This is a genomic window from Spirosoma terrae, assembly GCF_010435915.1.
GTDB classification, from domain to species: Bacteria; Bacteroidota; Bacteroidia; order Cytophagales; family Spirosomataceae; genus Spirosoma; species Spirosoma terrae.
In genome coordinates this window covers 1-57,671 of sequence record NZ_JAAFZH010000015.1, presented here as the reverse complement: position 1 = coordinate 57,671, position 57,671 = coordinate 1, and the positions used below count along the sequence as shown (strand labels likewise).

The following is a 57,671-nucleotide window of genomic DNA, read 5'->3' as shown; positions in this document are numbered from 1 at the left end:
GGAGGATTTTCTGTTCCAGACGCCAGAACAGCGTTATCTGGATTTGATCGAGCAGCATCCTGATCTTTACAATGCCATTCCGCTCTATCATATTTCCTCGTATCTCGGTATTCAGGGGCCTTCATTAAGCCGAATTCGGAAACGATTATCGGGCCGATGAGAATAACAGGCTGTGAATGTGCTTTTGTAGTGCAAACACCTATCTGAGGTAAACTATCAACTCATTAGCTATGAAAACGATTCATTTTTCGCTTGATCTGCGATCCTTTTTCCTGGGCTGCCTAACCATCGTGGGTATTTTGTTACTAACCAATTTCACCTCGTCGAATGGTGGGCAACCTGAGCCGGGTATCCTGGATACGCGCCGGTTCCAGGCCGTCGCAAGCGAGCGGGAGTCTATTATTTTGGATACGAAGACAGGCCGGTTTGTTGTAATTCCTGGCTACCTCGGCCAGCCCCGCTACGTCAAGGGCGATTTTGAGGAAATACAAACTCGGGAAAAAAAATAGGCATATAGAAAACGATTCGATAGAAGCACGCCAGGCTAAAGGATAATTGGACGAAATAGGGTAGGGAAAGGAGAAAGTAAGATTGTTTTACACGTTGGTCTTTTTTGTTAAAAGCTGTTAATGAATCCATTAATTGATAGCTTTTAGCTTTCTTTGGTTAGTACTTCCTATTCATCCCTATACCTATAACCAACCGGCATGAAGGCTACTTTACTGTTTATTTGTTGTTGTTGTTGTTGTTCATTGGGCGTGCTCGCTCAAGTATCTAAGGCGGATAGCCCCTTTAAAGCGCGAAATACGATCTACGTGGAAGGATTAGGGTCGGGCGGCTTTTACTCCGTGAACTATGAGCGACTGGTACTCCTGAAAACAACACACGCCTTTGGGTACCGGGCAGGAGCCTCCTATTATGGAATGTCTCCAAACAGGGCAAATTTGATTGGAGAAGTGTTTACCCTGCTGGGTACGGGCAAGCACCATGCTGATTTTGGGCTTGGATTAACTGCTTCTAAAGCAAGCTGGGGAGAGTTAATGCCTGGTGTACAGCCCTGGGATCTCTACGCGGTGCCACGAGCCAGTTATCGTTACCAAAAGCCAACGGGAGGGCTTATGCTGCGGGCAGGCTTTACGCCAACTTTTAAACTAACCAGGGCAAATGCCACCAATCATGGCCCCTGGGGAGGAGTGGCAGTCGGATATAGCTTTTAACGATCGATCATATTTATACGCTCAAGGAGTCGATAGGGCGTTCTTCCATTTGCTCAATTCAGAAGTATCAGTCGGTGTCCAATGCCGACAAAGCAGATCCCAGATGCTTGTAAAAAGCAGAAACGGGCTCTATGGCTTCCAACTAGTGTCCAATAATGTCAAGGTATCGATAAATCACCATAAACCTGTTAGACAGAAATAAAGTAAGTCAAATCGGATTAAAGTAAATGGACTTGTTGCTATGGTACTGTTTTTAAATGAAAAACAGTACCATAGATGACAAACCGTTGGAGAGCTTAAAAGTTGGTGCCATCATTCATACCTCAACCGACAAGATCGTTATTAAAGGCTCTATCAAAGCGATGCATGATATTTTTCCGGATAATCACTTCATTCGTGTGCACAAATCGTTCATAATGGCTATGCCCCAAATCAGCCGTATCGAACAAAATCGAATCGTACTAAGCAATACTCATATACCGATAGGGCGAAACTATAAAGAAGAACTTGAAAAAAACTGAACTGATCGGCTAAAGGCAATAGTCTCTATCCTCTCTAAATCAGTAATGTTTGCACATACGTTACTTTGCTGATAGTTGAATCTAGTTTACCGGCTTGTCTGATTTGAACGAAGAGAAGCCATAACGCTGTAAATTCCGGCCTCATTCTACTAATTTCTTATGAAGATTAACTTTCTTTCTTTACTACTTATTCTCTTTTTTAGCAGTCAACACCTGTACGCACAACCCGAAAATCCAGCCGTGTTAAAGCAGGAATGGATTTACGAAAAGGCACCCTTCCCCGAGTGTCATGCCTCCACAATTGCAGAAACACCGGAAGGCTTAGTCGCTTCCTGGTTTGGTGGAACCCACGAACGTCATCCTGATGTGGGGATCTGGGTGAGCAGCCTGACAAAAAAAGGCTGGACAACGCCCGTGGAAGTAGCAACGGGTGTGCAGCCCGACGGAAAGCGATTACCCTGCTGGAATCCGGTATTATTTCAGCGCCCCGGCGGAGAGCTGATTTTGTTTTACAAGGTAGGGCCAAGTCCATCAACCTGGTGGGGCTTGCTAAAACGGTCTAGCGATAATGGGAAAACGTGGGGAGAAGCGGAGCGTCTGCCGGAAGGTATTTTAGGACCCATCAAAAATAAACCAGTTCTATTATCGTCGGGTGTTTTATTATGCCCAACCAGTTCGGAAGATCACAACTGGCGGGTACATTTTGAGCAAACCAGCGATTGGGGCAAAACCTGGCAGAAAACGGCTCCCATTAACGAAGGTGTAACGGATGGAGCCATTCAGCCCAGCGTTTTATTTCATGCGAATGGTCAGCTACAGGCGCTTTGCCGTAGCCAGAAAGTGGGCTACATTCTGGAAACCTGGTCGAACGACAACGGAAAAACCTGGTCTGCTTTAGCCAAAACATCATTGCCTAACCCTAATTCGGGTACAGACGCCGTTACGTTAAAAGATGGTCGGCAGGTTTTAGTCTATAATCCTACAACAACTAGTAATGGTAAAAATGGACCCCGTACTCCGCTGGACGTAGCCATTTCCAACGACGGCAAAACCTGGAAAACGCTGGCAGTACTGGAAACGGAACCAGGTGAGTATTCATATCCGGCCGTTATTCAATCGGCCGATGGCCTTATCCACGTTACGTATACCTGGAAGCGCCAGCGCGTTCGTCACGTAGTACTCGACCCCAAAAAGGCAAACTAGTTTAGGTCAACCAGTACCGTAAGTACAAAAAAGGACATCGCTTTGATGTCCTTTTTTGATATCTATCAGACACCATAAACGTCAGATTGTTGCCGATTAACCATATTTGTCACTAGAACTCTTTTATTTTTTAATAATAGTATTTATTTTGCATTGTAAAATTGATGTAAATGATACAAGTAATTAATCGAGCTCTGGATTTGCTGGAATTGATAGCTGCTGATCCTGAACGTCCGAAATCGTTGGGCGATCTGGCCGATAACCTGCAACTAAATCATGGTACGTGTGCAAACATTCTTAAATCGTTAGTGGCACGCGGCTATGTCGAACAGATAGGAACGAAAAAAGGCTACATATTAGGTTCAAAATCGTACTCGCTAACGGGCAATGAAGCGTATCAGAAAGATTTGCTGGAAGCTGCGAAGGAGGAGATGGATTTACTTACTCAGTCAGTCAATGAGAATTGTTTGTTAGCTATACTTAAAGATAATCAGCGAGTTGCGATTTATAGAACCTTTGCCGAGCAGGACTTGCAAGTGCGAACCGCTGATATAAAGCCTGTCTATGATTCTGCCTCCGGGCGATTGTTACTGGCTATGCTAACGAAGGACAAGCTGGAGCGATTTTTAACGAAATACGGACTTCCTTCTGAAGAGTCATGGCCCGAAGTTCAGACTGAAAGCAAGTTGTATGAAGCACTTTCGCTAATGCGTCGAGAGGAGCTAGCAGTACAAACTATAACCAATCGACATGTAATGGGCCTGGCTGTACCTATTTATAAGAAAGAGTTGGTGGTGGCTAGCCTGAGTATCTACCTACCTGAATATCGGTATATGGCTTTGGATAAACATAAGCTGATAGATTCTTTACGTAAATGCGCTGCTAAAATTAATAAACGATTGATTTAGAGACTATTGATGCTAATCGTGTATAGGGCTTAGGCCCTTTTTTTATGTCTTTGCGAGTAAAAGACTTTTCTTATATAAAACTTATTTATAAAAAAAATGGAAATAATTTGGAGAGAAACAATGTTTAGACGTACAATTGTAATGAAATAAAATTTAATTTTATATTATAAAAATTATCTCCTAAGCCTTTATGAACTATCTTACGTTTAAATGGCTATTAGCTTGCCTGATAGCCGTAATCAGCTCGGTTGGATGGGCTCAATCCATAGTTGTATCGGGTAAAGTAGTAGGAGCAACTGATAAATCGGCTCTTCCCGGTACGACGGTTTCTCTAAAAGGAACTCAGGTTGGCACAACAACCGATGCAGAAGGAAACTACCGTATCTCTATTCCTAATCCAGCTAATGCTACACTCGTATATTCTTCGGTTGGATTTCTAAGTCAGGAAATTGCAGTTGGAAAACAATCTACAATTAATGTGGAACTGGTGGCCGATGATCGCCAGCTCGATGAGGTAGTTGTGGTTGGGTATGGTACGGTGCGTAAATCAGATTTAACGGGTTCGCTGGCGCAGGTAAAAGGCAAAGAAATCGATGCGTTTCCGGCTACGAACGTATTGCAGGCCTTGTCGGGTCGGGCGCCGGGGGTTCAGGTGACACAAAACACCGGTGCGCCGGGTGCTGGCATCAGCGTTCGGATTCGCGGAACAAACTCCATTCAGGGCAGTAACGAGCCGCTCTACGTAGTGGATGGTTTTCCTACCTCGGGAAGCAACCCAACCATTGTGAACAACTCCGATATTGAAACCATCGAAATTCTGAAAGATGCGTCGGCAACGGCTATTTATGGGTCTCGTGGTGCCAACGGCGTAGTTATTATTACGACCAAGCAGGGTAAAGCGGGCAAAATGACGGTCGATTATGAAGGTAGCTATAGCATTCAGTCGCTCCGTAAAAAACTCGATCTGATGAATGCCAAAGAATACGCTACGTTCTACAACGAACAGGCTGCCAACGATAAAGTGACGCCGTATTTTACGCAGGATCAAATCAATAGCTTCGGCGAAGGGTACGACTGGCAAAATCTGGTTTTCCAAAAAGCACCCATGCAAACCCATAATCTGACGGTGAGCGGGGGCAACGACAAAACGCGGTTTTCGGTCGGCGGCAGCATTTTTAAACAGGACGGTATTATCCGGGGCAGCGATTACAACCGATATTCACTACGTGCCAATATTTCGACGGATGTTAGCAAGAAATTCAACCTGAGCTACGGCGCTACGTTAACGAAAATCACCACGGGCCGTCAGAATTCGGGTGGTGGCAACCGGGGCGGTACGTTGATTTCGGCGGCTATTTCGGCTCCGCCAACGCTCACTCCCTACAACGATAACGGTTCCTATCGCGTGTTGGCAACGGCTTATCCGTTCATTTCCAACGTATTGATCAATCCGCTCAATTATCTGGAGCAGTTCTCCGATAACGTTGATGCGAACCGCGTGCTGGCCAATGCTGCCCTGACATTCAAGCCATTCGACGGCTTAGCGATTAAAATTTCGGGTGGCATCGAAAACAACGACGACCAAACCGATACGTATACCACGACCAAATTTATCAACTCACAGGGTAGCGCCAGCGTGGGAACGGTTCGGCAAATGAGCCTGCTGAGCGAAAACACGATTAGCTATATTAAAACGATTGCACAGAAACACAGCATCTCAGCGGTAGCTGGCTTTACGTATCAGGATTTTCTGGACAAACGACTCAATGCGTCGGGCGTAGGCTTTCTGAGCGATATTACCGAAACGGCCAATCTGGGCTCGGCGGCTGTGCCGGGCATTCCCGGATCGAGTTACTCGTTCAGCACCCTGCTGTCGTATCTGGCCCGCGTGAATTATAGTTTCAACAATAAGTACCTGTTCACGGCCAGCATTCGGGCCGATGGTTCGAGTAAATACAGCGAAGGCAATAAATGGGGCTATTTCCCATCGGGAGCCTTTGCATGGCGGGTTTCGGAAGAGCCGTTCATGAAGAACGTAACGTTTATGACTGATTTGAAAGCCCGCGCCAGCTGGGGCTTAACAGGAAGTCAGGCCATTGGTGCCTACGCTACGTTGAATAATCTGTCGGCCGGAAAAACCGTATTCGACGATGCGTTGTACAATACGTTCGCGCCCGGAACCCAACTGCCTGGCAACCTGAAATGGGAAACTACCGAACAGTTTAACGTTGGTGTCGACGCCGGATTCCTGAATAACCGCGTTCAACTGACACTCGACTACTACGTTAAAAATACCCGCGATCTGCTCAATACGGTGCAGTTACCAATTGGTTTTGGCTTCACGAGCACGATACGTAACGTAGGACAGATTCAGAACAAAGGGCTGGAAGTTGCGCTATCGGCCCGCGTGATCGACAAAGCGTTTAAATGGGACCTGAACGGAAATATCGCTTTCAACCGCTCGAAGGTGGTGAAGCTGGAAGGTGGCCGCGATATTCTGGGTGGAAGTGTGGGCGTTACGTTGATCAGCGATGCAGCCAACCTGCTCCGGGAAGGGCAGCCACTTAGCGTTTTCTACGGCTATGTTGAAGATGGTTATACCGATCAGGGACGGGTGAAGTACAAAGACCTGAACGGTGATAACGTGATCAATCAGCTCGACAAAACCATTATTGGTGATCCGAACCCCAACTTTATTTACGGTTTGAATTCAACCATGTCGTTCAAAGGGTTTACGTTGACGGCGTTCTTTCAGGGAACACAGGGCAACAACCTCGTCAATGTCAGTTCGATCAACAACACACTCGACTACGGTTTCGGTCTGAACATGCCCCGTGAAGTGTATCTGAATCACTGGACACCAACGAATACAAACGCCAAATATCCGGTTATTTCCCGCGCCAATAGTTACAACTACTCGAATCGATTTGTGGAAGATGGCTCGTACCTGAGGCTGAGAACCATTCAGTTAGCCTACGATCTGCCGCTGCAGGCCTTGAACATAAACTGGATGCGGACGGCCCAGATCTACGCTAGCGGTCAGAACCTGCTGACGTTAACGAAATACTCCTGGTGGGACCCCGAAGTAAACTCGCAGGGGGGCGCTAACTCCATCGGTCAGGGCATCGACCACTACAGCTATCCTACGTCGAAAGCAGTCACATTTGGTATTCGGGTTGGATTTTAATTGTGAATGATTGAATGCTAGAATGTGAGAATAGCTGACGCGAAAAACCATTCTATCATTCACTCATCGCACCAGCGACTCATTCAAAATTGAAACAACACATGAAAAAGATATTATTCTTCCTCCCGCTTCTTGGTCTGTTTTCCTGTCAGGAAGTACTGGTCGAAAAGCCTAAAGCGGTGGCTGTAGAGACCTTCTACAATACGGCCAGTGAAGTTGAAGCCGCCGTTAATGCGGCCTACGCCCAGCTTCGGGCACTCAATGGCATTTCTGGTCAGTTGGGTGCTCAGCTCGAAGCGTATACAGATTACAGTTATGGCCGGGGGAGTTATCAGGTGCTGAGCGATTTTCAGGGCCTGAATAGCACCAACATTCCGCGTACCGACGAAGGCTGGCGGTTGTTTTACCTGACCATACGTAACGCCAATCTGGTGATTCAGAACGCGCCGAAAGGCACAAGTATTAGTCAGGCCGACGTAGCGAAATACGTAGCAGAAGCCAAATACCTGCGGGCGTTTGCGTATTTCTGGCTCGTTCGTAACTGGGGTGGCGTACCGATACGTACCGAAGCACAACTGAGCGAACCGAATGTAAAGCGTAACACGGCTGAAGAGGTCTACACACTGATTGTGAACGATTTGAAAGAAGCGGAAACTACCCTGCCCGAAAAAGGAGCACAGGTTGGCCGGGCTACGAAATGGGCGGCTAAAGCGGCTCTGGCCGAGGTCTATTTCACCCGAAACCAATACGCCGAAGCCCGCGACAAAGCCGACGAAATCATCAAATCCAACGCGTTTTCGCTGGTGCCCGTGACAACGGCGGCCGAGTTTGATACAAAGATTTTTGGCCCTACCGTTGTTACGTCGACCGAAGAAATCTGGTATCTGAAACAAACCCGGCAAAACGATCAAGGGATGTATCTGGCGATGTTTGCGCATCATCCCGGCTCAAAACTACACGGGGCAGGAGGCTTCTACGCGCACTACAGCGATACCGAAACCAACCCGAACATGAAAAACTGGGATGCTAAAGACCTTCGCAAAAGTGCGTTCTGGTATAGCTGGGACATTGGTCTGGGTAAAAACAGCATTCTGTGCAAGAAATTTTCGGACCCGCTGGCTCCCAACCAAACAGCGGCCGGAAACGATTTTCCGGTCTATCGCTACGCTGATATTCTGTTGCTGTATGCCGAAGCCGCTAGTCGGGCGGGCAACGGACCTACACAGGCCGCCGTCGATGCACTCAATCAGGTACACCGTCGGGCGTATGGACAAAATCCAACAACGGCCTCCAGTGTCGATTTTAAACTGGCTGATTTCACCGCCACTACGTTCAATGATCTGGTGCTGAAAGAGCGTGGTTACGAAACCCAGTACGAGGCCAAACGCTGGCTCGACCTGAAGCGCCTGGGTACGCCCAAACTGAAAGAAATCATTAAAGCTGCTACGGGCAAAGACGTGGCCGACAAACATCTGTTCTGGCCTATTCCGGTCGCTGAACTGAACTACAACACGGCTCTGGCGCCCATCGATCAGAATCCGGGGTATTAGGTCGTAGACTTGCCCGCGATCTAATCGTGGACCAGCGTGAAACGTTTACATAGGTTGGTTGGTCAGGTAGCTGACCCTTGTTAGCTACCTGATTTTATAGTCAATTGGAATGGTAATTCTGAGATTATCAGTCGATTCTCTGTTTAATTTAAGCTCTTGTCCTAATGGTCGTCAGGTTTGTCTATGTGCTGATTAGTTTGCTGTTGGTCCTCGATGCCAGTGGGCAAGCCTTTACTCATTTTATTACGAGAGAGGGTGATAAGCTTAAAGATGGTAACAAGGTTTTCCGGTTTATATCGGTGAATACGCCCAACATAACCGGCCAGTATGACGGCTATAAAAACACGAATCCAGCCAGTGGCTACATTTATGATCCGATGGAGCTTTCCTACGAAATGGAAGCCTATTTCAAGGACATGGCGCAGATGGGCGTTACCACGATTCGAACCTGGGGCATCACCGTTGAAGATGGAACGGGTGAATTTGAAGCGTTGGTTACCGGGCCGCGTGCGTACAATGAAACGGCCTTTCGACGGATCGACAAAATGCTGGAATTGGCTAATAAGTACAAAATTAGGGTCATCCTTTGTCTGGTAAAAGAGAACAAATTCTGGGGGTCTACCGAATCGTTCAGCAAGCTCTACGGCGGTGGCGATTACTACACGACGCCCGCCGTTAAGGACGGTTTCAAGGATTTGCTACGTGTGGTTGCAAACCGGAAAAATCAGTTCACGGGGCAACTTTACAAAAATGATAAGGCAATCATGGCGTGGGAATTCGGCAACGAAGTGCCCAACAACAAAAGCGCCTGGATTGCCGAAATGGCCGATTACCTGAAAACAATTGCCCCCAATCAGCTGATTGCCGACCCGCGCCGGGCAAACGGTGTGCAGCAGATGAAGGATAATGTGAACGACGTAGTAACGAACAACCCGAAAATCGACATCGTAAAAACCCGCCAGTATCCTAATTACCGCAACACCGTAACCGAACTCTGGAACGAATGCAAAGGAAAACGCCCGATGATTATCGACGAGTTTCAGAAGCTGGACGGATTCAAAGACGTACTTGATCAGGTTTACAATACGGGTACAACTGGAGCATTGCTCTGGAGCCTGATGAAACCGCAGTATATCGGTGGCATTGGTGGCCATGCGCTGTTTCATGCCTATTCCTGGGGTGGCAGTCGCTGGCCCGGATTCGACAGTGGGGAGTATTTCAAGGAGCGGGAAAACCTCATGTTGATCCGATCATACGGCTATAAAATCAGAGGAGAGCGGGAACCCGCGTTACCAGCGCCAACGGATGCGCCTTATCTGTATCCAGGTATACGTAGTGATGCGGTCGCGTTGAAATGGCGGTGTTCGCCGGGGGCAAGATACTACGTCGTAGAGCGGGCAACGTCGCCAAAAGGGCCGTGGCAGAACATCAGTGGTGATCTGGATATTAGTTATCACCTCTACTATTACCCCTTATTTACCGACAACAGCGCAGAGCCGGGCAAGGTCTATTATTACCGGGTAAAGGGTAAAAATGAATCAGGGATTTCGCCCACTTCGAACGTACTAGGTCCTCTATCGGCCAACAGTCGGATGGTGATGGATAATCTGAAAGACTTTTCGCTGGCTCAATCGCACTCCGAAAATCTGGAGATCAGCACCGAATCCTGGCCGCGACTCCGGCAAACGGAAGAAGATTTTTTTCAGGCCGAACGAGCCGCCGGAAGTGGTTCGGGCGAGCTAATATACAGCGCCGATGCCCTGAAATGGATTGATGTTTTCGCCTTTAGCGACAAGGTAGATAGTATCGATTTGCTATACTCGACCGATGGATCGGCCTGGAAACCGCTACCCGAAGGAGCTGTCGTGAAAAGCCATAGAGAAGCGTATCCAAGCCAGATTTCTAAGGACAAAGACAATCCCGTTGATAAGTATACGTACTCCGTTCCAGCGCTCCCGCATGGAACCGTAGCGGTAAAAATCGTGACCGGAAATGCGCAGGCTAACAATACGTATCCCTGGATCGGGCGGGTGCATATTGGCTTCAATGGGGCGTTGAAAACAACGAAATAAGCTTAGAGAGCCATATGTGAATCGGATGTTCGACCACCCCCAACCGAACGTCGGCCCGGCCCCTCCTAAAACAGGAGGGGCTTTTGCCCGGAGGTTTTTAGGCCCCTCCTGTTTTAGGAGGGGCCGGGCCAGCGTTCTGGTTGGGGGTGGTAAACTATTAACCTTTATGATCCGCGATGCAATCCCGGACGAGCAAAATTTGCTAAACAACATAAGAATTACGCATACTATATGAAGCAATTTATCACTGCTACGTTACTGACATTATCGACATTACAGGTGTCGGCCCAGCTTTCCGAGGAGTACAAAAATCAATGGAGCGATCCGGCGGTGCAGCAACGTATCGCCGACGGCATCCGCGAGAATCGGATGGGGGCTTTTACGGTCCAGTTTGCCGATAAAGACGGCAATCCGATATCGCCGGGAGAGGTGTCGTTGACCCAAACCCGCCACGATTTTTATTTCGGCGCGAATGGCTTCATGGTGAAAGGCTTCAAGAATCCGAAAGAAGATGCGCTCTTCGAGGAGTATTTTACGAAGCTGTTCAATTTCGTGACCATTCCGTTCTACTGGCCCGAACTGGAGCCTGAACCGGGGAAACTGCGTTTCGGGAAAGATAGCCCGTATATCTACCGTCGTCCGGCTCCCGACGTGGTGCTGGAGTTTGCCAAAAAGAACAACATCACGCCCAAAGGTCATACGCTCGTGTGGGACAACCAGCGCTGGTCAATTCCGACCTGGCTGCCGAAAGACGAGAAAATTATGGAGCAGAAAATCAGCAAGCGGATCGGGGAAATCGGGCAGCGTTACGGTCACGATATTCAAATCTGGGACATAGTGAATGAAGTAACCGACCGCCATCCCGACGTCTTGATGCCCAAAGATTTCGCCTTCAAAGCCTTCAAGGAAAGCGAGCGTCAATTTCCGAACAGCAACGTATTTACGCTCAACTTTACCACCGGAATCTGGGGACGTAGCAACCGGCGCGAATACAACGCCGACTATCTGCTCCTCGAAAATCTGCTGCTACGTAACGCCAAGATCAACGCTATCGGCCTGCAATTTCACAACTTCAGCGAGCCCGAATACGAGCAGATTATGAAAGGTAAAGCCATGACGCCCACTACGTTGTTCAATACGCTCGACTTGTATTCAGACTTCAACCTACCCTTGCACATTACCGAAATTACGGTGTCGGCGTTGACCGATAAAGGCCCCGAAATGCAGGCGGTGATGACCGAGAATTATTACAAACTGTGGTTTAGCCATCCGAAAGTAGAAGGCATTATCTGGTGGAATCTGGTCGATGGAACAGCGGCTCCGGCACGTATCCGGTCAGACGGATCGGTAGTGCCCGGTGAAGACAAATGGAAAGGTGGGCTGCTGAACCGCGACTTCTCTAAAAAGCCTGCTTTCGACGTACTCGATCGCTTGATTAACAAGGAATGGCGCACCAACGTAACGACTTCGCCCAAAAATAATGCGGTGAGTTACAAGGGCTTCTACGGTACATATAAAGTGGTTACTCAACGGAACGGCAAGAAATACGAGAAAGAAGTACAGTTCCCGAAGAGTGGCACCCGCACGCAGGTGGTGGTGCTGGATTGAAGCTGTTACGTACTACGATCTCAATTCTATAAGTCATTACGTTATGCGTTGCCTGATTTTATATTTCCTGCTCATCACAATACCAGGTCTGGCCCAATCGACTCGTTATGATTCGCTGTGGAGCGATCCGGCTATCGAATCGCGTATTCAGCAGGGTATCGAAACGTATCGGAAAGGTGATTTCACACTGACATTGACCGATAAACAGGGAAAACCGATTCAGAAAGCCACCGTCGACATTCGACAGAATAGCCATGATTTTTTATTCGGAGCTAATATTTTCATGCTCGACGGCTACCCGAGCGCTGAGCTAAATCGGAAGTTCGAAAACGCGTTTACGAAGGTGTTCAATTTTGCGTCAGTCCCGTTCTATTGGAAAGATGTGGAGCCAACGCCCGGCCAGTATCGGTTTGCCGCCGATAGTCCGCCCATTTTTCGGCGTCCTCCGCCCGATAAAGTGGTCGCGTTTTGTAAGCAGCATAACATTCGTATGAAAGGGCATACGCTGGTTTGGGATTCGCCAACGGCTTCGATGCCGGATTGGGCACCGAAAAACCCGGACTCGCTGACATCACTCGTTAAAAAGCGAATCGAGGTAATTGGCCAACGCTATAAAGACGACGTTCTGTATTGGGACGTAGCGAATGAATCGTTTCTGCGACACATGCAGGTTACCATGCCCGACGATTACGTATTTCTGGGTTTTAAAGAAGCAGAGAAAAATTTTAATTCAATCAATAGGCTGATTTACAACGAAGTGCCGGAAACGTTTCTGAACAAAAACTTCCACGGCGAATACAGCTATCTATACGTGTTCATCCAAAACCTGCTGTTACGTGGAGCTAAAGTGAATGGCATTGGCCTACAGTTTCATTTATTTCCGCATCTGGTCGATCCTAAAGCGGTTTATGAAGGAACCACCAGCGATTTTAGCCCCAAATCAGTGTTGAAGGTGCTGGATCAGTTAGCCAAGTTCAAGATTCCGCTGAATATCTCCGAAATCACGTTTCCTGTATTGTCTGATTCAGAAGAAGGCCGAAAGAAACAGGCGCTGGTTACCCGTAATTTTTATCGGCTGTTTTTTAGTCACCCGGCTATGGAGGCCATTACGTGGTGGAATATGCCGGATGGAAAAGCCTGGGGAAATGAAGGGAAACTCAACTCGGGGCTCATCGACGAAAATCTGAACCCGAAACCATCATACACCGCACTTGATGATCTGATCAATAAAGAATGGAAAACAGCATTCACTACGTCGGTCAATAACGGTAAACCCATTACGTTTCGGGGCTTTTATGGCGACTACGCAATGAAAGTTACCGTCGGAAAGAAAACGATTGAGAAAACATTTACGCTGGCAAAAAATCAGCCCAATACGCTCACTATTGAACTATAAGCGAAAGCATGTTCTCCTTACGAAGACGTTCGGCCGCTGCTGTGGGTGTTATAAAAAGCCAATATATTATGCGTTATCTGAGTTTGTTTTTCCTGCTCATCACAATACCAGGTCTAGCCCAATCGACTCGTTATGATTCGCTTTGGAGTGATCCGGCTGTTGAAGCGCGTATTCAGCAGGGTATCGAAACCCACCGCAAAGGCGATTTTACAATAACCCTGGTCGATAAACAGGGTAAACCAATTCGGAAAGCAACCGTCGACATTCGGCAGGAACGACACGCTTTTCAGTTTGGGGCTAATATCTTTATGTTGAACGGGTTTCCGACGGCGCAGGAAAATGAAAAGTACGCGTCGTTTTTCAAGTCGATGTTCAATCTGGCAACGATTCCTTTCTATTGGAAAACGCTGGAGCCTGAGCAGGGTAAACCGCGCTACACGGCCGATAGCAAGCCCATTTACCGCCGACCGCCCACCGATGTAGCCCTCGACTTTTGCCTCCGAAATGGCATTACGCCACGTGGACATACGCTGGTTTGGGATGAAGCCATGTTTGCCATTCCAGACTGGATGCCCAAGGATACGTCGAAAATGCAACCGATTATCGACCGGCATATTCAGGAGCTGGCCCAACGCTACGGGGAAACCATCAAAACCTGGGACGTAACGAACGAACTGCTGATTTCGCGCTATAAAGTGCCTATGCCTCCAGACTACGCCAGCAAAGCGTTTCGGACGGCACAAGCTTATTTTCCTAAAAGCACTCGGCTGTTTATCAATGAAAACACACCCAGTTCGTGGCAAGGCTACCGCCGAGAATTTACGCCCTATTACCTGCTGATCGAGAACCTGAAACTGAAAGGGGCTCGCATTGATGGTATCGGAATGCAATTCCACTTATTCGAGCAACCCATGTTCGACAATACCGTGAAGGGGGTAGCTCATACACCTGCCGACCTGTTTCGGGCTATGGATTTGCTTGGTTCATTCGGTGTGCCCCTGCACGTATCAGAAATTACGTTTCCTACGCTGCCCAACAACGAAACGGGTTTACAGCTCCAGGCGAAAATGGCCCGAAACTTCTACCGAATCTGGTTTAGCCACCCGGCCGTTGAAGCGATCATTTACTGGAACACCATTGATGGAACGGCTGTGGCGGGGGAGGATAAATGGAATGGCGGGCTGCTCAATCGCGACTTTTCTACCAAACCGTCGTATACGGCTCTTAATGACCTGATCAATAAAGAATGGAAAACCACGCTCACGACATCCGTGACCGATGGTAAACCCATTACGTTCCGGGGCTTTTATGGCGACTATACCGTGAAAGTTACCGTTGGGAAGAAAACAATGGAAAAGACACTTAAACTGGTAAAAGGTCAGGATAATACCGTACAACTTGACTTATAACGATTCATTGAACGTAGTAAATCCACGTTCGCTCATTACGACTTATGAAAATTATTGACATCCGTACCCGCTGCGTCGCCATTCCGTTAAACGCCCAATTGCGCCATAATACGGGCGTGCATCCGGGCTATTTTCTGCGTACCATTCTCGAAGTCATTACCGACGAAGGTATCGTTGGGTTGGGCGAAGTAGGCGGGGGCGATCAGCGGGGAGCGTTGCAGAAGCTCAAACCACGTATCGTCGGCGAAGATCCGTTTCATCTCGAAAAAATCAAGCTGAAAGTACTACGTAGCATTTACTACATGTCGAACGCGCGATTGTATGCAGCCATCGAAATGGCCTGTCTCGACATTCAGGGTAAAGTTTTGAACCGCCCATTGAGCGATCTGTTGGGCGGGCGTGTACGCGACGAAGTGCCGTTTATCGCTTACCTGTTCTGGCGGTATGATCGTCCCGGTGATGGTAAACATGACGAAACCGCTGAAGATATGGCCGACTTCTGCGTAGAACTGCACGAAACGCTGGGTGTCAATTCGATGAAGCTGAAAGCGGGGGTAAAATCGCCTAAAGAAGAAGCGCGGGTGCTGGAACTTTGCCGCGAGAAACTCGGCGATGATTTCGGACTACGTATTGACCCGAACGGCCTTTGGTCGGTGCAGACCGCTGTGCAAATCGGGCGTCGGCTGGAAGACCTGAATATTGAATATTTCGAGGACCCGTCGTGGGGATTGGAAGGTAACGCGGCTGTTCGCAAACAGATACGTATTCCGATAGCCACCAATATGTATCCGGCCAAATTTGACGATTTGGCTCCGGCCATTCGGATGGGTTCGGTCGATATTGTCCTGACCGACATTCATTATTGGGAAGGTCCGCGCGGGGTGAAAGATCTGGCGGCCGTTTGCAATACGTTCAATCTGGGCGTGGCCATGCACTCCGGCGCTGAATTCGGTATCGAGCTGGCCGCTATGATTCATACGGCATCGACCATTCCACAAATGAATTTCGCGGGCGATGCGCACTACCATTACCTCACCGACGACATCATTGAAGGCGGCCTGATGAAGTACGAAAACGGTTGCATTAAAGTGCCAACTGGCCCCGGTCTGGGCGTATCGCTCGACGAGGACAAGATGAAGCATTACGAAAAATATTACGAAGAAAAAGGCGATTACTACGCCCGTTTCCACCAGGACCCATACCGTCCCGACTGGTATCCGACGGTGGGTGGGATGTGATTTTTCTTTCGACATGATTGACATGATTTATTACTCAAAACAAACCATGTCAATCCTGTCAAAAAAATAACAAGTATGCTGTATTCTCTGATTCGAAACGTATTGGTATTCACGCTACTCGCTCTGATTGAGTGTGTAGCGCAGCCCAATGCGTTCGTACGTATCAGTAAGACTAATCCAAGGTATCTGGAGGTTTCGGGGAAAATCTTTATTCCGGTTGGCCCCAATATCTGCTTTGCCCGGTCGATAACGAATGGAGATAGCGTACTGAACTATTACGATCATTATTTCGGTCAGCTTGCTAAAAATGGCGGCAATTTTACCCGTATCTGGTTGAGCGCACCCATGCTCGAAGTAGAGAAACAGCAACCCGGCCAATTCGATCCAAAAGCCGAAGCGCTGATTGATGGACTGGTGAAGTTGGGCGGCAAACACGGCATACGGATCAAATTCTGTCTGGAACATTTTCGAAAAATCACCGGCTCGCCCGCTCCGTTTCCGTCGTCGGTTCCGTTCGACAAACCGGTGTATGCCAATCAGATTTCGTCGATGGAGGATTTTTATCGTACCGAAACCAGCAAACAGCTTTACCTGAATCGCGTGGCGTTTTTCGCCAGAAAATACCGCGATAATCCTACCGTTTTCGGCTGGGAATTGTGGAATGAACAGAATTCGGTGAGCGTCAAGGACCCTGATTTACTGCTGTCCTGGACAACGGAAATGCTCGACAAGGTGAAAGCGCAATTCCCGAATCAATTCGTGATGCAGACGCTGGGTAGTTACGATTCGCCCAAACAGCACGAACTGTACAAAACCTATTCCGCGCTACGTAGCAACGAAATCGCGCAGGCCCACCGCTACCTCGATAAAGGTGCTACGTTGCCCATCTGCCAGTCGCCGATGGATGAACTAGCCAGCGATGCCGTAACGAATCTGTTGACGTTTGCACCCGGAAAACCCGTTCTATTATCCGAAGTTGGTGCGGTTGAACCCCATCACGCGGGACCGTTCAAGCTATATCCGAAAGACACGCAAGGTGCGTTACTGCACGACCTGCTGTTTGCGCCCTTTTTTGTCGGTGCGGCTGGCCCCGGCCAAAGCTGGCACTGGGATTACTACATCGAAAAAAATAACCTCTGGTGGCACTTCGCCCGATTTAATGAGGCCATCAACGGCTTTGATCCCGTTTCTGAGAACGCCGTTCCGATTCGTGTAGCAGCACAAAACGATCTGAAAATCTATGGCTTGCGAGGTGAAAAAACGACACTAATCTGGGTGAGAGATAATGCCTCGAACTGGAAAACGGAACTGGAAGAAAACCGCCCGGCGGAAGCCATTTCGGGACGTAGCATTAAACCGGGGTTACCCATTTCTAAGAAACTTTCTTTTTATGATCCGTGGACAGGTAAATGGACGAAAGGGCGTCCGGGTGAGACGATTTTGCTCCCGACCTTTTCCCGATCAATCGTTATAAAACTGGAGTATTGATGACACAACCATCAAAAAAAGCATTAGTCACTGGCGCGTCGCGCGGCATCGGCAAAGCCATCGCGCTACGTCTGGCCGAAGCGGGTTTCGACGTAGTGGTTCATTTCCATGAAAAGCGAGAAGAAGCCGAGGTCGTTGCCGAAACCATTCGCCAGACCGGACGTAACGCGTATCTGTTACAGGCCGATTTGTCAGAAACAGCACAGGCCATTCAGCTTGGCGAGCAGGCCTGGGATGTAGCAGACGGTCTCGACGTACTGGTGAACAACGCAGGCGTTTCATACAAAAAACACTTTCTGGACGTAACAGAAGCCGATTTTGACCAATTCAATAACGTTAATTTTCGAAGCACTACGTTCCTGACGCAATCCGTTGCCCGAAATATGGTGAAACACAGCGTAGCGGGTAGCATCTGGACCGTTACGTCGGTCAACGGCGTCCGGCCGGGGTTGGGATTAACTCTTTACGGCGCCACCAAAGGCGCGCTGGAAACGCTGATGAAAGGCGTAGCGATGGAACTGGGACCGCACAACATTCGGGTCAATACGTTGGCCGTCGGAGCCATCCAGACCGACATCAATCGGGATGTTTGGGAAAACCCGGCCCTGCTGCAAACGGTAAACGACGGCATCCCGGCGGGGCGTCTGGGCTTACCCGACGAAATCGCCAGCGTACTGGTCGATCTAATTGCGTCGGGCAGTTACATGACCGGCTCGACCATCACCATCGACGGCGGTTTGCTGTTGATGCGAGGTTACGGAAAACTGAAACCTTATGGAGACGCTTAACCGAACGTACAGAATGAAGAAATTGAATCTCCTCTTTTTGGGTGTTTTTCTGTTGGGGAACGTAACATCCGCCCAAAGCGTCACTACTGCTACGTCGCCCGATAATCCGTTTGCCGACGAGAAAAATAAGCTCTGGCAGCCGTACCGTATTACGCCAAGAATGGGCGCGCAACACGTATCGCTCTCGGGCGATGGCTGGGAATTGTCGCATACCGATCAGCCGATCACCGATCTGAATGCTCCGCGTAAGGATGCGTTTCAGACCAGTATTCCGAATTCGGTGCACTGGTCGTATTTCAAGGCCGGAAAGTTGCCGCATCCGTATTACCACAAAAATTCCGACCAGTATAAGTTTATGGACGAGAAGGCGTGGTATTACCGTAAATCGTTTCCGACGCCCGCCAGTGCGAAATCCGGTAACTACGTATTTCTCTGCTTCGATGGCGTTGATTACTTCTCGAAAGTCTGGCTGAACGGTACGTTAGTGGGCGTTCATGAAGGGATGTTTGGCGGCCCAACGGTTGAAATCAGTAAGTTGCTGAAACCGGGTGGACAGAATGAACTACTGGTTGAAGTGCGGGCCGGAAACTGGGGTAACAAAGCCACCGATTACGAGAGTTTGCCGCGCAACAGCAACGGCGAATACATGATTGAAAAGCGCAAAGGTTACAATCCGCGCGCCAGTGACCGAATCATTAAACCGTGGGTGATTTCGGGTAGTTCAGGCTGCGAAATGTTTTTCAGCGTGGGCATGTGGCAGGACGTTCGGCTCGAAATTGTGCAGCCCTACCATCTCGAACGGCCTTACCTGACCACTACGTCGATTCAGAATGGCAAAGCCACGCTCCACCTGTCGAGCGAAGTGCTGGCCGATACCAATTCGCTTGGCTACCAGTTGCATCCGTGGAAAAATGCGCAGATGCATCATTACGACGGGCGTGTGCCGGGTACTACGCTATCCAATGCGAATTTGTCGGTTTTGGTTGAGCTGGTCGACAAGGCGGGTAACGTAGCGTTTACGCAGGAAAAACCGTTCAAAGCTTTCAAAGGCCGGACGTGGTTTGAGGACGATTTGACGGTAACTAATCCAAAACTCTGGCACCCGAACGGGTTGGGCGAAGCTAATCTGTACACGGTACGCGTGGCTCTCAAAAAAGACAAACAGATCGTTGATGAAATCAAATTTCCCTTCGGCATACGTATCATCGACCGGATCAAATCGGCCGGGCCGCGCTACGCCGACCGTTGGGAGAACTGGCAGTTTGTGGTGAATGGCCGGAAGTTTTTTGTGAAAGGCATGAACTTCACCCCGCAGGATGTCTTGCTCGAAACCTCGAAAGAACGCTACCGCTGGACGCTCGAAGCCGCCAAAAAAATGGGCGTTCAACTGATACGTATCTGGGGCGGTGGCCTGCTCGAATCCGAACATTTCTACGACATCTGCAACGAGCTGGGGCTGATGGTCTGGCAGGATTTCCCGATTGGCAATCAGGACACGCCACTTTACCCGCAGGACATCTGGGAAGCGCAGGTTGTGCAGACCATCGTTCGGTTACGGAATCATCCCTCATTGGCGGTCTGGTGTGGCGGCAACGAATTCAATCCCTATTCCTACGGCAACGCGGCCACGATGGGCATTCTGGAACGCAATCTGGACATCTTCGACAAATCCCGATTGTACGTCCGTACTACGCCCGACGATGGCAGTCTACACACCTATCCCGACATGGACCCGACCTGGTATGGCGTGGGCTATAAATACGAACCGTGGATTTCGGAAACGGGAATGCACTCGATGCCCGAAGCGAATTTATTCTACGAAACGGTTGATAATAAAGAATTTACGGGGTTGGGTAAAATGTGGGATAAAGACTTTTATCAGGGACATGACGAGTTTATCCATCATTTTACCGAATACGGTCCCAGCCGCGTACCGCGTATGCTGAGTCGGGCGTCGCACATCACCGACATGGCCGACCCGACTATCGAAGCCGTCACCGAAGCGTCGCAAATTGGGGCTGGGGAATTTTATCAGGTTTTTTCCGAAAAAATGCAGGGCAACTATCCCGTTACGTCGGGGTTGATGCCGTGGGTTTTCAAACGCCACTGGCCGGTTATTGCCATTCAGATGATGGATTGGTTTGGTAACGCTGGGGCACCGTATTATTTCCTGAAACGGACCTATGAACCGACACACGTAGCGGTTGACATTCCTCGTCTGCTCTGGAAACCGGGCGAACGGATTAGCCTGCCCGTCAAAATCAGCCATTCGCTTACGCAGCCGATACCGGGCGCTAAAGTGTCGGTACGCGTGCTGGACGATACGTTTAAAACACTTTGGCAACAGGAAGGTAGCGTGAACGTAGCGGCTGGCCCGTCGGTCAGCGAAGCGAAACCCGGCGAGTTCACGATTCCGTCCGATTACCGCGACCGTTACGTATTGGTGCTGGCCGAGTTGCGTGATGGTTCGGGCAAGCTGGTATCCCGGTCGTTCTATTATCCGCGCAGTCTGTCCATGCTCGAAGACAATGCGTTTTACCAGAAATATGTCAGCAACCCGATTCCGTGGCCAACCCTCGAAAAAGGGCCGTTCCTGAAACCGACCGTTGCTAAAACCACTACGTCGCTCACAGCTTCGGTGGTGAGTCAAAAACCCACCGGCACCGACCAAAGCCAGCTTCGGGTAAAAGTGACCAACACCGGTAAAGCGCCTGCTTTTATGGCGAAACTGGATATTACAGGGACCAAACGAGCTATTGTCGCTTCCGATAATTTTACCTGGATTGCGCCCGGCGAAACGCAGGAAATCGACATGGACGTACTCTGGCGCGAACCGGCAACCCGTTCGAAAGCTGTCCTGAGTGTCAGTGCCTGGAATGCCACTCCGACAACCGCTAAACTCCCTTAATCATGGTTGAATCACTGCCTTCCCTTACCAAAAAACCGACTGGCTTCCGCTGGGAGTTACTGGCCTTGCTCTGGCTGGCGTTTTTCCTGAATCAGGCCGACCGGCAGATTTTCAGCGTCGTACTGCCGCTCATTCGGAAAGACCTCGGCCTGACCGATGCCGAACTGGGCCTGATTGCGTCGGCGCTTGTCTGGACATACGGGCTACTGGTTCCGATTGCAGGCTTCATCGGCGACCGATTTTCGCGTCGGAATATCCTCGGTTTCTGCCTGCTGTTCTGGTCATGCGCTACGTTGATGACGGGTTTTTGCTCCAGTGTGTTGCAGTTTATTCTGCTACGGGGTGTGGCAACGGGCGGTGGCGAAGCGTTCTATGCGCCGTCGGCCAATGCGTTGCTGGGCGAGAACTATAAAGAAAATCGCTCGTTTGCGCTCTCGCTTCATCAGACAGCAGTGTACTTCGGTATTATTCTGAGTGGCATCATTGCGGGCTACATTGGCGAGCATTACGGCTGGCAGAAAGCCTTCTACCTGTTTGGTAGTCTGGGTATTGTGCTAGCGTTTGTTTTCTTCAGCCGTATTCCGAAAGATGTAGTAACGTCAACCATCGAAGCGCAAACACCCATGCTGGCGGAGATAGGCGAAACGGCACGTATCGTTATCCGAAAACCAACCGTAATCATGCTAACGCTAGGCTTCGGCTGCATGGTGTTCGTTAACGTCGGGTACCTGACCTGGATGCCGTCGTTTCTGGTCGATAAGTTCAACATGACGCTGACCGATGCCGGATTTTCGGCATTGTTCTACCACCATCTCGGCGCGTTTCTGGGCGTACTGTCCGGGGCGAAAATTTCCGACTATTACGCTAAAACGAATCCCCGCAGTCGGCTCATCGTTCAGGCAACAGGGCTGTTATTAGGTGCCCCATTCATTTACGGCATCAGTATGAGCGAAACCCAAGTGCTCACCTACGTAGCGCTGTTTCTGTTCGGCATTTTCCGGGGCTGGTACGACTCCAACATTGTGGCCTCTCTCTACGAAGTGGTATCGCCTAAAATTCGGTCGTCGGCTTACGGACTCATGCTGGCCTGTGCGTTTCTGATCGGTTCAATAGCGCCCTACCTGCTTGGCGTACTGAAACCAACGCTTGGGCTAACCGTCGGGCTGGCGAGTCTGTCGGGTGTGTATGTGCTCGGAAGTCTGTTTCTCTGGGCAGGGGCCTTTCTCTTTTTCGACCTTGACAAAGAATCAAGTTTATGAACCGACGCCATTTTATCACCCAATCAACCTTACTCAGCGGCCTGATGATGACCAACGTAACACACGCACTATCCACAAAATCAGAGTTGTTATCGGTGCCTAATCTGCTCTGTATCTGGGACTTTGCCGGAAAACAGCCGCTACTTTCCAAAGGAAAATTTCAGTACGTATTGCAGGAGCCAACCGGTCCGATTCCCGTTGTGAAAGAGGGCGTTCTGTCGGCTAATTCGCTCGCTATTAAGGAACACGAATACTTAACCATTCCGCGTGCTGACTGCCCCGGTCTGAACATTCGCGGGAAAAATGCGCAGGTAACCGTGCTGGCCTGGGTGAAACGACAGGTCAAAAGTCGCGATAATTCGGAGTGCGAAGCCATTGCCGGGATGTGGAACGAAACGCAGAAGAAACGGCAATACTGCCTGTTTCTGAACATTCGACTGCGCGACAGCAAAAGTCAGGTGTGCGGACATATTTCGGGAGTAGGTGGCCCAACGCCCGGCGAAAAATGGTGCGTCGACGTATCGATTGGGCAAACCCCCGTTCGCTACGATGAATGGACGTTTGTAGCCATGACGTATGACGGCCATCAAATTAAATCGTACCGTAACGGTCTGTTCGACGCTCGCGCCGACCGTAATCCGTATCCGTACGAAGAAGGCATTTTTGATGGGGGCGACGATGGGGCCGACTTCACCGTTGGGGCCGTTCATCGACTGGGAAATATCGGTAACGATTTTGTTGGGCAGCTAGGTGGGTTGGCCGTTTTCGACCGGGCGCTGTCGGATAGCGAAATCGCGCAGATTCACGCACAATATCCATTACCTAACTCGTCGTCAATTGCTACGTTAACCACTGGGCTTAGCTTTCCAGAAGGCCCTGCGTTTGCGGCTGATGGGAGTCTTTGGGCCGTTGAATTGAAGGGCGAAAGTCTGGTTCAGGTCAAAAATGGCAAACTAAAACGGTTTCCCGTTGGTGGTGGCCCGAACGGCATTGCTATCGATAAACAGGGAAAAATCTGGTTTTGCGATTCAGGGCAACGTAGCATCCGGCGGTTCGACCCAGCCACCGAGAAAACCGAAACCATTCTGGATAAAATTGACGGTGAATCGCTCAACAAACCCAACGATCTGGCTTTCGATTCGTCGGGAAATCTACTGTTTACCTGCCCCGGTGAATCGCGTCAGGAACCAACGGGTTATGCCGTAATACGTATGCGCGACGGAACCGTGAAGAAATTTACGACCGGAAAATATTTCCCGAATGGGCTGGCATTCAGCGCCGACGGTAAAACGCTGGTGCTGGCCGAAACTTACAAACATCGGCTCTGGAAAGGCAATTGGAACCCCGAAACCGGCGAATGGACCGACGCTACAGTCTGGGCTGCGGTTGAAGGGCCAAATGGTCCCGGTGGTCCCGACGGCATGGCATTTGGCGACGATGGCAACCTCTACGTAGCGGTCTACGGCACCGGCTATATCCACGTCGTATCGCCCGACGGCAAGGTCATTCAAAAAATCAACGTAACGGGCCAGAATCCAACCAACTGCGCTTTTGATCCATCGGGCAAGCTGGGGCTAGTGGTCACCGAAGCGGAAAAAGGACAACTGATAATCTATAAAACCCCTTTGAAAGGAATCCTTAAAATCCAATAAACCAACTAGAACACACTAAACTGGAATACACATGGAAGTGATCACAAATTCGTATCCTATTCGGAAAATTGAAGTTAACTATGACTGGCAGGAAATTCAGAGCCGGTATCTGAAACTGTACGCGGGGCTGGTTTCCGATGCCCTCGAGCATATGGGCTACCACAGTCAATGTATGTCCAGCGGAATCTATCCGCTAACTCATTCCATGAAAGTGGCCGGACCGGCCTTTACGGCACATGGCATTGCTACGCCCAGTCGCGACGAAAAAGTGCACGATATCCGACTTGGTATGTTTAAAAGCATGACTCCCGGCGTAGTCCAAATCCGGGATACGCAGGGTGATACGTCGTGTGGGCAATTTGGGGAGATTTCGGCTACGGCCGCTGCGGCTCATGGTTGCGTAGGAGCGGTAATCGACGGATCAACGCGCGATTCTAATTACCTCATCGACATGGGCTTCCCAACATTCTGCCGTTTCAGGAACCCCGTGGAGGCTTTTGGGCGATTTATGGTGGTTGATTATCAGATCCCGATTTATGTAAAAGGTATGGACGGATTATTGAAAGTAACACCCGGCGATTACATTTTCGGTGATAATGATGGTGTTGTGGTGGTTCCTCAGGAGCTAACCATTCAGGTTCTTGAGCTGGCAGAAGAGTGGTTTGCCAGCGAAGCCAAAAGTCGGCAGGCAATGGCCGAAGGGCGAAATCCGTTCGACGTTTATGAAGAGTTCGGTCGGTTTTAATCTGTCTGAAAATACCCCCAACCCCTTGAAGGGGGCTTTATTCGTAGAGCAAGCTTCCTTCTGGGAACGGGCTGTTAAGTTTTCTTCGATTGACTCTCCCCCCCGCCCCCTAAAGGGGGAGAAATTCACGGATAAACTCTTCCCCTTTAGGGGGCGGGGGTAGAGTCAATTGTTAGATAAGAATCATGTTCAACGTCATGGTCTGGTAGTTTTGTTTTCAAAAAAGTCCCCGCTATCAAACTAATAGCGGGGAGCTTTAACCTACTAACCCAAAACTACAAGAAATAGTACTATGCGTCGGCCAGCGTTTTCTCACCCGAAAACTGCTGATGCTGATTCTTGAACAACAGGTTGAACGAGGTCAGGCTGCCGTATATTTTCGTGATATATTGCTGAATATTCACTTTTTCTTCGTCGTCCAGATTGCTAGCGTTAACTCGCTGCTCCAGAACCCGAAGTCGATCGCGTACCATAACGATTTTATGAAAGAACGTATCGATCGGAATTTCTTTCTGGGCTAAGTCGGTACGTCCTGGTTTCAGGATCAGTTTGCCTCCTTTCCACTTATCGCCTAAGGGCACTACTTCGGTCTGATCGACCCAGCGCTGGAGAATTCGGGTCAGGGCTTGTTCAACGTCGAACAGGCTAACCAGGTCGCCATCGGGTTCAATCGCTTCAATGACCGTAAGAGGTGTATCGAAGTTGATTACTTTTACGCCATGCTGCAAAAAAAGTTATGGTGTAACCACTGGCTTTCAGGTTAATAATAACCCCATCGCCATAATCTGTATGGGAAACGCGGGAACCTATGCCTAATAAAATTTGCATAAACGTTACATTGTAGTAGCGTTCTTTGATTGATGGAACAAACCTCGTGCCAGACGTACTGACACGGTTTGGTCTATTCACAAACGAATGTTTATGCAAGTCGCTGATACAACCTCTCTTACTACCCAGAAACATCTATTTTCTCTTCCTGACGAGGTACACTACCTCAACTGTGCTACCCGCGCTCCGCTAAGCCGTTTGGTAGAACAGGCTGGCCATGATGCTATTAGTCGGGAACAAAACCCCTTTGGGTTACGACCCGACGATTTTTTTTCGGGAGCGGTACGGGTCCGTGGTTTATTTTCTACCCTGATCAATAATCCTGACCCTGATCGGATTGCGGTGATTCCGTCCGTATCGTATGGAATGGCAGTGGTGGCCCGGAATCTGTTTCGTAAGGCTGGTATTCGAGCGGGGCAGTCCATCGTGTTGGTCGACAGTGAATTTCCGAGCGATGTGTACGCCTGGGATCGGGTTTGCCATGAGCTGAATCTGACGATCAAAACGGTACCCATGCCCGAGGAGTTTCCGAAGGGAGCGCTCTGGAATGAACGCTTACTGGATGCAATTGATGCGGATACGGCGCTGGTGGTTGTGCCCGCTGTTCACTGGATGTATGGCATTCGGTTTGACCTGGAAGCGGTTGGGCAGCGAGCCCGTGAGGTAGGGGCGTGGTTTGCCATTGACGGCACTCAATCGGTTGGTGCATTGCCGTTCGATTGGTTGGCTATCCAGCCGGATGCGCTCATCTGCGCCGGGTATAAATGGCTGATGGGCCCTTATTCGCTGGGATTGGCATATTACGGCCCTGCTTTCGATGAGGGTATTCCTCTCGAAGAAAGCTGGATGAATCGACTGGAAAGTAATTTGTTTCATCGCCTGACGGACTACCAGCCTGCATACCGCCCGAAAGCGTATCGCTATAATGTTGGCGAGCATACGCATTTTGTGCTGATGCCCATGCTGGAAGCATCACTTTCGCAGCTTATCGACTGGCAACCCGATCGCATCCAGACCTACACCAATACGCTGATGGAAAAAGCCTGGCCTGTTCTGGAAGAGCTGGGCTGTCGGGTCGAGCCGATTAATGATAGCCGGGGACGTAGCAAACACCTGGTTGGACTCTGGCTGCCCGAGCGCGCCGAACCGACAGCTGTTCAGCAATCCCTGCTGGCACGGAACGTATCAGTTTCAGCCCGTGCCCGTGTGCTCCGAATCGCTCCCCATCTGTACAATACAGCTGCTGATGTTGATGCTTTCGTGGATGCGTTGACGAATGCTCTTTAACGTTACGCTTATTAGCTGACACTACACTTCATACAACTCCAGCGGTAAATCATCAGGGTCGGCGAAGAAAGTAAAACGCCGGCCCGTATGTTCATCGACACGAATGGGTTCTGTATCAACGCCATGCTGATTTAGATGTGCGATCGCTGCATCCAGATCGGCGACAGAAAACGCCAGGTGCCGGAGGCCAGCGGCTTCGGGGCGGGAGGGACGTTTCGGCGGATTCGGGAAGGAAAACAACTCAATAACGTAGTGATCGTTCAGGGCCAAATCAAGCTTGTAGGATTGGCGTTCGGCCCTATACACTTCGTTCAGAATCGTGAGGCCCAGTATTTGTGCGTAGAATTGTTTAGACCGCTCGTAGTCTGAACTAATGATAGCAATATGATGAACGCCTGATAAAGAAAGCATACTTATTTGGGAGCAAGCAACGTATCGTCGTCGGTTACGGTCGTGTCAATCGCCGTGCCATCTTTGGGTACCGGAAGCGCCCGTTCCAGCTCTCGTTTTTTATTCCAGGGAGCGGTGGTGCGGCTGGCCATATCAATGGCAAATAGAATAACAATCGCCGTGAAGACGATGAAAACAATAATGAAAATGCGACGATTACGGTTCACGGATGAATGAGATACGATACGTAGATAAACGCGCTGATAACTGCCAAAGATTGTTAGTCTACGTCTATTTTACAAATCCTTTGGTAGCTCTCTAGGGGCTATTTCAAAGGCTATACTACCCGTTCGGCCTGATACTTCGGCCCACGTTACGTCGGCAAAGGTAATGGCTACAACGGCTCCTTTGCTCATTGAACCCACGCTCTGATGGGTCAGAAATTCGGCGAAATACGTTACGTCGGGGTTGTGTCCAACAATCATGGCCGACGTAGCATCGGCAGGGAATGCGTTGACCGCAGCCAGATACGCCTTTGGTCCTCCTTCGTACAACGCATCGATCAGACGAATGTGAGCTATATCGAAGTCGAGTTGTTCGGCAATAACCTTGGCGGTGTCTTTGGCTCTGGGAGCCGTACTGCTTACGATGGCAGCAGGCTGGGCTCCTTTGCTACGTAAATAACGCCCGATGCGGGCAGCCGCCATAATTCCATCTGAAGTTAGTTCACGGCTGTGGTCTGTCATAAAAACGGATCGATCTTCGGCTTTAGCGTGTCGAACGATGTAGAGCGTTAAAGGCATCTGAAACGTAAAGGGAAATATGAAGTGACTGACTGATCGGTAAGTTCGCTTTTGACTAAGCCATCAGCTTTCAGGCAAACGGGGAGACAATCCGTTGGGCATACTCACCGATATATGACTCGAAAGTTATATGATTTAAATGCTAAATCACTAGTCAGGAAATAACCTTTTACTAAAAAAATAGCCTCCTCAGAAAAAGAAAGTGCCAGAACTACGTGGTCTAGCGGACTGGAAACTGAGTCAATTGATTGGATAAAAAGCCAATAGCTTCGAGCACAGCCTGCCGGTCGCATTCAATAAAAAGTGGATAGGGTTCATCGAGCGATGTATCAGACCAGGGGGGAATGGCTTCGTAGGAAAGCAAAAAGCAGAACGTAAATTTTTGACCGTTCGGTGATACGTCTTTGAGGTGGATGGCGATACAGGGTTCTGAAATCGTCAGGATGGTAGCTGACTGCCGGTTGAGCAGTATATCGCTTAGCCAGCCTTTGAACCGATGAAGTTCCCAGGTGTGAAGAATAGGTGCAATGGTTTCCCACCGATTTCCCTTATCGACGAGTTGCAGGTAGGTAAGCAGCAGATTTTTATCTTCCTGCGACCGTCCACCCTGTGGGGTCTCGTAATTAATGACCTCGAAAGCAAAAGTAGATTGATCAGTTTGAAACATGGTTAGTTACGTTGAGGAAGTAGTTTGTTGGTTTGTCCAGAGAATTCGCTAAAATTTCTGATTGCCAGAAACCTGTGAGAATCGTTTCTTAACGAGAGTCACCAGTAGGTGCGACGAACTGTGTGGTAAAGCGGCCCGGAATGTTTCGGCTGCTATGTAAATGTCGATAAATATGTTGACAATCAATAAGTTTTGACCTAAATAGGTTAACTTTTTTTGCTTTGTAGAACTTTTGGATGGATAGGGTTTCACAAAAGAGTAGTTTGTAGAGAATGATTTCGGTAAACCCTATACGTATTGGATAGTGAACGCTGATAACCGAGCTTCCCGATTAATTACAGTGGGCGATTCCGGGGACAATACGTATTTTTGCGCACCGAATAATCCGGTCGCCGTTTACGTATGAGTTATTTACCGATTCAGCAAGTTTTAAAACAAGCACCTGTTGGCACCGATGTGACCATCAAAGGGTGGGTCCGCACCAAGCGCGAAAGTAAGAACGCCGTATTCGTCGCTATCAACGACGGTTCGACCATTCATAATATTCAGGCCGTTGCCGAAACAGGACAGCTCGCTGAAGATACGCTGAAGCTGATCACTACGGGAGCCTGCGTGGCCATTACCGGACAGCTCGTTGAATCGCAGGGGGCCGGGCAGGCCGTTGAGGTCAAAATTGCCAATGTGCAGATTTATGGCTCCGCCGATCCTGAGAAATACCCGTTGCAGCCCAAACGCCACTCGCTGGAGTTTCTGCGGGAGATTGCCCACCTGCGCCCGCGTACCAATACGTTCAGTGCCATTCTGCGCGTTCGGCACGCGCTGGCTTTTGCAGTTCATCAGTATTTTAACGATAACGGATTTTATTACCTCAACACCCCGATCATAACGGCTTCGGATGCCGAAGGAGCGGGCGAAATGTTTCGGGTCACTACGTTGGACGCAATCAAGCCGCCGTTGACGGAAGAGGGGAAGGTCGATTACAGCCAGGATTTCTTTGGTCGTGAGACAAACCTAACCGTATCGGGTCAGCTGGAAGGTGAGCTGGGCGCTATGGCGTTGGGCAAGATCTATACGTTTGGACCAACCTTCCGGGCCGAAAACTCAAACACCACCCGTCACCTGGCAGAATTCTGGATGATTGAGCCCGAAATGGCTTTCCATGAACTGGAAGATAACATGAACCTGGCCGAAGACTTTGTGAAAACGGTTATTCGGTATGCCGTGCAGCATTGCGCTGATGATCTTGCCTTCCTGGACAATCGACTGAAAGAAGAAGAGAAGACCAGGAAGAAGGAAGAGCAGAGTGAAATGGGTTTGCTGGAAAAACTGCAGTTTGTGATCAGCAACGAGTTTGTCCGGTTGACCTATACCGAAGCCATCGATATTCTGGTGAATTCCAAACCAGCCAAAAAAGGGCAGTTCCAGTATGAAGTAAAGTGGGGTGTCGATCTTCAGTCGGAGCATGAGCGGTATCTGGTTGAGAAACACTTCAAAAAACCAGTTATTCTGACCAACTATCCACGTGAGATCAAAGCATTCTATATGAAGCAGGATGCTGATGGAAAAACCGTTCGGGCCATGGACGTACTATTTCCTGGGATTGGCGAAATTATCGGTGGCTCTCAGCGCGAAGACGATCTGGACAAGCTGGTGGCTCGTATGCAGGAAGTTGGCATTGAGCCGGAAGCCCTGTGGTGGTATCTGGATACTCGTCGCTTCGGGTCGGCTCCGCACGCTGGCTTTGGGCTGGGTTTCGAGCGACTGGTGTTGTTCGTTACGGGCATGGGTAACATTCGCGACGTAATACCATTCCCACGGGCTCCAAAATCGGCCGAATTTTAGTTGTTTAGAGACGCAATACCTTGCGTCTCTACATTTTCCTCAATCCATGCTTGCTCTCCCCCTCTTTCTTGCGATTGCCTCCGGCTTTGTTGTTGTCGGTGTTTATACGGAACGTAAGGTATCTGCTTTTATGCAGGATCGCCTTGGGCCGATGGAAACGGGAAAGTGGGGGTTGCTACAGCTCTTTGCCGATCTGCTGAAACTGCTTCAGAAAGAAGACATTGTTCCGGCAGCCGCCGACAGGAAGTTATTTCTGATGGCACCTGCCGTTATTTTTGCTTCGGTATTTGCCGGTTTTGCCGTGCTGCCGCTGACACCTGATTTACAGGGATCGGAGGCTGCCGTAGGGGTGTTTTATCTGATGGCTATCGTTTCCTTCGATGTGGTTGGCATCTTGATGGCAGGGTGGGGGTCGAATAACAAATATTCGCTGTTTGGCGCCATGCGTTCAGTTGCTCAGATCATCTCCTACGAAATTCCGCTGGGCCTGACCATCCTGTGTGCCGTCATGATTTGCCAGACGCTCAACCTACAGGAAATTAGCTTTCAGCAGGGGATTTTTAGTGGCGATACCAATTATTTATTTGGGCTTAAGGCACTGGGAATCGACGTAACAAACTGGGGAGGAATCTTTACCTGGAACATTGTCAGGAATCCGTTTCTGCTGATTGCCTACGTTATCTTCTTCATCTGTACGCTGGCTGAGTCTAACCGGGCTCCATTCGATTTACCCGAAGGTGAGTCAGAGATTGTCGCTGGATTTCATACCGAGTATTCGGGAATGCGGTTTGCCTTGCTTTACTTATCGGAGTACGCTATGATGCTTCTCGTATCGTTTCTGGGAGCCATTCTGTTTTTGGGAAGCTGGAATACACCGCTGCCGAATATAGGTCCCGTTCGTTTAGCCGACTGGACCAGCGGAGAGCCTGGCACTATCTGGGGGAACGTAACGGCTGGTTTCTGGCTGCTGTCAAAGGTGTTTTTAGCGGTGCTTTTACAGATGTGGGTTCGTTGGACATTTCCGCGAATTCGCGTCGATCAGATGATGTTTCTGTGTTGGAAAGTATTGACCCCGGTTGGGTTGCTGTTGCTGCTGATTTCGGGCGTTTGGCGCCTTTTGATGGTATAGATTGGCTGTCGTCAACGTAGCGTACTGGTTGACCGACGACTCGTATTTCGTTCTCAATTAAACATTCTTTTGCGCATTACGTATTACATCATTGGATAAACGCAAACCCAATGGAATCGGGTAAACTGACTATATCAGTTGATAAGTGAACATAGATTCAGGTGGTGCTTTTCGAACTAATACCGCCATTTGTGAGTTTTCCGATCAATTTTTAGTAAAGTTTTTATGCGCCCTTTCTGGCTCTAATGTCTATTCTCTCTCCCAATCCGACCGGCGGTTTAATCTGGCAAACCGCCTGGCAATCCCGAATTTTCCGACGAAAGTTTTTTATCGGCTTAGTAGGTATTATTACGCTGCTACTAGGATTCCCGTACTTTTTTCAGACTATTGAACAACATACGGGTCCCGTTTTGAATGACTGGGTTTTGAACCAGTTGCCCCCGCACGATGTGTCGCTGTGGATATTCTTGATTATCTGGGCATCGGCTCTGCTGCTCGTGATTCGTGCACGATTCAGTCCAGCCATATTTATGCTATTTGTGTATGGCTACATCATTGTTAGCTTGTCGCGGATGCTAAGTATTAATCTGGTTCCACTCAATCCGCCAGTTGGTTTGATTCCGTTGATCGATCCGATCAGTAATGCGTTTTATGGCAAAACGTATATTACCAAAGACCTGTTTTATTCGGGCCATACGTCCACTATTTTGCTCATATTTCTGTGTCTGCGCCGTAAATGGGATCGCTTACTGGTGCTGATCGGTTCGGTTATAGTGGGCGGACTCCTTCTTGTTCAGCACGTCCATTATACAGTTGACGTACTAGGTGCTTTTGTTTTTACGTATCCGCTTTATTGGGTAGGGAAAAGACTGGCATTGAGCGGATGGAATAACGTAGAACATCCTGTTGATCGAAAAGCGCCGGTAAAATAGAGTTCTGTGTAAACGTAACGTATTCAGAAAAAGAACTTTTCTGAACAGTTTATACCCCAAAATACACCGTTCACCCGAAAACTATTTCCTGTCAACCAATAGTGCAATAAATTGCCTACGTAGTGAGTATAAAACCAGAATATGTGTTTTAGACACGTAATATGTAGTGGTTGGCTTTTGATCCGATAACTAACTATAGTTCCTGTGCTAAAGGAGATTAAAGGGCACTTGTTGTTTTTGATGGTGGATGATAGGTTAATAAAATGCCTAGAAGAAAGCCAGTTGGGCGATTTTTAGCCTAAGATCATCAGGATATAAGACTATTTAATATACTGATTAACAGGAGAAGTAGTAGCTCGCTTTACACAGGAAGGGTAAACCGAAACGACACATTTAATTAAACTCAGATTAATTAAATGCTTTTTATGCAATCTGAAAATTGTAAATTTAGTAGATTTGGGGATTAAAATAAACCATCTTGTTTATCCTTGCCTGAATGGGCGCAGCTGTTGGTTGACACCCTAAGCGGAGACCCCGAACTGTAAACCACCGATATGAGCAAAATTGATTTACCGCCCTTTACGCTGGGCGAAACGATTACCCCAGAACAACGTCAGTTTTTCAACAAACACGGCGTTATAGTTTTTCGTAATTTTATTCACCCCGAAACGGTCAAGTTATTTATCAGTGAAGTTGAGCGTATCGAGAAAGAGTGGCTGGCCGAAGGTCGTGACAAAGTCAATGGGGTGCCGTTGAAGTTTGGACAGGACGATTTTGGCAATCCAATGATTCAGCGGATGTGTTTCCTCTCGCAGCATAGCACCGCGTTGCACGAATTCCTGCAGGATCCTCGTTTGCAGGCCGTTGTTGATCTGCTGCAACCCTACGAAGGACGTATTGCCGAAATTGAGAAGGATGGCCTGATCCTGAATCACTACGTTCGGACGCCAAACAGCAAGTTTTCGCAAATGGGCTGGCATACAGATAGCCCGCGCGATATCTTCCTTGGCCAACGTATCATGCCGATGCTGAACGTAGGTATCCACCTCAATCCAACTCCTTACGAAAACGGCGGTTTGCGGGTTATTCCTGGTACGCACAAGCAGGGCTTATTCAAGATGCTGTTCCGGAAACGGTATTTTGTTGATAACGACCCCGATAAACACGAAATCGGATTCGATATCAATGCCGGAGACCTTAGCGTTCACGATGGTCGGCTTTGGCACCGGGCTCAGCAATCGCCACACTTTGGCGAAGCAAGCCGTCGCCGGGTGATGTACGTACCGGTTGTAACGGGTAAATACATGCCTAAGAACGAAAATAGCAAAACGCCTTTCTACCACCGGTTCATTTCGAAAGTCAACATATAAGTTTAGAGTTTATAGTTTTCGGCTTATAGTGGCTGACGCGTTAGAAAGTAACTGGCGTCAGCCACTATAAGCCGAAAATCATAAACTGTAAACTGAAAAACTCACTTATGGCTTACGCCCTTATTACGGGAGCCAGTAAAGGTATTGGTCTGGCTATCGCCGAAGAACTGGCTCGCCGGAAATTTGACCTGATTCTGGTGGCTCGTTCGGAATCCTTATTGCAGGATATATCAAGCCGACTTGCTAGTACGTATAGTATCAAAACGGATTTTCTGGCACTTGATCTGGCACAGGCCGGGGCTGCGCTACGTGTAGTTGAGTGGTTGCAGGGGAAAAAATACGCGATTCAGATGCTGGTTAATAATGCAGGATATGGCCTGAGTGGTCCATTCGTCAAGAATTCGTTGGCTGAACATCTGGATATGATGCAGCTCAATATGACGGCACTCGTCGAATTGACTTATTTGTTTTTGCCGCAGCTTCAGCAACAGTCTAAGGCGTATATCCTGAATATTGGTAGCTCGGCGGCTTATCAGGCGGTGCCGGGATTAAGCTTGTATTCTGCGTCAAAAGTGTTTGTGTTACAATTTAGTCGCGGATTACGGCAGGAATTGAAACGGTCTGCTGTTTCTGTTACGTGTGTGTGTCCAGGATCGACCGATACGGCATTTGTTGATCGGGCACAAATAGGGGAGAAAGGAAGAAAAGCGGCTAAGCAGGTCAATATGACTCCCCAGGAAGTAGCCCGACAGGCGGTAGAAGCCACCTTATCGGGGAAGGCTGAAGTCGTAACCGGTATGCTTAATAAACTGGGTAAACTGATGGCCTGGCTGATGCCAAAAGGTATCGTTGAAAAAACCGCAGGTAGTATTTATGACTAAATAGATCGGTATATGGAGAGGGCTTTTGTGCATACTTTTTGTAAACACAAAAGCCCTTTTTTGTTTATGGCACTTTATTTGATCTGGTGGGGTTATAAGGCTATAACTTCTTTGTAGGCGTTGTCGGTTGGAAGAAAACGTGTTATACACCTCCCTGGATTCCATTCAGAAAGATCGATACTCAACGCCAAATCAATACATGCAATTTTCTGACTTATCATTAATTGATCCCATCCTGAAGGCGCTGGCCGAAGAAGGATATTCTACGCCGACACCCATTCAGCAACAAGCTATACCCATTCTGTTGAACCAACGTGACTTGCTGGGCTGTGCTCAGACAGGTACTGGCAAAACAGCTGCTTTTGCGATTCCGATTCTGCAATTACTTAGCGAAGATAAATATAAGAACCCTAGAGCTCCCCGGCGTATCAAAGCGCTGATTCTCACGCCAACCCGTGAGCTGGCTATTCAGATCGATGATAGTTTCAAGGCATACGGCCGCCATCTTGATTTGCGCCATACGGTTATTTTTGGCGGTGTGTCGCAGCACGGTCAGGTGAATACACTCAAAAGCGGGATCGATATTCTGACGGCTACGCCCGGACGTTTGCTTGACCTGATGAGTCAGGGCCTTGTGTCGCTGCGGGATATACAGTTTTTTGTGCTGGATGAAGCCGACCGAATGCTCGACATGGGCTTTATCCACGATGTCAAAAAAGTAATCGCTCGCTTGCCTGAGCGTCGGCAATCGCTGTTTTTTTCGGCAACTATGCCGCCCGACGTAGCGAAGCTTGCCGATACCATTCTCAACACACCGGCCAAGGTTGAAGTGACTCCCGTTTCATCGACGGCCGACACTATTCAGCAGGCTGTCTATTTTGTCGATAAAGACAACAAACGCAAGCTGCTGGTTCATATATTGAACGACGAGCAAATTGAGTCGGCGCTGGTATTTGCCCGGACAAAACACGGGGCCGATAAAGTAGCGAAAGACCTGATGAAAGCAGGCATTCAGGCCGAAGCTATTCACGGAAACAAATCGCAGAACGCCCGCCAACGTGCACTGTCGAACTTTAAATCGCGTCAAACGCGCGTGTTGGTGGCCACAGATATTGCTGCTCGTGGTATCGATGTCGATGAGCTGTCGCACGTAATTAATTATGAGCTACCCAATGTGCCGGAAACTTATGTTCACCGGATTGGCCGGACGGGTAGAGCAGGTAATAATGGTATCGCCTTGTCTTTTTGTGATGCCGAAGAAACCGCGTTCCTGAAAGATATTCATAAGCTGATTGGCAAGCAGGTTCCCGTTATCAATGATCACCCTTACGTGCTGAACGTATCAGCGAATGCTGTTACATTCCCCACGTCACAGCAGGGGCAGGGCCGAAAGAATGGCAACCGCAATAGCCAAAATGGGCAAAGAAGATCAACTAGTTCATCAGGCAATCAGTCATTCCGGCGCGATAATAGAAGTGCAGGTGCTGGGAATCGGGCTGGAAACAAACGGGCCGACAACCCGCATTCTGGACGCCGTTAACTCGTCTTTTTAATCTCTATCGGTACATGCCGCATACCCGTTTAGGATGTGCGGCATTTTTCTTTTGGGATAGAAATTAGACTATCCAAGTATTTTCTACGAAGTATTGAAGTTTATTTAAAATTATTCTAAATAAACTTAATTTTGCAGCGACCAATCATTCTAACACAAGGAGCTGCTATAGATGAAACTCTTTTTTACATGTTTACTTTCCATCAATGCCCTACTGGTTTTGGCCCAGACAGGAAGTATAAAAGGGCGCGTTTCGAACGAGAATAATGAGCCGCTGGAGCTGATCCATATTGCCGTAAAAGGTACAGATAAAGGCATAACCACCGCTGAGTCGGGGGAGTTTACACTGGCTGGGCTAGCCGATGGAACCTATCAGCTAGTGGCATCAGGAGTGGGTTTACAAACCCTTGAACGTAAAGTAACGGTTCGAGGCAATGAAACATCTACGCTGAATCTGACCATGCGCGAAGATGCTAAACAGCTGCAGACCGTCGAGATCCTGGGTCGTCGGGAAACTACATATAAGAATGACGTATCGTTCATTGCCAGCAAAACCGCTACGCCTATCCGCGACGTACCACAGGCTATTAGCTACGTAACGAAAGAAGTGCTGCGTGATCAGGGCGCTTTTACGATGGGCGACGCGGTGAAGAATATGAGTGGTGTAAATCAGTTTACGTTTTACGATGACCTGACTATTCGTGGATTCCGGATGAACGGGGGAAGTACTACGCAGTTGTTCAACGGTCTGCGGACATTTTCAGGATTCTGGAAACAACCACCCGTCAATTACCTGGAACGGGTTGAGGTGATCAAAGGAGCAGCGTCGGCGTTGTACGGTAATACGTCGCCGGGTGGCACGCTTAACCGTGTCACGAAAAAACCATTGACGACTCCCCAGAAATCGTTGATGTTCACCACCGGTAGTTTCAATACGATGCGCGTGCTGGCCGATTTCACTGGTCCCATGAACGATAGCAAGACGCTGTTATACCGGCTGAATCTTGGTTATGTGAATGCTCAGAATTTCCGGAATCTTCAGTTTGATAAGAATCTGATCATTGCTCCATCTGTTTCGTTCCTGCCGACTGACAAAACCCGCATCAACTTCGATCTGGTGTATAACAATTCAGACAGCCGGTTAGATCGGGGACAGTCCGTAAAAGGCAACGACCTCTATTCCAGCTCCATTGCTACGTCGCTGAACGCCGTTAATGATTACCTGAAAGAAGAAACCTATCTGATTACTACGTCGCTGAACCATCAGTTCAGCCAGCATACATCGTTCAATATTGCCTATTTGCGGACGGGTTATTCGGAAGATCTGCTGGAACACCGGAGCAGTAATGTCAACGCGGTAGATTCGGCCGGAGCCGCCATCGATAATCTCGTGGCCCGGCAGGTATTTATCCGGAAAACCAAATCGTTCATGGACAACGTTTCGCTGTTTCTGAACCATAATGTCAATACGGGCCGGGCCGAACACAAGTTTGTATTTGGGTATGATTATATCCAGTCCAGCACACCCAAAGGATCTGGTCAGCAAACCGCCAATGGGTATCTGCTGAAGGCGGGAGGGGCTGCGGCCTATAACGCAAGACGCCCGGATTTGTATCAGTTTTATACTTACACCAACAACGGCGTTACGCGGAGCATTCCTAAGCCAAACGTTCCTTCCTACGACCTGACACTCCAGAATAACCAGCTCGAAGATCCGTCGAAATACATCTACAACGTAACGGCCAATGCAGCTACTACGCCCGTTTTTTATTCGTTACATGGTATTTACCTGCAGGAACAGTTGAAATTGAACCGTTTGCAGCTTCTGCTTGGCCTACGGTATGATACGTATGTCGACAAAAAAGGGTTTACGACCAGCAACGAAACGAACGTCACGCAGCATGCTTTGTTGCCACGTATTGGGGTTGTGTATGCCGTAAACAAACATATCAACCTGTATGGTACGTATACGAAAGGCTACAATCCACAAGATGCAACCGTCCAAAGCGATCCAACGTCGGGTGGACCATTTGATCCGATACGTAGCAGCCTGACCGAAGTGGGACTTAAAAGCGATTGGTTAGACGGGCGACTGACGGCCAACGTATCGTTGTATGACATTACGCAAACCAATACGTTGTATTCGGCCAATGCGGCTGATAACCCAAACCTGATGATTCAGATTGGCGAGGAGCGGGCAAAAGGCGTGGAATTCGACGTAACGGGCAATATTCTGCCAAACTGGAACCTGATTGTTACGTATAGCTACAACGATGCCAGGATTACGGATGCGGGTAGCCGTCCAGCCGACCAGGCTCTGGTGAATCTGCAAAAGCCCAATGCACCGACAAATCAGGGAAGTTTCTGGACAAAATATACGCTGATCAGCTCCAGTCTGAATGGTTTGGGTTTCGGTTTGGGGGGGAATTACGTGGGTGAACGGAATCTGTCGCTCAATAATGCCCAGACAATTCCGAGCTATTTGCTCCTAAACGCGGCCGTCTACTACAAGATTGAAAAGTTCCAATTTCAAATTAATCTAAATAACTTAGCGAATAAAACGTACTGGGTGGGTGGTTATGATTATCTCCGGTTATTTCCGGGAGCTCCCCGCAATTTCATGGCAACCGTATCCTATACGTTCTAATGCTGCATACAACCTGATTGACTGATACTGTGATCAAGATCGCTAAAACCATTATGGCGAAACTACATTTATGGCTGGGGCTCGGCTCCGGCCTTGTAGTTTTTATAGTGGCCCTGACAGGCTCGTTGCTGGTTTTTGAGGATGAGCTGGAGCCTGTTCTCTATCCTCGTTTTCACAAGGTCGACGTAGTGGAAGGCGCGCATCGGCTGCCACTCGATGCTATCGTATCCAGTGCGCAAAAAGCGTTTCCTGATAAAAAGGTGGGCCGAATTCTTGTCGAGCCCTACCCCGATCGGACGGTGATTGTAGCCTTAAAGCAGAGTAAAAAAGAAAAAGATCTACTCTCAGTGGCGGTTGATCCCTACACCGGGCAGGTGGTTGACAGTCGTGTAGAACAGGATTCGTTCTTTGCCGTGGTGATACGTCTGCATCGGTATCTGTGCATGGGCGATACAGGAAAGGTAATTACCGGTATTTCGTGTTGTTCCTTTCTGATTATTATGCTATCGGGGCTGGTGCTCTGGTGGCCGAATCGGAAAAACCGGAAGCAACGGTTCAGGGTAAAATGGGATGCGTCGTTTAAGCGTCTTAACTGGGATTTACACGCCGTGTTGGGCTTTTACGTAGTACCTTTCACGTTCCTGATTGCCTCGACCGGGCTTATCTGGAGCTATAAGTGGGTTAATAACCTGCTCTTTTATGCCTTTGACGGGAAGCCCCAAACCAAGCGGGAAGCTCCGGCTAATCCAACAGCCGCAGTTGTGAAGCAAGCTGTTTTTTTTGAGAAGATTTATACGGAAACAAACCGATTGCTACCCAATACGGGACTCGTTACGTTGACAATGCCGGACAAAGATAGTCTGGCCGTTACCGTATCGAAAAGTAACGACGAAGCAGCTATCAGCAATATTGTCGATTTCCTTTATTTCGACAATAAAACCGGCGATTTGGTGAAAAAGCGACTGTATGATGACGAAACCAAGGGTTTCAAGGCTCGTCGGGTCATTTTCCCGATTCATACCGGAAGTTTGCTTGGGTGGCCCACTAAAATTATTGCGCTGTTGGCGGCTCTGACAACCGCTAGTTTACCCGTAACAGGGTTTATGATCTGGTGGGGCAGAACCCGGAAGAAAAAAGCACCGGAGAAAACGAGAAAGCCCATTGCAGCCAGGGCCGTCCCCCGAAAATTGCCACGCGTTACGCAGGTATAAAAACCTTGTCAATCAGGTAACAAAAAGCGCAAAGTAGACAATACTTTGCGCTTTTTGTTACCCGTTATTCTGCTCGCAAACTTCGGACTGGATTCATTAGCGCGGCTTTTATACTTTGGAAGCTGACTGTCAGCAGGGCAATACCAATAGCCAGCAAACCGGCTAGCAGGAAGATCCACCACTGGATATCAATCTTGTAGGCGAATGCCTGCAACCAGGTACTCATGGCATACCAGGCTACCGGACTGGCGAGTAGTATGGCAATGACAACCAGCTTAAGGAAATCCTGGGAAAGAAGGCCGACAATGCTGGGTACAGACGCACCCAATACCTTTCTGACGCCAATTTCTTTGGTCCGTTGCTCGGCCATAAACGTAGCTAAGCCAAACAAACCCAGGCAGGCAACAAAGATGGTTAGGCCAGCGAACAGGCCCAGAATCTGGCCGGTTTTTTCTTCTGCCAGATACGTCTTATTGAAGCTCTCATCCAGAAACGAATACGTAAAGGGTTCGTCGGGAACGAGCGGAGCCCATTGTTTTTTCAGGTCGTCGATCAACCCGGCTACTGATTGCGGTCTCGTTTTAATAATGAGGTAGCCTCCGCCATTGCCAAGCGTCATGAGTAATGGCGTAATACGTTCGTGCATCGATTTGAAGTGAAAATCTTTGACGATGCCCAGCACTCGATACGTGGATTTAGTGCCGTCATTATTCGGGCGCGTCAGCGTATGGCCCAGTGCGTTCTGGCCCCAGCCCAGCGCTTTAGCCGCTGTTTCATTGATTAGAATACCCGACGAATCGGTACCAAATTCAGGGGAGAAATTCCGACCTGCTACGAGTTGCATACCCATCGTGGACAGATATCGATAATCGACATTGTAACATAGGGTTTTGGTGAGCTGCTCTTCTTTATTGTCGGCGTAAACAATGAAATTATTTGAATCGCTGGGGCCGGCTGGTAGGTAGGGTGAAATACTGGCATTGACCACCCGCGAATCCTGTACTAACTGATTTCGAAGCACATCTTCGTGCTGGCCCAATCGCCATGCCTGATGAACAACCAGCACCTGGTCGCGATCGTAACCGAGTTTTTTGTGTTGAATATAGTTTAACTGCTGGTATACGACGGTGGTACCAATTGTGAGCAGGATGGAGATGAAAAACTGGAAAACGACCAGGCCGCTACGTAGTCCGATACCGGCCCGGCGGACCGATGCCATTCCGCCTTTCAGTACCGTAACGGGTTTAAACGATGACAGGAAAAAAGCCGGATAACTACCCGCCAGAACACCAACCAATACGCCGAACGCAACAAGTGCCAGAATCAGGCCGGGAATTTGTGAGCCAGAGAAGGATAACTCTTTGCCCGATAAGGTATTAAAAGCGGGTAGTGCCAGGTAAATGAAACCGAAAGCCAGCACCATCGAGAGCCCGGTCAACAGAATCGATTCAATCAGAAACTGACTAACGAGGGTTTGTTTGAGTGAGCCCATAACCTTTCTAATCCCAACTTCTTTAGCCCGTTTCGAAGCTCCAGCGGTAGAAAGATTCATGAAGTTGATACACGCAATTAATAGCATGAAAATGGCTACCGCGCCAAAAATATAAACGTACTGAATGTCGCCGTTTGCTTCAATTTCACCCGTCAGATTGGACCGTAAATGAATATCGGTTAGGGGTTGTAACAGAAAGCCCACATCGTTACCCTTCTGGCGGAACTGGGTCATGCTCATCCCAAAAGCCTGCTGAATTTGTGGCCCCATGTGTTTGAGGACAACCTGCGGGAGTTTGGCTTCCAGTTGTTTATAATCATAGTTTTCGGGTAAAAGCAGATACGTATAATAACCAGAGCTCATCCATGAGGTTGATTTTGAGTCTGCTACGCCAGCCATCGACAATAAAAAGTCGAAATGGAAATGAGAATTCGTTGGTATCTTATCGATCAGGCCGGTAATGGTGAATGTTGTTGGTTCGCCTTTAACCGTTAGTACCTTTCCAATTGGATTATCGTTGCCGAAGTATTTGTGGGCAATCGCCTGTGTAATCACGGCGGTGTTGGGACGTAGAAGTGCTGTTTTAGGGTCTCCCTGGAGCAGAGGGAGCGTAAAAACATTGAAAAAATTGGAGTCGACAAAGGCAACGGTTTGTTCCTTGAACGTTTTTTCCTTGTAGGTAAATGTAGGAGCCCAGCTCCAGCGGATTCGCGTAGCGTCCATCACTTCGGGGAAGCTGGCTTTTAGCGCCTGAGCCGTTGGCGGCATGACAGATGCTTCGTTGATCTGCCCACCGTTCATCGTTCCCCGAAAAACGACGCGTACAATTTGATCGGCTTTCTTGTTGAAGCGATCATAGCTTAGTTCGTCAAGAACGAACAGACTGATCAGCAGACACGTAGCAAGACCAAGGGCCAAACCCACAATATTGATGGCCGAGAAAGCTTTGTTACGCAGCAGATTTCGCCAGGCGATTTTTATGTAATTACGGAGCATACTATTGGTTCGCTAAAGTTCCTGAAAAAAAGTTGGTCAAGTGTTATGCCAGATTTATAATGGGTTGATTGTTAATTCGGTAATACATGCCTGTTGGTAGTATTGTCCGATTGCGTACAGCATTTGGTCCGATACTGAACACCAGGGGACATGTTATCTAGTACGTTCCTCGTTTGTTTAAAGGCAATGCAATGTACTATGCAAAGCATAATACCGGTTTGTTTTTATGTGAATGGTTATTTCGCCAGTTAGATGGCAGACAACATGAAGAAATGAATCCTGATTCTTACCGGAATTAGACATTTGATGTAGATTTGCTGTACTACTCCTTTACCTAAATGAAACGAATCTTCCTGCCAATCGGCGCCCTGGCTATTGTGTTGTTGGGGTGGGCTCAGTTTACCCAGAACGCAACCGACGATAAGCCCAACGATTATACAAACTGGAGCGAATATTTGGGAGGGCCGGACCGAAGCCATTATTCCGCTTTAAGGCAGATTACGCCCGAGAACGTAACAAAACTCCAGGTCGCCTGGACGTACGCGTCGCCCGATAGCGGGCAAATCCAGACCAATCCTATTATTGTTGATGGTGTATTGTATGGCGTAACTCCTACTGTACAGGCGTTTGCTCTCGATGCCAAAACGGGTAAAGAATTGTGGAAGTTTGGTGATCCACTCAAAGTATGGCATAGTACGAGTCGGGGAGTGGCCTATTGGCAATCGGGCGATGATAAGCGGATTTTATACACTGTCGGGCCGAAGCTATACGCGCTGGACGCCAGAACGGGGAAACCTATTCCGAGCTTTGGTGACAATGGGACGGCAGACTTGCACGACGGTTTAGGAGCGGCCGCCAAAGATAAATTCATCATTTCCAATACGCCCGGTACCATCTTCGAGGATCTGATTGTGATGCCCGTCAGAGTGGCCGAAGAAGTAGGGGGCGCTCCGGGTTACATTCGGGCGTTCAACGTTCGGACGGGGAAACTCGCCTGGACGTTTTACACTATTCCAAGACCGGGCGAAGTGGGCTATACAACGTGGCCCAAAGATGCGTATCGAAACCCGGACATCGGGGCCGCCAACAACTGGTCGGGCATGGCTGTCGATCGCCGTCGGGGTATTTTATACGTACCGACCGGATCGCCGTCCTATGATTTTTACGGCGGCAATCGCCTGGGCGATAATCTGTTTGCGAATTGCCTGCTGGCGCTGGATGCTCGTACGGGTAAGCGATTATGGCATTTTCAGGCCGTTCACCATGATTTGTGGGATCGTGATTTCCCGGCTCCGCCTAACCTGGTAACCGTACGCCAGAATGGCCCCGACGGTAAACCTCGAACCATTGACGCCGTAGCGCAGGTAACGAAGTCGGGCTTTGTGTTTGTCTTTGATCGGGTGACCGGCAGAGCGTTGTTCCCGATTAAAGAAGTTCCGGTTCCCCAATCAGATATTCCCGGCGAAGTAACGGCGCCAACGCAGCCGGTTCCGCAACGACCCGCTCCGTTTGCCCGGCAAACAATGACCGAATCCGATATTAATCCACATTCCAGCGACCGGGATTCGCTGCTAAACGTCTTTCGGTCGGTTGGCACGCGCTTTTATGAGCCAATCAGCAAACGCGGGAGTCTGATGTTTCCGGGCACCGATGGGGGCGCCGAATGGGGTGGGGCCGCTGCTGATCCGGAGGGTATTTTGTACGTAAACGCTAACGATGTGCCCTGGATATTCAAGATGATCGATGCGCCCAAAAACGATGAACTAGCGCACCTTAGCCCAGGACAGCGCGTTTATACGCAAAACTGCATTAGTTGTCACGGGCCAGAGCGTAAGGGCAATGCCCGGAGTGGTTATCCATCGTTAGTAGATATAGGTCAGCGACGAGATCGGGCTTACGTAACACAAATCGTTAGTAACGGTAAAGGGATGATGCCCGGATTTACTGCCTTGTCGGGTGAGGAGAAGCAGGCTCTGGTTGCTTTCCTGTTCGGCGACGAAAAGCAGGAAGTGGGGAGCGGAGCCGTTGCTACGAAGAGCAAACAGCCTTATCTGCCTTACAAAGTAACGGGCTACAATAAATTTCAGGATAGCAAAGGGTATCCAGCCATTGCACCACCCTGGGGAACGCTGAATGCTATTAATCTGAACACAGGCGAATACCTCTGGAAAGTGCCGCTTGGCGAAGATAAAGCTCTGAAAGAAAAAGGGATTAAAAACACCGGTACCGAAAACTATGGGGGGCCGGTGGTAACGGCAAGTGGACTACTTTTTATTGCGGCCACCAAGGATGAGAAGTTTCGTGCTTTCGACAAAAAGACGGGAAAACTGCTTTGGGAAACCGATTTACCAGCCGCTGGGTTTGCTACGCCTGCAACGTATCAGGTAGATGGAAAGCAATTTGTGGTAATTGCCTGTGGCGGAGCAAAACTTGGGGCCAGAAAAGGCAATCAATACGTTGCTTTTGCCTTACCATAGGGTATCTGTTCTTCTAAACGTATACGCTACGAGTTCTATTAATTCGATTGATTACGATGAAAATCCTTTTCTATATTGGTGTTGTTGGCATGATACTGTTCGAAATAGCGAACGTTTATTTTATCATGCCCATGCCTGGTAGCCAGCGAATGATCAGTATCGATCTGGCCTATTTTCTGTATTCGTCGCGCTGGATTTATCGGATGTTATTTGCCGTTCTGATTATGTTGGGCATTGCGAATGCCTTTAAGCAAACAAGATGGCTGGCTCTCCTGGCACTGGTTCTGGTGGCTGGGGTGGGATATGCTTTCAACTTCCGGATGGCGGCCGATCATATGTTTTACCAGCCCGGCCGTTTGGTTTTTTCAACGGCGCGTGATAATAAGGTTGTAAAATTGGACCGGGAAATAGTGGGTGTGTCGCTTAATGGGCAGGCTAAAGCGTACCCTATCCAGTACGTCGGTTATCATCACCAGATTCGAGATACGGTTGGCGGACAGGTTGTTATTGTTACGTATTGTACAGTTTGCCGAACAGCGCGTGTCTTTCGGCCGGTGGTTAATAACCAGCCTGAGTTATTTCGACTGGTTGGGATGGATCATTTTAATGCCATGTTCGAAGATGCCACAACGGGGAGTTGGTGGCGCCAGGCCAACGGAGAAGCCGTTGCAGGACCGCTCCGTGGCGATACGTTGCCCGAAGTATTCAGTCAGCAAATGACGATGAAACAGTGGCTTGCGCTTCACCCGAATAGCCTGATTATGCAGCCAGATACAGCCTACAATGCATCGTATGCAAAACTGGATAAATATGAACGCGGCAAAGGAGGTAGTGACTTAACAAAGACCGATAGCCTGTCGTGGCGTGAAAAATCCTGGGTTATTGGCCTTGAGCTGAATAAACAAACAAAAGCGTACGACTGGAATCGCCTGAAGCGCGAGCGGGTTATCAGCGATACATTAGGAGGGAAGCCCGTTATGCTTGTGCTAGCGTCAGACGATCGAAGCTTTTTTGCGTATGAACGGCCTTTGGTATCGGATCGCTTTATACTCAGGCATGATACGTTAACGGCTGGTAAACAGCTCTTTTCTTTGTCTGGCCATCCCATTAGCAATTCGGCTATGGCTACACTTACTCGAATACCCGCTTATCAGGAGTTCTGGCACAGTTGGCAGACATTTCACCCCAAAACGGCTCGATACTGATAGTCTTTCACGACTAGTTGATCTAGTATAACGGTTAGTCTGGAGTTGATGCAAGTGCCATTGATCAGCCGTATGGACCGTTTAGTAAAATTTAGATATTTGTCTAAATAATTAATTAAATATTTGTCTAACTATTTAATCGAGCAGATGAATAACCTCTTTAAAGCACTGAATGATCCAACACGTCGGGAGATACTGGATCTGTTACGGGAGGGCGACCTGAATGCTGGCGAAATCGCTGACCGTTTCAATATGACAAAACCCAGTATATCCCATCATCTGGATTTGCTACGTCAGGCGGGTTTGGTTGAGTCGGTAAAGCAGGGACAGTTTATTACGTATTCGTTGAATACAACCGTACTGGATGAGTTGCTGGCCTGGCTGATGAGCTTCCAGACAACAGAAAAGCCAGCTTCTGAAAAAACACCTAAATAAACCTTATACTCCTGTAAGAATCATGAAAGCGAATCGTGTACTCCGTGAAAGCCTTCTCGTTACGTTGTTAGCTAGTCCATTTGTCTTTCTTTTTATTGTCTGGAATGAGCTGCCGTCTACGTTTCCTACTCACTTTTCTATATCCGGCGAGCCTGACCGGTTTGGTAATAAAACGGAAGTACTGACCGTAATGGGCGTAATAACGGCATTCCTGTATACAATATTGACCGTTATCCCCTATATCGATCCCAAAAAACGCCTGACTGCGGCTAATTATGATCGCGTACGCAGGTCGTTTAGCCTGCTTTGGTCGGGGTTTCTGGTCATCATGTTCTGGGCGATCTGGCGCGGCATTTCGACCGAAATCGTCCCGACGCTCACTACGTCCTTTGTCTGTCTGCTTTTTGCGGCATTAGGGAATGTAATGGTTAGCTTACCATCGAATTATTTTGTGGGAATACGTACGCCCTGGACGCTCGACAATCAGGATAACTGGCGGAAGACGCACCGTTTGGCGGGACGTATATGGGTCATTGGCGGGGTCGTAGGATTCATAGGCGGTCTGTTTCTTCCCGAGCCATATAAGGTTATCTGGGTACTGGTCATTACGGCCATTATCTCATTAGTGCCTATGGGCTATTCATACTGGCTTTATCGGAAACAACTAGTTCTGCTGGTTGGGTTACTGCTTCTGGCGGGTATGGCCCAGGCGCAAACCGACGAGCCCATTCATTACGCCATTACGGCTCCGGCTGGCGTTAGCCTGACGCTGGATGGCACGCTTACATTACCTGCCCAAGCCAAAACGCCCATGCCTGCTGTGTTGATCATTGCAGGGTCGGGGGCAACCGACCGGGATGGGAATAGCCCGGCACCCATTGGTGGTTTTGGTACGCTCAAAGCGGGTACATATCGCCAGTTAGCAGATAGTTTGGTTAAGGCTGGAATTGCCGTAGCGCGGTATGATAAACGCGGGTCGGGCACAAACATTCCTGCGGCCATCAAAGTAATAAAGCCACAGGAGCACCGATTTGACTACTACGTTAGTGATGCCGTTGGCTTCATCAAACAACTTCAGGCGGATAAGCGCTTCTCTAAAGTGATCGTGGCCGGGCATAGCGAAGGCTCACTGGTGGGTATGCTAGCCGCCATAGATACAAAAGCAGACGGCTATATTTCCATTGCCGGAGCCGGACGAAATATTGCCGATGTATTGAAAGTACAGCTACAGGGATTGCCCGACGAACAGCGCCAACTTGCCTATCGGGATCTGGATTCGCTACGTAACGGACAAACCGTTCAGAAACCCGCACAGGCAGCCATTATGGTACTACACCCCATCGTGCAGCCGGGCATGATATCCTGGATGAAATACGATCCGGCGGTAGAGATCAAAAAATTTAAAGGACCGGTACTGATCATTAATGGAAAACGCGATACGCAGGTGGCGGCTAGTGAAGCCGAGTTGTTAAAAGCCGCCAGACCCGATGCTCAATTGGTATTATTCGACGAAATGAATCACGTACTGAAAAACGCCCAGGAGAGTCAGTTGGAAAACATAAAGACGTATGCAGACCCATCGTTACCATTAACACCAGGTGTTGCGCCTGCTATTATCAGTTTTGTGAAGAGGTTATAATTGTTAGTTGGCCGAATAGTGATGCAGGTAGCTAATTAACCGTTCGAAGTGAAGTTGCTCATGTGGATTCTGAGTCTGCCGAACCAGTAGGTGGCGATAGCTATCGATTAATCCATCAAAATAAGGATTATAGTCGAGTCGGGCGGCAATCAACCCTTTATAACACCGATGTGTTTGATTATAGACGTATTGACAGGGTTGAGCCGGGTATTCGTTTAATAATCGATCCAGTGCCGACAGCGAGCCCGATTTTTCCAGGAATTCGAATCCTTTCGTTACGAAAAACTCTTCAATCTGGCTGCAGATATCGGAAATGTCGTCTTCCGAGTGAATTTTATATCGGAAATATTGAAAGCCGTTGAACTTGCCAATGGAAAGAATCAACGTATTGGCTTCGGTACGGAAGTCGGGAATATTGTTTAAAAACTGTTGTGCTATCTGTTCAATCTGATTATTTCTACAGCCGAAGTTCACTTCCAGAATAGTCTCATTGCCATAGAAGGAAGGGGATAGTATAATATTCTGAAAACCGATAGGCGTAGTACGTCGATACTGCTTTTTATCGGGCAGTAAAACAAAGGAATGCTCCTGAAAGAAGGGAGTCAGAGCCTCGAATAAGTTCGTTTCAAACGGTGTCGTAGTCATTGTCGTTAGGTTATAAAGTAGAGGAAGTTCGTTAACGGCTTAACCCGCTAGTAGCGAATAAGTTTATTAAAGTTAGAATAAAATGAGCGTATATTTCAGGCTAGTAGTCGAACTAAATCGGGTAGGTTCTGGTTGGTAATAAGCACGCCCGATGAGGGAGTCATTTTGGGGACGACCGGAATTGACAGCTTGCTGAGGTCGCGTGTAAGCATGCCGGGAGTTGGCGGAATTTCCCGACCCGAACAAATCGTCAAAACAATAACTGGCGAGTATAACTACGCCATGGCTGCTTAATCCGGAGGATTAACCAATAGCCATTGTCTCCCCAGCCTACGTGCTGCTGGTTGGATCAGGAGGCATCGACTCGCAGCGCTGGCTCGGTTTATGGTGTTAACAGCTGAGTGAGAAACAAGCACCTACGGATGAGGTTTGGTTTGGTACACACCGGGCCGATTCCCGACAATCTTAAGGGTACCTAAGCATGTAGAAAGCACGACGGGTTCCTTGACTGGACGAGAGTTCGAATCTCTCCGTCTCCACAAAACCGCAAAAACCCCCGAAATCAGCCTGATTTCGGGGGTTTTTTATTATCACCCCAAAAAACGATGGTTTTGATACTACAATAAAAACGATTTTAACCTGGGTTAAACTTAGTGTGTGTTGTGTTGCCGACCTTTGTTATGTCCAGAGCACAATTATCTGGATATAAATAAGTTAAAACGGAAAAATTTCACCAAAACGCAACACAATCATGAAAACTAATGCCCCCAAAACCGTCGTTTTTATCACCGGTGCTTTCGTTACACATCATGGCTGGAAACCCTGGCAGGACTATTTTGAAGCGAAAGGATATAAGACGCTGGCGCCTGCCTGGCCTTATAAAGATGGTACTGCCGCTGAACTCCGTGCTCGCCAGCCACACGATACTGATCTGGCGAAATTAACCCTGAGCGAACTGGTTGAGCATTACGCCAATTTTGTGAAAGCACTACCTGAAAAACCAATCATTATCGGCCATTCGCTGGGCGGTCTTATTACGCAGATTTTGCTAAACCGGGATCTGGCCGAAGCCGCCGTAGCGATTCACTCCGTGCCTCCTCAGGGGGTTATTCCGTATGAATTTTCGTTCCTGAAAGCGGGCTGGAAAGCGCTGGGCCTGTTTACTGATCTGGACAAAACGTATCTGATGTCTTTCGAAGACTGGCAGTATGCGTTTGTGAATGAAATGTCGCTGGACGATCAGAAAAAAGCCTACGATGAGAATACGATCCCTGAATCAAAAGTGGTGGCGAGGGGTGGCCTTACCAGTGCTGCCCACGTCGATTTCGATAAGCCCCATGCTCCGCTGTTGATGACGTCGGGAAGTCTCGATAACATTATTCCCGCTCACCTGAACAATCGCAACCTGAAAGCCTATAAAGAAAATGGCTCGGTGCTGGATTACAAGGAGTTTGAAGGCCGCAATCACTACGTACTGGGTCAACCCACCTGGCAGGAAGATGCGGATTATATATTGGAATGGTTAGCGAAAAATACAAAATGATTGATTGGATACGTGTAAAAATAGAGATGCCATGTCTTTAAGACATGGCATCTCTATAGTAGCGAAGCGGAACGTTTTATCGCTTTACCTGAATATCCGTTGGGAGCAGAAAGTCCTGCTTCAACCGAATATCATCCGAAGAGGCTCCGATCAGTACGGTAAAGTCGCCCTTTTCAGCAACCCAGTTCATGGCTGAATTGAGTAGCATCAGATCACTAGCCCGTAGCTGGAACGTAACGGTTTTTTGTTCACCGGCTTTAAGGGGAATCCGGGCGAATTTTTTGAGTTGCTTAACCGGACTAACCACCGAACTCACTTTGTCGCTGATGTATAACTGAGCTACTTCGTCGCCATCGCGGCTGCTGCGGTTCGTGATTGTAAACGTTACGTTCACCTGTACATCGCTGGCAGAAGGTATTACATCGACCTTTAGTCCTCCATATTCGAAGGTCGAATAGCTTAGGCCAAACCCAAACGGAAAGAGTGGCTTAGCGTCTGATTCTACGTAATCGTGGTGAGTTGGGTTTTTGTAGTTGTAATAAATGGGGAGCTGCCCAACCGATTTTGGGATCGAAATCGGGAGCCGTCCTGCCGGATTGTAATCGCCAAATAGCACATCCGCAATAGCATTGCCGCCTTCCTGTCCGGGATACCAGGCATCCACAATGGCCGGTACGTTTTCGGCGGACCAGTTTACATTGAGCGGACGTCCTTTGATCAGCACCAGTACGACCGGTTTCCCGGTTTTTACAATGGCCTGCAATAGTTCCAGCTGTTTACCCATCAGATCGAGGTTAACCCGATCGAAACCCTCACCGCTTTCCATGTCGCTGATAGATGTGGCGTTTACCTTGGCCGCGCCCGTACTCTGGTATTCCGTTTTGAAATCGCGGGCGCTGGAACCGCCCAGCACCACAACGGCTACGTCGGATTTTTGCGCGGCTAATACGGCTTCGGCGATGGTGTTGGTCGACGTATCGCGGATGCTACAGCCTTTAACGTACTGAATTTGGGTATTGGAACCAAGTTTGTTACGTATGCCCTGCAATACGGTCACTACGTTGCCGTCGGCCTGGGGAGCCGTATAATCGCCCAGTTGATTATACACGTTGTCGGCGTTAGGGCCAATCACCGCAATGGTTTTTAGCGATTTGGACAGCGGTAATATGTTGTTGCTATTTTTCAGCAGCGTGATCGATTCGCGGGCTACCTGCCGGGCTAATGCTACGTTACTAGCCGTTTTTACCTGCGAACGGGCTTTTTCCGGATCGACATAGGGTGATTCGAATAAACCCATGGCAAATTTCATCCGTAGTACACGACTAACAGCCGTATCCAGTACGGCCATGGAAACAGCCCCTTTATTGATGGCTTCCTGAAGCGCTTTACCAAAACCGTACCCACTCAGGTCCGAATCAAGACCGGCGTTGATGGCCAGTGCAGCGGCATCGGCAGGGCTAGCCGCTACGTGGTGATTACTAAACAGTCCCGAAATACTACCCAAATCCGACACAACGTAGCCGTTGAATTTCCACTGATCACGCAGCACGGTTTTCAGCAAAAACGGGTTCGCCGAACAGGGAATTCCATCGATGGAATTATAGGCGGTCATAATGGAAAGCGCCCCCGCACCGACGGCATCCCGAAACGGCGGGAGATAAACCTGCATGAGTTCGCGAATACCGGGGCTTACGCTACCGCCATTGTGGCCACCTTCCGGTACGCCATAGGCCGTAAAGTGTTTCAGGGTTGATATAATGTTAGCCCCGCTTTTTATGCTCGCTCCCTGAAAACCGGTTACCATCGCTATCCCCATTTGTCCATTCAGCACAGGGTCTTCGTCGTACGTTTCTTCTACCCGCGACCAGCGAGGTTCACGAGCCAGGTCGAGCACGGGGCCGTAGCCTACGTGAGCACCTTGTACTCGTGCTTCCAGGGCAATAGCCGCAGCCATTTTTTGAATAAGCGCCGGATTCCACGTACTGCCCTGACCCAGTGCGGTCGGAAATACTGTTGTACCGATTGCCATATGGCCGTGCGGACATTCCTCGGCCAGCAGAAGAGGGATGCCTAGTCGGGTGTTTTCGATGACGTATTTCTGAAGGGCATTAGTCGCCTGGGCCGCCTGGGCCGGATTTAAGCCTGTTTTTAGCGTCTTTTGCGTCCAAGGGTCGGCCCGTAACGTGGCCCAAAGCATGCCCATTCGCTGTTCGGCAACTGCTTTCTTGAACTTATCGCTTACAGATATCGAATTATCTCGTTTGTCATACATTTCCCAGCCTAGTAACGTAGCAAGCTGCCCAACTTTTTCCTCGTTAGTCATGCGGGCGAGCAAGTCACGAACACGACTCTCGATCGGTGATGCCGGGTTTTTATAGATGGGCTGTTGGGCCGTGGACGAAATAGACGTAGCAAAAGAGAGAAAGGCTACTATAGCCAACGAAAGTAATAGACGATTCATGCCGGATGAACGGATAAAGTACAAGGTTCCATCGCTAATAGCGACGTTTTCCGAAGATCACCAAAAATAGACATGGATTATTAAATTATTTTAAAAACGTCCTATCAGCTCTTTATGATTTTACGTCCCCCACTCGTTCAGAATCCTTGAAACCTTCGATTTGGCTACCGAGTTATTGCTACGTCAAATAATAGTTATTCATTCATGGCAGATATAGCAAAGGTTGCTCTGATTACGGGAGCTTCGAAAGGTATTGGATACGGCATAGCCGAAGCGTTAGTCAAACAGGGCGTGAACGTAGCGATTACAGGTCGTTCTGAAGAGAGTGTACAGGCAGCCGCCGACGCACTCAATCAAATCAGTGCTGACAGTGCACTGGGTATAGTGGCCGATGTTCGGGATTTATCGTCGCAGCAACAGGTGGTAAGCACTATTCTGGAAAAATGGCAGCGGCTGGATTATGTGATAGCCAACGCCGGAGTAGGCCATTTTGCGCCCATCCAGGAATTAACGCCTGAGCTTTGGCAGGAAACCATCGATATTAACCTGACGGGCGTGTTCTATACGGCCAAAGCGACCATCGACGCTTTGAAGAAAACGGAGGGGTATTTTATCACCATATCCAGTCTGGCGGGTACGAACTTCTTTGAAAAGGGAGCTGCCTATAACGCCAGTAAGTTCGGCCTGGTTGGTTTTTCGCAGGCCATTATGCTCGACCTACGTAGTGAAGGCATCAAAGTAACGACCATTATGCCGGGATCGGTGGCTACGCATTTCAATAACCACCAACCGAATGAAAAAGACGCCTGGAAAATCCAGCCGGAAGATATTGGCCAGCTGGTTGTCGATTTAATACGTATGCCGGCCCGGACGCTGCCAAGCAAGATCGAAGTGCGTCCGTCGCGGCCGGGTGGTAACTAATGGCTACATGATACGTAACAGAAGCCTTGTACTTATTTTTGAAGGAGTTGCAGGGCTTCTGTATTTTCTTTCTGGATGGCATAATCAGCGGCAGTTAAGCCACGCGCATCACGAATAGATTTATCCGCGCCGTTTTCCAGTAATAAGCTGACGATCTGATTTTGTCCGAACATCGTGGCAAACATCAGAGCCGTATTACCATTTCCGTTCTGACTATTCAGATCGGCACCACTATCAATCAGGAGTTGTACCAGATCGGTATAGCCCTTAAAACTAATTCCCATTAGGGGCGTGTTGCCACTGGCGTCTTTAAGATTTATATCAGCACCTGCTTTCAGCAAAGCCTTCACTACGTCAGCATGATTGTTGTAAGTGGCTAACGTTAAGGCCGTAAATCCCTTTTCATCCTGAAGATTTACGTTGATATTGGCACTGATGCGCTGATTAATGAAGGCTAAATCGCCAGTGCGGGCGGCATCAAAAAACTGGGATTCGGATAGAGCCGTGTAGAAAGACATGCGTGTGCAGAATATGAAACTCACTAATCAGAGTGAACCTGTTCAGTGCTATGAAATTTGAGTGTTGAAAATACAAAACCCCACTAACATAATCGCTAATGGGGTTTTGTATTTTATCGAACTACAATTAATCTCTAATGATTTTGATAACCTGTTGTTGGTTGCCGCTTTGGACGTTCAGGAAGTAGATACCACTATCGCGCCCTACTTTCAGTGTAAGTCGCTCTAATGCAGCCGGTTGAGGGATCTGCCGCTCACTGGTTAATCGACCAATTTCATTGAGCATAGATACATTTAATGGCGAACCAACTGCACCGCGAACTTCGAGGTCAACATCTTCGCCATGAATGGGATTTCCCAGTACGCTCACCTGCAAAGTCGATTCCTGACTAACGCGTTGCCGCGCTCCCGAATTGCAAACCGCCAGCCAGTTGTACGTATAGCTGACCTGGGTGCCATTCTGAACGGCTACTAACGTAATGGCTGGTTTATCAGTGTACAATCGTAGCGTGTACGGACCCGGAGCCGTTGTTGGCGGCATTTCATTCGTAACCGAAAAACTAATCGGTGAACCTGTTATGCCAGTATATACCGGATTAAAGGTTAACTGACGCTCATAAGTGGTTACGGCCACACAACTCACCGTTGTTACGTTGGCAATGGCGAAACTGCCCTCCGGTGTATTGCCCTGATTTACTGTCAGCAGGAAGTTGGTACTGGCCGATAAACCACCCGGATCGGTAGCCGTTACGGTTATGGTGAAAGGCGAACCAACGGTTGTGGTTGGGGTTCCTGAGATGGTTGCTGGCGCAACAAAGTTCAAGCCGTTTGGCAGTCCGCTAACCGACAAAACTAGGTTAGTTGGCGTCTCCGCATCGGTGAACGTAGCGCCCGGAATCTGGAAATTAAACCCAGAACCTGCCGTTGAGTATTGGGGAGCAATTGTATTGGCTACTATTGGTGGCGTGTTACCTGATGGGGTTCCTGCGCAAACCGCCAGCCAGTTATACGTATAGCTACCCGCCTGACCATTCTGCACGGCCTGTAACGTAATGACTGGTTGGTCGATATACAACCGTAGCGTGTATGGTCCTGGAGCCGTTGTTGGACCCAGTTCATTCACGACGGAGAAGCTAATTGGTGACGCCGTTGCCCCTGAATAGATTGGGTTAAATGTCAGCTGACGCTCATAAGCGGTTACGGTAGCACAACTCACTGTCGTTACGTTCGCAATCGCAAAATTGCCACCTGGAATCGTTATCGTAGGAATAACCGATAGGGCAAAGCTCGTACTGGCCGATAATCCTCCTGGATCAAGCGCGGTGATCGTTACGGTCGATACGCCCGTGGTGGATGGTGTTCCACTGATCACACTTCCCGACAGGTTTAATCCGGCTGGCAAACCTTGAGCCGAAAAGGTCAGTACTTGCTGATCGGGATCGGAGAAATATGCATTCAGATTGAGTTGATAGGCTTGTCCCTGCGTAATGATCTGATTGAGTATGCCAGACGTGGTAGGCGGATTATTGGGGCTAACACCTGTCTGACAAGCATTAACCCAATGATAACTAAACCGGGCTTCGCTGTTTCCGGCCTGGTTAGCCACCAGTGTAACAATCGGATTGTCCTGATAAAGCTGTAGCGAATACGGTCCCGGCGCGGTGGTTGGTGGCATTTCATTCACTACTGAGAACGAAATCGGATTGCTGTTTTGACCACTGTATTGGGGAGAAAATAGAATGCTGTAGCGACCTCTGGCGGCATCTATAACCTGACAGGACACCGTTGTGACACTCGTGATGGCAAATACACCCGGCAGGATACTAACGGCGACGGGTTGTGAGATAGGGCTTGTACAGCTTCCCACTGTGCAGGATGCGGAAAGGGTGTAATTTCCGGGCTGTGTCAATGTATAGACCGATCCGCTCGAGGTGCCGCTACCACCGGCTACATTCCAGTTTATGGTGCCTGTGCAGCCCATAGCACTAACCGATATTGGCTGATTCGTTGTGGTTGGGCTACTGGCAACCAGCGAAGGAGCATCCAGCGTGCTATTGCTCGTGACTGTTGTGGAGGCAAGCGCCGTACAACTGTTGGCGTCAGTAGCAATCACAAAATAAGTTCCTGGCGTATTTACGATTGCTGTGTTTCCTGTATTGCCGCCGATCTGCGTTGCTCCATTACTAAACGTGTAACTGACACCTCCAGTAGCTATCAGTGTTGCTTCAGGGGCGTTGCAGGTTAATGGGCCATTATTACTCAGTGTAGCTACTGGCGCCGTAGGATCGGCCAAATTAACCGATCCTCCCAACAACGCCGTACAGCCATTGCTGGTAATCGAGAAGGCCGAATAGCTTCCTGCACTCAAGCCCGTCAGCGTGAAGGCGTTGCTGGCCACCGTTACGGTCTTAGGACTGCCCGCGCCGGTATAGCTCAACTGATATGTACCGTCGGGGAGATTGGTGGAGGAAAAGCTGATGCTGCCATTGGTGCCCGCACAGGTGGTTGGTCCGGCGGTGGTGCTGATAGCCAGGGTTGGAGCCGCTGGATCAGCCAGGGTTACGCTCGATCCCAATAATGCCGTGCAACCGTTGTTTGTAATCGAGAAGGCCGAATAGCTGCCCGCGCTCAAGCCTGTCAAACTGAAGGCA

43 protein-coding genes, 1 other RNA gene and 1 pseudogene (1 of these 45 running past the window's edge) are annotated in these 57,671 nt (G+C 48.9%); 35 read left to right on the top strand and 10 right to left on the bottom strand.

Annotated features, from left to right (window positions below; genetic code table 11):
- The 19 genes from GK108_RS24635 to GK108_RS24540 form a co-directional block, all read left to right on the top strand.
- Positions 1-160, top strand: the final stretch of a protein-coding gene (locus GK108_RS24635; RefSeq protein ID WP_163954222.1) for a Crp/Fnr family transcriptional regulator. Its footprint begins 428 nt before the window's first position; the window shows 160 of its 588 coding nt (coding positions 429-588); the start codon falls outside the window, past its left edge; it ends in the stop codon at positions 158-160.
- A 70-nt stretch (positions 161-230) separates the two neighbouring features.
- Positions 231-509, top strand: a complete 279-nt coding sequence (locus tag GK108_RS24630) for a hypothetical protein (protein WP_163954220.1) — start codon at positions 231-233, stop codon at positions 507-509.
- Positions 510-758: 249 nt separating this feature from the next.
- Entirely contained in the window at positions 759-1,217 is a 459-nt protein-coding gene (locus GK108_RS24625) for a hypothetical protein (protein WP_163954218.1), read from the top strand.
- A gap of 257 nt (positions 1,218-1,474) precedes the next feature.
- A complete protein-coding gene (locus GK108_RS24620) occupies positions 1,475-1,738 on the top strand; it encodes a LytTR family DNA-binding domain-containing protein (RefSeq protein WP_163954216.1) in 264 nt (87 codons plus the stop codon).
- Between the two features lie 159 nt (positions 1,739-1,897).
- Positions 1,898-2,941, top strand: coding sequence for a sialidase family protein (locus GK108_RS24615; RefSeq protein WP_163954215.1), 1,044 nt, complete (start codon positions 1,898-1,900; stop codon positions 2,939-2,941).
- A 170-nt stretch (positions 2,942-3,111) separates the two neighbouring features.
- Positions 3,112-3,849, top strand: a complete 738-nt coding sequence (locus tag GK108_RS24610) for an IclR family transcriptional regulator (RefSeq protein ID WP_163954213.1) — start codon at positions 3,112-3,114, stop codon at positions 3,847-3,849.
- Positions 3,850-4,039: 190 nt separating this feature from the next.
- Positions 4,040-7,036, top strand: coding sequence for a SusC/RagA family TonB-linked outer membrane protein (locus tag GK108_RS24605; RefSeq protein WP_163954211.1), 2,997 nt, complete (start codon positions 4,040-4,042; stop codon positions 7,034-7,036).
- Positions 7,037-7,137: 101 nt separating this feature from the next.
- Positions 7,138-8,586 carry a RagB/SusD family nutrient uptake outer membrane protein gene (locus GK108_RS24600; protein ID WP_163954209.1) on the top strand — a complete coding sequence of 483 codons (1,449 nt, stop codon included), beginning with the start codon at positions 7,138-7,140 and terminating at the stop codon, positions 8,584-8,586.
- A gap of 164 nt (positions 8,587-8,750) precedes the next feature.
- Positions 8,751-10,658: a glycoside hydrolase 5 family protein gene (locus tag GK108_RS24595; protein WP_163954207.1), complete on the top strand. Its 1,908-nt coding sequence runs from the start codon at positions 8,751-8,753 to the stop codon at positions 10,656-10,658.
- A 231-nt stretch (positions 10,659-10,889) separates the two neighbouring features.
- The gene (locus tag GK108_RS24590) at positions 10,890-12,266 is read left to right on the top strand and encodes an endo-1,4-beta-xylanase (protein WP_163954204.1); all 1,377 of its coding nucleotides are present in this window, start codon (positions 10,890-10,892) and stop codon (positions 12,264-12,266) included.
- 43 nt (positions 12,267-12,309) lie between these two features.
- Positions 12,310-13,662 (top strand): endo-1,4-beta-xylanase, encoded by a 1,353-nt coding sequence (locus GK108_RS24585; RefSeq protein WP_163954202.1) that lies wholly within the window; start codon positions 12,310-12,312, stop codon positions 13,660-13,662.
- Between the two features lie 68 nt (positions 13,663-13,730).
- Positions 13,731-15,071, top strand: a complete 1,341-nt coding sequence (locus tag GK108_RS24580; RefSeq protein ID WP_163954199.1) for an endo-1,4-beta-xylanase — start codon at positions 13,731-13,733, stop codon at positions 15,069-15,071.
- A 44-nt stretch (positions 15,072-15,115) separates the two neighbouring features.
- Complete coding sequence (locus tag GK108_RS24575; RefSeq protein ID WP_163954197.1) at positions 15,116-16,309, top strand: enolase C-terminal domain-like protein; 1,194 nt, start codon at positions 15,116-15,118, stop codon at positions 16,307-16,309.
- A 75-nt stretch (positions 16,310-16,384) separates the two neighbouring features.
- Complete coding sequence (locus tag GK108_RS24570; protein ID WP_163954195.1) at positions 16,385-17,797, top strand: glycoside hydrolase 5 family protein; 1,413 nt, start codon at positions 16,385-16,387, stop codon at positions 17,795-17,797.
- A complete protein-coding gene (locus tag GK108_RS24565) occupies positions 17,797-18,585 on the top strand; it encodes an SDR family NAD(P)-dependent oxidoreductase (RefSeq protein ID WP_163954193.1) in 789 nt (262 codons plus the stop codon). The genes GK108_RS24570 and GK108_RS24565 overlap by 1 nt, the downstream gene beginning before the upstream one ends.
- Before the next feature lie 13 nt (positions 18,586-18,598).
- Positions 18,599-21,493 (top strand): glycoside hydrolase family 2 protein, encoded by a 2,895-nt coding sequence (locus GK108_RS24560; RefSeq protein ID WP_163954191.1) that lies wholly within the window; start codon positions 18,599-18,601, stop codon positions 21,491-21,493.
- 2 nt (positions 21,494-21,495) lie between these two features.
- Positions 21,496-22,752: a spinster family MFS transporter gene (locus tag GK108_RS24555; RefSeq protein ID WP_163954189.1), complete on the top strand. Its 1,257-nt coding sequence runs from the start codon at positions 21,496-21,498 to the stop codon at positions 22,750-22,752.
- The gene (locus tag GK108_RS31180) at positions 22,749-24,404 is read left to right on the top strand and encodes an SMP-30/gluconolactonase/LRE family protein (protein WP_212592876.1); all 1,656 of its coding nucleotides are present in this window, start codon (positions 22,749-22,751) and stop codon (positions 24,402-24,404) included. The genes GK108_RS24555 and GK108_RS31180 overlap by 4 nt, the downstream gene beginning before the upstream one ends.
- Before the next feature lie 31 nt (positions 24,405-24,435).
- Positions 24,436-25,149: an RraA family protein gene (locus GK108_RS24540; protein ID WP_163954186.1), complete on the top strand. Its 714-nt coding sequence runs from the start codon at positions 24,436-24,438 to the stop codon at positions 25,147-25,149.
- 290 nt (positions 25,150-25,439) lie between these two features.
- Here the strand turns inward: GK108_RS24540 and GK108_RS24535 are convergent.
- Positions 25,440-25,977, bottom strand: a pseudogene (locus GK108_RS24535) (hypothetical protein).
- 93 nt (positions 25,978-26,070) lie between these two features.
- On the opposite strand from GK108_RS24535, the gene GK108_RS24530 reads away from it, so the two are divergent.
- Entirely contained in the window at positions 26,071-27,264 is a 1,194-nt protein-coding gene (locus GK108_RS24530; RefSeq protein ID WP_163954184.1) for an aminotransferase class V-fold PLP-dependent enzyme, read from the top strand.
- Between the two features lie 21 nt (positions 27,265-27,285).
- On the opposite strand, the gene gloA2 is transcribed toward GK108_RS24530, so the two are convergent.
- From gloA2 to GK108_RS24510, 4 genes are all read right to left on the bottom strand, one after another.
- A complete protein-coding gene (gloA2, locus tag GK108_RS24525; protein ID WP_163954181.1) occupies positions 27,286-27,675 on the bottom strand; it encodes an SMU1112c/YaeR family gloxylase I-like metalloprotein in 390 nt (129 codons plus the stop codon).
- A gap of 2 nt (positions 27,676-27,677) precedes the next feature.
- Complete coding sequence (locus GK108_RS24520; protein WP_163954178.1) at positions 27,678-27,881, bottom strand: hypothetical protein; 204 nt, start codon at positions 27,879-27,881, stop codon at positions 27,678-27,680.
- 69 nt (positions 27,882-27,950) lie between these two features.
- On the bottom strand, positions 27,951-28,457 hold the full coding sequence (locus tag GK108_RS24515; RefSeq protein WP_163954176.1) for a SixA phosphatase family protein: 507 nt from the start codon (positions 28,455-28,457) through the stop codon (positions 27,951-27,953).
- Between the two features lie 220 nt (positions 28,458-28,677).
- Positions 28,678-29,124, bottom strand: coding sequence for a WapI family immunity protein (locus tag GK108_RS24510; RefSeq protein WP_163954174.1), 447 nt, complete (start codon positions 29,122-29,124; stop codon positions 28,678-28,680).
- Between the two features lie 402 nt (positions 29,125-29,526).
- Between GK108_RS24510 and asnS the strand changes: the two genes are divergently transcribed.
- From asnS to GK108_RS24470, 8 genes are all read left to right on the top strand, one after another.
- A complete protein-coding gene (gene asnS, locus GK108_RS24505; protein ID WP_163954172.1) occupies positions 29,527-30,966 on the top strand; it encodes an asparagine--tRNA ligase in 1,440 nt (479 codons plus the stop codon).
- A gap of 46 nt (positions 30,967-31,012) precedes the next feature.
- Positions 31,013-32,095 carry a complex I subunit 1/NuoH family protein gene (locus GK108_RS24500; protein WP_163954170.1) on the top strand — a complete coding sequence of 361 codons (1,083 nt, stop codon included), beginning with the start codon at positions 31,013-31,015 and terminating at the stop codon, positions 32,093-32,095.
- Positions 32,096-32,340: 245 nt separating this feature from the next.
- A complete protein-coding gene (locus GK108_RS24495; RefSeq protein WP_163954168.1) occupies positions 32,341-33,027 on the top strand; it encodes a phosphatase PAP2-related protein in 687 nt (228 codons plus the stop codon).
- Positions 33,028-33,581: 554 nt separating this feature from the next.
- The gene (locus GK108_RS24490) at positions 33,582-34,397 is read left to right on the top strand and encodes a phytanoyl-CoA dioxygenase family protein (RefSeq protein ID WP_163954166.1); all 816 of its coding nucleotides are present in this window, start codon (positions 33,582-33,584) and stop codon (positions 34,395-34,397) included.
- A 107-nt stretch (positions 34,398-34,504) separates the two neighbouring features.
- A complete protein-coding gene (locus GK108_RS24485) occupies positions 34,505-35,278 on the top strand; it encodes an SDR family NAD(P)-dependent oxidoreductase (RefSeq protein ID WP_163954164.1) in 774 nt (257 codons plus the stop codon).
- Between the two features lie 199 nt (positions 35,279-35,477).
- Positions 35,478-36,818, top strand: coding sequence for a DEAD/DEAH box helicase (locus tag GK108_RS24480; RefSeq protein WP_163954162.1), 1,341 nt, complete (start codon positions 35,478-35,480; stop codon positions 36,816-36,818).
- Positions 36,819-37,002: 184 nt separating this feature from the next.
- Entirely contained in the window at positions 37,003-39,477 is a 2,475-nt protein-coding gene (locus GK108_RS24475) for a TonB-dependent receptor (RefSeq protein ID WP_163954160.1), read from the top strand.
- A gap of 53 nt (positions 39,478-39,530) precedes the next feature.
- Entirely contained in the window at positions 39,531-40,688 is a 1,158-nt protein-coding gene (locus tag GK108_RS24470; RefSeq protein ID WP_212592875.1) for a PepSY-associated TM helix domain-containing protein, read from the top strand.
- Between the two features lie 64 nt (positions 40,689-40,752).
- Here GK108_RS24470 and GK108_RS24465 read toward each other — a convergent pair whose 3' ends face one another.
- On the bottom strand, positions 40,753-43,176 hold the full coding sequence (locus tag GK108_RS24465) for an ABC transporter permease (protein WP_163954155.1): 2,424 nt from the start codon (positions 43,174-43,176) through the stop codon (positions 40,753-40,755).
- Between the two features lie 338 nt (positions 43,177-43,514).
- On the opposite strand from GK108_RS24465, the gene GK108_RS24460 reads away from it, so the two are divergent.
- The 4 genes from GK108_RS24460 to GK108_RS24445 all read left to right on the top strand — a co-directional run bounded on the left by GK108_RS24460 (position 43,515) and on the right by GK108_RS24445 (position 48,932).
- Positions 43,515-45,653, top strand: coding sequence for an outer membrane protein assembly factor BamB family protein (locus tag GK108_RS24460; protein WP_163954154.1), 2,139 nt, complete (start codon positions 43,515-43,517; stop codon positions 45,651-45,653).
- Between the two features lie 56 nt (positions 45,654-45,709).
- Entirely contained in the window at positions 45,710-46,858 is a 1,149-nt protein-coding gene (locus GK108_RS24455; RefSeq protein ID WP_163954153.1) for a DUF3179 domain-containing (seleno)protein, read from the top strand.
- 147 nt (positions 46,859-47,005) lie between these two features.
- Entirely contained in the window at positions 47,006-47,293 is a 288-nt protein-coding gene (locus GK108_RS24450) for an autorepressor SdpR family transcription factor (RefSeq protein WP_163954152.1), read from the top strand.
- Positions 47,294-47,315: 22 nt separating this feature from the next.
- Positions 47,316-48,932 (top strand): alpha/beta fold hydrolase, encoded by a 1,617-nt coding sequence (locus tag GK108_RS24445; RefSeq protein WP_163954151.1) that lies wholly within the window; start codon positions 47,316-47,318, stop codon positions 48,930-48,932.
- A 3-nt stretch (positions 48,933-48,935) separates the two neighbouring features.
- Here the strand turns inward: GK108_RS24445 and GK108_RS24440 are convergent, their stop codons facing one another.
- Positions 48,936-49,577, bottom strand: coding sequence for a hypothetical protein (locus GK108_RS24440; RefSeq protein ID WP_163954150.1), 642 nt, complete (start codon positions 49,575-49,577; stop codon positions 48,936-48,938).
- Positions 49,578-49,744: 167 nt separating this feature from the next.
- On the opposite strand from GK108_RS24440, the gene ssrA reads away from it, so the two are divergent.
- Positions 49,745-50,119, top strand: a transfer-messenger RNA (tmRNA) gene (ssrA, locus tag GK108_RS24435).
- Positions 50,120-50,328: 209 nt separating this feature from the next.
- Positions 50,329-51,120, top strand: coding sequence for an alpha/beta hydrolase (locus tag GK108_RS24430; protein ID WP_163954149.1), 792 nt, complete (start codon positions 50,329-50,331; stop codon positions 51,118-51,120).
- Between the two features lie 76 nt (positions 51,121-51,196).
- Here the strand turns inward: GK108_RS24430 and GK108_RS24425 are convergent, their stop codons facing one another.
- A complete protein-coding gene (locus tag GK108_RS24425) occupies positions 51,197-53,581 on the bottom strand; it encodes a glycoside hydrolase family 3 N-terminal domain-containing protein (RefSeq protein WP_163954148.1) in 2,385 nt (794 codons plus the stop codon).
- A gap of 204 nt (positions 53,582-53,785) precedes the next feature.
- Here GK108_RS24425 and GK108_RS24420 point away from each other — a divergent pair, with 204 nt between their 5' ends.
- A complete protein-coding gene (locus GK108_RS24420; RefSeq protein WP_163954147.1) occupies positions 53,786-54,502 on the top strand; it encodes an SDR family oxidoreductase in 717 nt (238 codons plus the stop codon).
- A 32-nt stretch (positions 54,503-54,534) separates the two neighbouring features.
- Here the strand turns inward: GK108_RS24420 and GK108_RS24415 are convergent, their stop codons facing one another.
- Positions 54,535-55,020, bottom strand: coding sequence for an ankyrin repeat domain-containing protein (locus GK108_RS24415; protein ID WP_163954146.1), 486 nt, complete (start codon positions 55,018-55,020; stop codon positions 54,535-54,537).
- Positions 55,021-55,147: 127 nt separating this feature from the next.
- The coding region (locus GK108_RS24410) for a putative Ig domain-containing protein (protein ID WP_163954145.1) at positions 55,148-57,671 on the bottom strand (2,524 nt) is incomplete at its 5' end.

Excerpts from the sequence above, each read along its gene's own strand:
- GK108_RS24630 (WP_163954220.1), top strand. The coding sequence starts at position 231 with ATGAAAACGATTCATTTTTCGCTTGATCTGCGATCCTTTTTCCTGGGC.
- GK108_RS24620 (WP_163954216.1), top strand. The coding sequence starts at position 1,475 with ATGAAAAACAGTACCATAGATGACAAACCGTTGGAGAGCTTAAAAGTT.
- GK108_RS24615 (WP_163954215.1), top strand. The coding sequence starts at position 1,898 with ATGAAGATTAACTTTCTTTCTTTACTACTTATTCTCTTTTTTAGCAGT.
- GK108_RS24610 (WP_163954213.1), top strand. The coding sequence starts at position 3,112 with ATGATACAAGTAATTAATCGAGCTCTGGATTTGCTGGAATTGATAGCT.
- GK108_RS24605 (WP_163954211.1), top strand. The coding sequence starts at position 4,040 with ATGAACTATCTTACGTTTAAATGGCTATTAGCTTGCCTGATAGCCGTA.
- GK108_RS24600 (WP_163954209.1), top strand. The coding sequence starts at position 7,138 with ATGAAAAAGATATTATTCTTCCTCCCGCTTCTTGGTCTGTTTTCCTGT.
- GK108_RS24595 (WP_163954207.1), top strand. The coding sequence starts at position 8,751 with ATGGTCGTCAGGTTTGTCTATGTGCTGATTAGTTTGCTGTTGGTCCTC.
- GK108_RS24590 (WP_163954204.1), top strand. The coding sequence starts at position 10,890 with ATGAAGCAATTTATCACTGCTACGTTACTGACATTATCGACATTACAG.
- GK108_RS24585 (WP_163954202.1), top strand. The coding sequence starts at position 12,310 with ATGCGTTGCCTGATTTTATATTTCCTGCTCATCACAATACCAGGTCTG.
- GK108_RS24580 (WP_163954199.1), top strand. The coding sequence starts at position 13,731 with ATGCGTTATCTGAGTTTGTTTTTCCTGCTCATCACAATACCAGGTCTA.
- GK108_RS24575 (WP_163954197.1), top strand. The coding sequence starts at position 15,116 with ATGAAAATTATTGACATCCGTACCCGCTGCGTCGCCATTCCGTTAAAC.
- GK108_RS24570 (WP_163954195.1), top strand. The coding sequence starts at position 16,385 with ATGCTGTATTCTCTGATTCGAAACGTATTGGTATTCACGCTACTCGCT.
- GK108_RS24565 (WP_163954193.1), top strand. The coding sequence starts at position 17,797 with ATGACACAACCATCAAAAAAAGCATTAGTCACTGGCGCGTCGCGCGGC.
- GK108_RS24560 (WP_163954191.1), top strand. The coding sequence starts at position 18,599 with ATGAAGAAATTGAATCTCCTCTTTTTGGGTGTTTTTCTGTTGGGGAAC.
- GK108_RS24555 (WP_163954189.1), top strand. The coding sequence starts at position 21,496 with ATGGTTGAATCACTGCCTTCCCTTACCAAAAAACCGACTGGCTTCCGC.
- GK108_RS31180 (WP_212592876.1), top strand. The coding sequence starts at position 22,749 with ATGAACCGACGCCATTTTATCACCCAATCAACCTTACTCAGCGGCCTG.
- GK108_RS24540 (WP_163954186.1), top strand. The coding sequence starts at position 24,436 with ATGGAAGTGATCACAAATTCGTATCCTATTCGGAAAATTGAAGTTAAC.
- GK108_RS24530 (WP_163954184.1), top strand. The coding sequence starts at position 26,071 with ATGCAAGTCGCTGATACAACCTCTCTTACTACCCAGAAACATCTATTT.
- gloA2 (WP_163954181.1), bottom strand. The coding sequence starts at position 27,675 with ATGCTTTCTTTATCAGGCGTTCATCATATTGCTATCATTAGTTCAGAC.
- GK108_RS24515 (WP_163954176.1), bottom strand. The coding sequence starts at position 28,457 with ATGCCTTTAACGCTCTACATCGTTCGACACGCTAAAGCCGAAGATCGA.
- GK108_RS24510 (WP_163954174.1), bottom strand. The coding sequence starts at position 29,124 with ATGTTTCAAACTGATCAATCTACTTTTGCTTTCGAGGTCATTAATTAC.
- asnS (WP_163954172.1), top strand. The coding sequence starts at position 29,527 with ATGAGTTATTTACCGATTCAGCAAGTTTTAAAACAAGCACCTGTTGGC.
- GK108_RS24500 (WP_163954170.1), top strand. The coding sequence starts at position 31,013 with ATGCTTGCTCTCCCCCTCTTTCTTGCGATTGCCTCCGGCTTTGTTGTT.
- GK108_RS24495 (WP_163954168.1), top strand. The coding sequence starts at position 32,341 with ATGTCTATTCTCTCTCCCAATCCGACCGGCGGTTTAATCTGGCAAACC.
- GK108_RS24490 (WP_163954166.1), top strand. The coding sequence starts at position 33,582 with ATGAGCAAAATTGATTTACCGCCCTTTACGCTGGGCGAAACGATTACC.
- GK108_RS24485 (WP_163954164.1), top strand. The coding sequence starts at position 34,505 with ATGGCTTACGCCCTTATTACGGGAGCCAGTAAAGGTATTGGTCTGGCT.
- GK108_RS24480 (WP_163954162.1), top strand. The coding sequence starts at position 35,478 with ATGCAATTTTCTGACTTATCATTAATTGATCCCATCCTGAAGGCGCTG.
- GK108_RS24475 (WP_163954160.1), top strand. The coding sequence starts at position 37,003 with ATGAAACTCTTTTTTACATGTTTACTTTCCATCAATGCCCTACTGGTT.
- GK108_RS24470 (WP_212592875.1), top strand. The coding sequence starts at position 39,531 with ATGGCGAAACTACATTTATGGCTGGGGCTCGGCTCCGGCCTTGTAGTT.
- GK108_RS24465 (WP_163954155.1), bottom strand. The coding sequence starts at position 43,176 with ATGCTCCGTAATTACATAAAAATCGCCTGGCGAAATCTGCTGCGTAAC.
- GK108_RS24460 (WP_163954154.1), top strand. The coding sequence starts at position 43,515 with ATGAAACGAATCTTCCTGCCAATCGGCGCCCTGGCTATTGTGTTGTTG.
- GK108_RS24455 (WP_163954153.1), top strand. The coding sequence starts at position 45,710 with ATGAAAATCCTTTTCTATATTGGTGTTGTTGGCATGATACTGTTCGAA.
- GK108_RS24450 (WP_163954152.1), top strand. The coding sequence starts at position 47,006 with ATGAATAACCTCTTTAAAGCACTGAATGATCCAACACGTCGGGAGATA.
- GK108_RS24445 (WP_163954151.1), top strand. The coding sequence starts at position 47,316 with ATGAAAGCGAATCGTGTACTCCGTGAAAGCCTTCTCGTTACGTTGTTA.
- GK108_RS24440 (WP_163954150.1), bottom strand. The coding sequence starts at position 49,577 with ATGACTACGACACCGTTTGAAACGAACTTATTCGAGGCTCTGACTCCC.
- GK108_RS24430 (WP_163954149.1), top strand. The coding sequence starts at position 50,329 with ATGAAAACTAATGCCCCCAAAACCGTCGTTTTTATCACCGGTGCTTTC.
- GK108_RS24425 (WP_163954148.1), bottom strand. The coding sequence starts at position 53,581 with ATGAATCGTCTATTACTTTCGTTGGCTATAGTAGCCTTTCTCTCTTTT.
- GK108_RS24420 (WP_163954147.1), top strand. The coding sequence starts at position 53,786 with ATGGCAGATATAGCAAAGGTTGCTCTGATTACGGGAGCTTCGAAAGGT.
- GK108_RS24415 (WP_163954146.1), bottom strand. The coding sequence starts at position 55,020 with ATGTCTTTCTACACGGCTCTATCCGAATCCCAGTTTTTTGATGCCGCC.